Below are 57,147 nucleotides of genomic sequence, written 5' to 3'. Positions count from 1 at the left end.
ACCGGGTTCGTCCGGTCCTACGCGCTGTCGATGCTGGGCGGCACGTTCCTGCTTCTGGCGGCTCTCCTGCTGGTGAGGTTCTCCTGATGACCTGGTTGCTCATCCTCATCCTGGTGCCGCTCGCCGGCTCCCTGGTGCTGGCGTTCCTCAAGGGGAACGACCGCGCCGCGGTGCTGGCCGCGCTGGCGTTCTCGATCCTCGAGTTCCTGCTGATCATCCCGTTCTGGCTCAGCTACTCGCCTTCGGGCGCGCGGCTGCAGATGACGTCGAGCTTCGACTGGATCCCCAGCTTCGGCGTGCACATCGCGTTCGGCACCGACGGCATCTCGCTGATCATGATCGCGGTGATCGCGCTGCTGGTGCCGATCGTCGTCGGCGGGCTCGGCACGATGGACAAGCTCCCGGCGGGGCGCAGCGCGGGCGGGTTCCTGTCGCTGATCCTGCTGCAGGAGGCGCTCACGATCGGCGTGTTCGCCGCGACCGACGTCTTCCTGTTCTACGTGCTGTTCGAGATCATGCTGATCCCGATGTACTTCCTCATCGGCGGCTACGGCGGCGCGAACCGGCAGTACGCGGCGGTGAAGTTCTTCCTGTACTCGTTCCTCGGCGGCCTGATCATGCTGGCCTCGGCGATCGGGGCGTACTCGCTCGCGAAGGACAAGCTCGGGCACGGCACCTTCGACTGGGCCACGCTGGTGACGGTGGTGCGCGACGCGCCGCTGTCCACGCAGATCTGGCTGTTCCTCGGGTTCTTCCTGGCCTTCGCGATCAAGGCGCCGCTGGTGCCGTTCCACACCTGGCTGCCGGACGCGGCGGGCGAGGCGCCGATCGGCGTCGCCGTCCTGCTGGTCGGCGTGCTGGACAAGGTCGGCACGTTCGGGTTCCTGCGCTACTGCCTGCCGATGTTCCCCGACGCGAGCAGGACGCTGGCGCCGCTGGTGCTGGTGCTCTCGGTGATCGGGGTCCTCTACGGCTCGATCCTCGCCGCGGGGCAGCGGGACATGAAGCGGTTCATCGCTTACGTCTCGATCGCGCACTTCGGCTTCATCTCGCTCGGCATCTTCGCGTTCAACGAGCAGGCGATGGTCGGCTCGGCGACGTACATGCTCAACCACAGCCTCGCCACCGGCATGCTGATCGTGGTGATCGGCCTGGTCATCGCGCGTGGCGGGTCGACTCGCATTTCCGACTACGGCGGCATGGCGAAGGTGACCCCGCTGCTGGCGGGCCTGTTCCTCCTCGCGGGTCTGTCCACCCTTTCGCTGCCGGGCACCAACTCGTTCGTCTCCGAGTTCCTGGTGCTCATCGGGTCCTATGTGGACCAGCCGGTGTACACGATCCTCGCCACGGTGGGCATGGTCCTGGCCGCGGCTTACGTCCTGTGGCTCTACCAGCGCGTGATGCAAGGGCCGCTGCGCGGTGACGCTCTGGTGCCGCCCGCCGCGAAGGGCGGTGCCACCCCGGCCGGCGTGGAGTCGGGTGGCGCCGTGGCCACCGCGACCGTGACCGAGCCGGGCGCGACCAAGGTCATCAAGGACCTCAGCGGCCGGGAGATCGCGATCCTGGCGCCGCTGGTCGTGCTGATCCTCGTCCTCGGCTTCTACCCGAAGCCGGTGCTCGACACAGTCATCCCGACGGTGCAGCAGACGCTGTCCGCGGTCCAGGGAGGCAAGTAACCGTGCTCGACATCCTCCTGAGCCAGGCACCGGAGCCGCCGGTGCAGGTGCCGTCGGTCGACTACCCGGCCGTGCTGCCGATGCTGATCGTCTTCGGCGCGGCGTGCGTCAGCGTGCTGGTCGAGGCGTTCGCCTCGAAGCGTTCGCGGTTCGGCATCCAGGTCGGCCTGAGCCTGGTGGCGATCGTCGCGGCCGGGGTCAGCTTGGTCCTCTACGCGACGGGCGACTCGCCCGCGGCCGGCGTGACGACGTTCAGCGGCGCGATCTCGATCGACCGGCCGGCGCTGTTCCTGTGGGGCACGTTGCTCGCACTGGCCGTCGGCGCGGTGCTGCTGATCTCCGACCGCGTCGTCGAGCCGGGCGGCGCGCTCGTCGCCCAGGCCGGCATCCGTCCGGGCACGGTCCAGGACCGGGCGCAGACGGCGACCGTCATGCAGACCGAGGTCTTCCCGCTGACGCTGTTCGCGCTCGGCGGCATGATGGCGTTCTGCGCGGCGAACGACCTGCTGACGATGTTCATCGCCCTGGAAGTGCTGTCGCTGCCGCTGTACCTGATGTGCGGCCTCGCGCGTCGTCGCCGGTTGCTGTCGCAGGAAGCGGCGGTCAAGTACTTCCTGCTCGGCGCGTTCTCCTCGGCGTTCTTCCTGTACGGGTTGGCGCTGCTGTACGGCTACGCGAACTCCGTGAAGCTGGGCGACATCGCGGCCGCGGCGGCCGGCACGGACCGGTCGGACACGCTGCTGTTCGCGGGTCTCGGCCTGCTGGTGGTCGGCCTGCTGTTCAAGGGTTCGGTCGGCCCGTTCCACACGTGGACCCCGGACGTGTACCAGGGATCGCCGACTCCCGTGACGGCGTTCATGGCGGCGTGCACGAAGGTCGCGGCGTTCGGCGGGATCCTGCGGGTGCTGTCGGTGGCGTTCGGCTCGACCAGCTGGGAGTGGCGCGGCGTGCTCTGGGGCGTGGCGATCATTTCGATGGTGATCGGCGCGGTGCTGGGCCTGACGCAGACCGACGTCAAGCGGATGGTGGCGTACTCGTCGATCGCGCACGCGGGCTTCCTGCTCGTGGGGGCGATCGCGATCACGAAGGACGGGCTGTCGAGCACGCTGTTCTACCTGCTGGCGTACGGCTTCACGACGCTGGCGGCGTTCGGCGTGATCAGCCTGGTCCGCGACTCCTCGGGCGAGGCGACGCACCTCTCGGCGTGGGCCGGGCTGGCGAAGCGGTCGCCGCTGGTGGCGGGGGTGTTCACGTTCCTGCTGCTGGCGCTGGCCGGGATCCCGCTGACGTCGGGGTTCGTCGGGAAGTTCGTGGTGTTCTCGGCGGCGTTGTCGGACGGGATGGCTCCGCTGGTGGTGATCGCCCTGGTGTTCAGCGCGGTGGCGGCGTTCTTCTACCTGCGGGTGATCGTCTTGATGTACTTCTCCGAGCCGGCGGCCGACGGGCCGTCGGTGTCGGTCCCGGGCTTCGGCACCGGAACGGCGATCTTCCTCGGCACGGCGGTGACGCTGGTGCTCGGCTTGGTCCCGGCGTTCGCTTTGTCTTGGGCCGGTGCCGGCGGCTTCGCTTTCTGATGGTTCGTTTTCCGGCCGCCACTCTCCGGTTTTCGGAGGGTGGCGGCCGTTCTATTTGAGCTTCCGGCTCATTTCCTGCGGGTGGCCGGGCAGCACGCTGATGTAGCCATCGGCGAGGGCGATCCCGACGCGCCCGGCGTCGAGGTCGAGGTAGCTGACGATCTTGTCTTTTGTCTGGAGCTGCCCGACGCCGTAGTAGGGCTGCTGGAAGAGGGCGTCGAGCTCTTGAGCTTCCCGGCTGCGGGCGGGGGCGTCGTCGAAGATGTCGCTGACTGCTGGCTTGTTCCGGAATTCTTCCTGGGACAGCGAGAAGGGCCTGATGTCCGCGGGGCTCGCCGGAGGCACGTGCGCGACCAGGGCGTCAGCGGGGTGGGTGTCGGGGGAGAGGCTCGCGAGTTCGACCTGATCGCCCCGGCAGACAACGCTGACGGCGGTACGTCCTTTGGCGGCGACGAGGATGCCTTGTTGGACGGTCTCGTCGCGGGCGTAGCCGAAGAATTCCTGGGCGGGCCGGTCGATGAGGTGCAGGACGTCTTCGAATTCGGGGGTGAAGCCGTCGCCTTGGGTGAAGCCGTACGGGCTGAGTTCTTCGAAGGCTTCCCGATCGACGCGCCGTGCGGCAGACGGCGGAATGTACCGAAGCCCTTTCGCGAAGACGGCGTGCGGCTCACCACAGCCGACGTTGCGCATGGCCGTGAGCAGGGTGTTCAGCGAGAAGACGGCGTTGAGCACCGTGGGGTTTCCTTTTACTTCTTGGCCCGGTTTTCACCGATCACCGGCGGCATCGGTTTTTCGATGAATCCGCCGAAGGTTTCGTCGGGGTCGGGGTTTCGCAGGTAGGGTGCCTTTTTCTTTTCGCGGTCTTCTTCTTTGCCGCCGCGCCCGTTCATCGGGGCGCCCATGGGCGTGCCGCCGGCCCCGCGGGGGCCGCCGGAGCCGCGGGCGGGATTGCCGCCGGGAAGGCGTTCCTCGGGCAGGCGTGCACCGGTGCTGCCTCCGGGGCCGCGCATACCGGGCTGGTTCGGCCTGCTGCCCGGGCCGGCTCCTGGCCCGGTTCCCGTGCTCGTCCCTCGCCCTGCCCCTGTTCCTGTCCCTGGCCGGTACTCGCCGCCGGTGCCCGGTCCGAAGCCGCCGGTGCCCGGCCAGTTCGTCCCGTTGCCGGTCAGGTTGCTGACGGGCTGCCCGGTAGGCCCGAAGTCGTACCCACCCTGAGCGGCGGGCGGCATGACGGGCTTGGGGACGTAGCTGTTGGCGTGGGTGTTGTCGGCGTTCGTGCTTCCGGGCGGCCGGACCTGATTTTGGAACTGGTGCTGGGTCTGGTTCCTCGTCTGATCCTGGTTCGTGACGTGGTTTTGCCCGGGCCGGACGGTCTGCCGGTCCTGCGCGGGAACCTGGGTTTGCCGCGGATTCCGTGCCCATTCACCGGTATCGGTGGGCCCGGTTTTCGTGTCGGCTGTACGTTCGGTCATTTCGACGGGCGCACCGGAGTCGACGAGCTGCGCGTACCGCGCGGGCATCTGCTCACCATTGGCGGTACTGGCGGAGTGGTAGGCGCCGAAGGCATCGATGTTGGCTTGGCTGTCGGCCTGCCACCCGGCAACTTTGGTGTTGTAGGAATCCCACCCTTTGCCGGTAATGGCGTTGAGCACATCATCCGACCCGAGTTCCGGCGGCTGAGCGGCAACGGGCTTGACGGAGTTCTTGGCGGTACCATAGGCATCCATCTGAGCCCCGACGGCACTCTGGGTATTCTTGAGATGAACAGCATCATCAGCAGCGGCCTGGACAAGGGGGAGCGTAGCGTCGGCGGCGGAGTCCCCGGCACTGCCGCGCCAGCCGGACATGGTCTTGGCCCGAAGAGCGTTGATCCGCTGAGCCCGCTCGATCATCCGGTTCGTCAGCTGCCCCGCGCTGTCCTGCGCATCGGCCAGCGAGCCGACGCCCTTGCCGCCCGTGATCTGTTCGTATATCTGCGCTGCCGTCAGAGGCCCCTCGGTTGCCATCATTTCCTCCCGCGGACGTTGCCCAGGACATACGAGGCGACGCCACGAGCCGCTTCGCATGGATCCTTCCTGTCGATGTTGTCTTCGGATTGAGTGACGCCGATGTCCACAGTCTGCTCGTCACTTGTTCCGATCGCGATCTGACAGCTGCCCCGGCTGGCACGATCGTCCGCCAGGCCATAAGCAACTACCGGATAGCCATCGACAGGTTCCAAGGGCAAGAAGAATTTGTACTGAGCTTGATACACGCCTGTCAGGCCGCGATTGTCGACGTTGTTGAAAATCACGAGGACCGCTGCCTGGGTAACTTGCGGCGGGTGGATGCTGCAGCTAGGGCCGCCGGGAGCGTTGAGGTCTGTCTTAGGGGTTACGGCTGTTCCAAGAAGTTCGGTGATTTGGCTGATGCTCAGCGAGTCGCACGGCGCCTGCTTGAAACGGCCGATGTCGATCGGCGCCTCGACCTTGGGTACTCCCGGCCCCGGCAGTTGTGCGGTGGGCGCTGAAGTCCCCGCCGAGCTGGAGTCCGAAGGGGAGGCCGTTCCGTCGGTTGTTGTGGTGCAAGCGCTGAGAAGCAGCAGTGGTGCGCAGATCGAGGTAAGAACGCGGCGCATCAGAGACTGCCTCCAGTTCGCTCTACTTCGGCGGCGCTCGTCTCTTCGGCGGTCGCGTACTTTCCCAAAGCTGCCCCGAACCGCTGTGCCATCGAGCGACAATACTGCGCGCGTGCGACAAGTGTCTCGTGCAAGGCGTCGCCGGACGCTCTTACGCGTTCCGCGTGACCGCCGCTGGCGTACTCGGCACCTGGCCCATCGGCGCGCTGAAGCAGAGCTGCTCTTTGGAGGTCATCCTCGAACTCGTTCGCCAGGTCGTTCCACTCACGTACCAGCTCGTGCAGCGTGCCTTCGTCGTATTCGAACCCACCCGAAGCCGAGCTGCCGCTGCTGGGCCGGCCATACGAGCCCGCGACCGGCATGCCATTCGGGCCCGGCAGTTGCCAGTCGCTGCTCGGGTCGTACACCGGTGGCCGGCCCTCAGGCATCGCGCAGCTGCCCCGCGCTGTCCTGCGCATCGGCCAGCGAGCCGACGCCCTTGCCGCCCGTGATCTGTTCGTATATCTGCGCTGCCGTCAGAGGCCCCTCGGTTGCCATCATTTCCTCCCGCGGATGTTGCCCAGGACATACGAGGCGACGCCACGAGCCGCTTCGCATGGATCCTTCCTGTCGATGTTGTCTTCGGATTGAGTGACGGTGACATCCACCGTTTGCTGGTCACTCGTTCCGATCGCGATTTGACAGCGGCCATCGGTGCGTTCATCAGCCAATCCGTAGGCGGCAACCGGATAACCATCCACGGGTTTCAGTGGGAGGAAGAACGTGTAGTCGTGTTGGTAGATGCTGGTCAAACCGCGATCGTCGACGTCGGTGAAGGTCACGAGCACGGAGGCCTGGGTCGTCCGGGGTGGGTTCACATTGCAGCTTGGACCAGAAGGTGCATTCAGGTCCGGCTTGGGTGTCACACCTGCGCCGAGAAGCTCGGCGATCTGATCCGCGCTCAGCGCGTCGCAGGGCGCTTGCTTGAAGTGCGTGATGTCGAGCGGAGTTTCGACTTTGGGCACTCCTTGCCCAGGTACTCCGGTCGTGGACCCGGAAACCGAGGTCTGGTCGGGTGCCGAACTCGAAGGCGACGCGGAACCGCCAGTAGTAGTGGTACAGGCAGTAAGGATCAGAGCCGATGCGCAGAGTGGGATGAGGACGCGGCGCATCAGAGACTGCCTCCCGTTCGGTTCAGGTCGGTCGAATGGGTGTCTTCGGCTGTCGCGTACTTGCCCAAAGCCGTCTCGAACTTCTTGGCCATCGAACGGCAGTACTCTTCACGTGCCTTCAAGGTTGTGTACAGAGCGTCGCCCGAGGCTTTGATCTGTTCGGCGTTACCGCCACTGGCGTACTCGATCCCAGGGCCCTCGGCGCGTTGCAGCGAGGTCGCGTGGCTCAGATCGCGCGCGAACTCGTTCGCCAGGTCGTTCCACTCACGTACCAGCTCGTGCAGCGTGCCTTCGTCGTATTCGAACCCACCCGAAGCCGAGCTGCCGCTGCTGGGCCGGCCATACGAGCCCGCGACCGGCATGCCATTCGGGCCCGGCAGCGGTGCCCGGCGGGTGTTCGGGTCGTACACCGGTGGCCGGCCCTCAGGCATCGCGCAGCACCGAAACAGTCGTCATCAGCTCTCCCCTAGCTTGCAGCGTGCTCCACCCCGAGCACCCTGCGTATCCGACGTCTCGCACCCTACCAGCGAACTGCGGGTCACGAGGGCCGCGGCCGTCCTCTCGGCGGTGTCCCAGGCCGCGGCCCTCGTGACGTCTAGGGCGTCGGGGAACAGCTCGTCTGGCCCAGTGTCACCTGGCCGCTGATGCCCGATGCCGGGAGGAAGTCGATGCGCAGCATCGTCAAGGCGACGCTGCCGTCGCCCGGGAGGTTCTGCGTGTTGAACACCGCGTTCGCCAGCACCGTTCCGTCCGCCTTCTCGATGGGGGACACGTACCCCGCCGGCACCGGGCTGGGCGGGTTCGGGATGCCCGATATTCCGCCGTACGTCCAGTTCGCGCTCGTCTGCGTCCGGGTCGCCTCGCACGTCACCGTGTAACTCGGCAACCTGACCCGCGGCCCGCCTGCGCTCACCAAGGCCGACAGCTCGAAGTTCTTGCCCGTCGCGGTCGACTTCGTCGTCGTGGCGTTCGTGTTCGTGCAGGACGATGTGCCGCCGCCGAACGCTATGCCCGGCTTCGAGACCGGCTGGGCCGTTGCGCTCGTCGGGCCGCCGATCGAACAGTGACCCTGCGGGGGCACCTCGATCGTCGCGCCCGCCTTGGTGAACTCGGCCGAGCCGATGTTCGCCACGCCCGGCTGCGAGGCCGCCTGGGCCGGCGCCGCCACCGCCAGTGCGGCCACCGCCAGTGCGGCCACCGCCAGCGTTCCCGCGAGTCCGGCCCGCCTCGCGATGGTGCTGCGCATTTCGCTGTCCTCCTCGCCACCCGGAGAGCGGCCGTGGCCGGCGGCTCTTCCACGACTGAATATCCGCCCGCCGGCGACGTCCGTTGCGCCCGGAATCGCCGACCACCCTTTCGGGGATCACGAACCACCCGGTGGATGACGATGGCCGGTGTCATGTTCGTCACCGTTTCCGCAGGACAGCGGGTAAACGACCACGCGACATAGCCACTACGCTCAAGGGGCAACCCGACCGGTGCACGAGTAGAGCGGAGCCGACGTGTCTGTGCCTTCCCCAGCCCCCGGGGCGGGATCCCTCCCCGCTGCGCCGGGCGGCGCCCTCGACGACCTGCGGGCGTCGGTCGGCCTGCAGATCGCCGACGAAGCCCTGCTGCGTTCGATCGCCGATGGGCTGACCGAGGTCGAGAAGCTGCTGCGTGACGTCGTCCGCAGCGACGTCCAGGCCGTCAACGACGCCGCGTTGCACCTGGTCGAGGCCGGGGGCAAACGCTTCCGTCCGCTGTTCACGCTGCTTTCCGCGCAGTTCGGCCCCAAGCAGGACGACCACGTGGTGATCGCCGCCGCCGCGGTCGAGCTGGTGCACCTGGCCACGCTCTACCACGACGACGTCATGGACGAGGCCACCATGCGGCGCGGCGCCGAGAGCGTCAACGCCCGCTGGGACAACACCATCGCCATCCTCACCGGCGACTTCCTCTTCGCCCACGCTTCGCGGCTCGTCGCCGACCTCGGCACCGACGCGGCGCGGATCATCGCCGAGACGTTCGGTGAGCTGGTCACCGGCCAGATGCGCGAAACCGTCGGTCCCGGCCCCGGTGACGACGCCGTCGCGCACTACCTCACCGTCATCGCGCAGAAGACCGGCTCGCTGATCGCCACGTCCGGCCGGTTCGGCGGCATGATGTCCGGCGCCGCCGAGGAGCACGTCCAGGCCCTGCGCCGGTTCGGCGACATCATCGGCACCGCGTTCCAGATCTCCGACGACATCATCGACATCGCGTCGCCGTCCGATGAGCTCGGCAAGGCGCAGGGCACCGACCTGCGCGAAGGCGTCCGGACGCTGCCCATGCTGTACGCGCTGGCCGACCCGGACACCGACCCCCGGCTGGTGGAGCTGCTGTCCGGCCCGATCGCCGACGACGCCCTCGTGCAGGAGGCGCTGGAGCTGCTGCGGGTCAGTAGTGGACTCGATCGAGCACGCGTCACCCTTTCCGACTACGCTCAGCGCGCGCGAGCCGAGCTGACCGCGCTGCCCGCGTCACCCGCCCGGGACGCGTGCGAATCGGTCGCCGACTACCTGGTCGCGCGCACGCGCTAAGCACTAAACAGGGGCAGGGAAAGATGTCCATATTCGGACAGGTGTGGCTGTGGAGCCTCGCCGCGTTCTTCGTCGGGGTCCTCCTCACCTGGCTGGTGCTCGTGCTGCCGCTCCGCAAGAGCGTCCGCCGGCTGGAGAGCACGCTGGCTCAGGCGCACGCCGACGCCGCGCGCACCCCCGCGAACGCGGGAGCGGTGACCGGCACCGAGGTGTTCACGCGGCCGGAACCGCGCCCGGAGCCGGAGCCGTCCCGCCAGGAGACCTCCTACCCCGGCACGCTGGTCGCCGCGCCGCCGATCCACCGCGACGACGTCCACGACGACATCGACGAGGACTTCGCCGAGCTGGACGCCCAGGTGCCGTCGCGGATGCCGCCGCCGGAGCCGGAGCCCGTCCACCTGCCGGAACCGGAGCCGGAGCCTGCGGGAGACGACCCGTACCGGAGCGCGGCCACCCAGTTCCTGACTCCGGGGGCCGAGCCGGAGCCGGAGGACCCGTACCACGCCACCGCGACCCAGTACCTGGTCCCGGCCGGGGATTCGGTCGAAGACGAGGCTGAGCCCGGGTCGCCGGCGCGGTCGCGGCTCGACACGGAGCCCACGGGCTCGCTGTTCCAGCCTCCGGCAGGCGAGGCGGCGCCCGGGCCGGACTGGTTCGACCACGAGCAGTCGGCCCAGCGGTCGGCGTTCGAGGAACCGGTGGAGCGCACGCGGTACATCGGCGAGCACCCCGGTTCGGTGCCCAAGGACGAGCCGGAAGAGACCGAGCCGCCGCAGTACGCGTTCGGCGGTGACGCCGCCGACGCCACGCTGGACGTGCCGCCGGAGACCCCGGCCGAGGCGACGCAGGTGCTGCCGAAGCGGCAGCCGCGGGAGGCGGTGCGCGGCGGGTTCGACGCGCCCCAGCCGATCCAGCCGTCGATGCGCACGGTCGAGCGCCGCGAGCCCGACCTGTCCGGCGGGCACAGCGGCTCGCTGTTCGAGCCGTCGGTGCAGCCGAACCAGGTGGCCGCCGCGATCGCGGCGCCGGAGCCGCCTCCGGCGCGGCAGGCGGCGGGCGACTCGGTCCCGCCGGGCCCGTTCGGCCCCGGTTCGGCGATGCCGCGCCCGGGCGGCGGGGCTCCCAGCGACAGCTTCGCCGTGAAGGCCAGTGTCACGGCTTTGCGGTACTGCACCGAGGAATCGACGCAGTTCCCCAAGATGGTCGCCGAGGTCTGGTTCCGGACGGCGGAGGACGCCGAGCGCGTCGGGTTCCGGCCGCTCAGCTGAGTCCGTCCCGCGCCTGGAACAGGACGAGGGCGGCACCGCCCGGATCGGTGACCACCACCAGGGAGCCGAACGGCAGGTCGGTGCGCTCGCGCACCAGGGTGCCGCCCAGCGCCACCGCCTTCGCCGCCGCAGCGTCCACATCGGACACCGGCGCGTAGGGGAGCCACTGTGGTGCCCGGTCGTCGCCCGGGGCCAGTTCGGTGAGGCCGCCCCACGGCGCTCCGCCGGTCGTCAGCAGCGTGCCGTTCGCCTCCCAGCCCAGCAACTCGGCGAAGAACCGCTTGCTGCCCTCCGCATCGGCACTGCGGACGTCGAAGAACACGAATGGTGATTCAGGTCGCATGGTCTGAAACTTAGGACACTTGTCCTAAGTTGGCAACCCCGGGAACGTCGAAGGCCGCCGTGCACCGGGCATGGCGGCCTTCGGAAAAGCGAAGCTCTACGCGACCGTCCAGGTGTCCTTGCCGCGCAGCAGCGCCTGCAGGTCGGGGGTGCGGGCCGCGCGGGCCTCCTCGACCTGGGCGCGGGCGCCGTCGTCGTACGTCGGGCGCTCGACCTGACGCAGGATGCCCGTCGGGACGTGATTGAGGTTCTGGTCGCCCAGACGCGACAACGCGAACGCGTACGACGTGTCGACGATCGACGGGTCGTGCACCACGATGTCGCCCTCGCCGATGTCCGCGACCTTGGCGACGTCCAGACCACCCCAGTCGCTGCGCTTGACGCCGAACTCCTGATTGGGGCCGAAGCGGATCGGCTCGCCCGCGCGCAGCGGGATCAGCCGGGCGGCGGCCTCGTCCGCGTCCTTCAAGACGTCGAACGCGCCGTCGTTGAAGATCGGGCAGTTCTGGTAGATCTCCACCAGCGCCGAGCCGCGGTGCTGCGCCGCGGCCTGCAGGACCTCGGTCAGGCCCTTGCGGTCGGAGTCCATGGCCCGGCCCACGAACGACGCCTCCGCGCCGATCGCCAGCGACAGCGGGTTGAACGGCGTGTCCACCGACCCCATCGGCGACGACTTCGTGACCATGCCGGGCCCCGACGTCGGCGAGTACTGGCCCTTGGTCAGCCCGTAGACCCGGTTGTTGAACAGCAGGATCTTGATGTTCACGTTGCGCCGCAGCGCGTGGATGAGGTGGTTGCCGCCGATGGACAGCGCGTCGCCGTCACCGGTGACGACCCACACCGACAGGTCCGGCCGCGTGGTGGCCAGCCCGGTCGCGATCGACGGCGCGCGGCCGTGGATCGAGTGCATGCCGTAGGTGTTCAGGTAGTACGGGAACCGCGACGAGCAGCCGATGCCCGAGATGAACACGATGTTCTCGCGCTTGAGACCCAGGGTCGGCAGGAACGACTGCACCGCGTTGAGCACGACGTAGTCGCCGCAGCCGGGACACCAGCGGACTTCCTGGTCCGACTTGTAGTCCTTGGCCTTCTGCGGCTCTTCGCTGGTGGGGACGAGGTCCAGGCCGCCGAGCGTGGGCAGCCCGATATCGACAGTAGTCATGCCGCCTCCGCGGTGAAGAGAACGTCGGCGGTGGTCACTTCGCCGCCTCCGTAGCAATGCCGGTGATGATCTCCGAGAACAGGTTCTGCAGCTCTTCGGCCTTGAACGCCATCCCGGCGACCTTGGTGTGCGAATGGACGTCCACCAGGTACTTCGCGCGCAGCAGCAGCGAGAGCTGGCCCAGGTTCATCTCCGGCACCACGACCTTGTCGTAGCTGCGGAGGACGTCGCCGAGGTTGGCCGGCAGCGGGTTGAGGTGCCGCAGGTGCGCCTGCGCGATCGGCAGCCCGAGCTTGCGCACGCGCCGGCAGGCCGCACCGATCGGGCCGAACGACGAACCCCAGCCGAGCGCGAGCACGCGGGCCTTGCCGCCACTCGGGTCGTCGACGACGACGTCCGGGACGTCGATGCCGTCGATCTTGGCCTGCCGCAGCCGGACCATCTTGTCGTGGTTGGCCGGGTCGTAGGAGATGTGGCCGGTCTTGTCGGCCTTCTCCAGCCCGCCGATGCGGTGCTGCAGGCCGGGCGTGCCCGGGACCGCCCAGGCGCGGGCGAGGGTCTCGGGGTCGCGGACGTACGGCCAGAACTCGCCGGAGTCGTTGTCGGCGTTGGGCGCGGTCGCGAACTCGACCCGCAGGTCGGGCAGCGACTCGACGTCCGGGACCAGCCAGGGTTCGGAGCCGTTCGCGATCGCGCCGTCCGAGAGCAGCAGCACCGGGGTGCGGTACTTCAGCGCGATCCGGGTCGCTTCGACGGCTGCGTCGAAGCAGTCCGCGGGGGACAGCGGCGCGACGATCGGGACGGGCGATTCGCCGTTGCGGCCGAACATGGCCTGCAGCAGGTCGGCCTGTTCGGTCTTGGTCGGCAGCCCGGTGGACGGGCCGCCGCGCTGGACGTCGATGACGACCAGCGGCAGCTCCACCATCACGCCGAGGCCGACGGCCTCCGACTTCAGCGCGACGCCCGGCCCGGACGTCGAGGTGACGCCGAGCGCGCCGCCGTAGGAGGCGCCGAGCGCGGCGCCGATACCGGCGATCTCGTCTTCGGCCTGGAAGGTGATGATGCCGAAGTGCTTGTGCTTGGACAGCTCGTGGAGGATGTCCGACGCCGGGGTGATCGGGTACGTGCCGAGCAGGATCTGCAGGCCCGACTGCTGCCCGGCGGCCACGATCCCGTAGGCCAGCGCGGTGTTGCCGGTGATCTGCCGGTAGGTGCCCTGCTTCAGCTTCGCCGGGGCGACCTGGAACGTGGTCGCGAACGACTCGGTGGTCTCGCCGTAGTTCCAGCCCGCGCGGAAGGCCAGGATGTTCGCCTCGGCGATGTCCGGCTTCTTCGCGAACTTCTCGCGCAGGAACCGCTCGGTGCCCTCGGTCGGCCGGTGGTACATCCACGACAGCAGGCCGAGCGCGAACATGTTCTTGCAGCGCTCGGCGTCCTTCTTGCCGAGGCCGGTGTCGGCGAGCGCGCCCTGGGTCAGGGTCGACATGGCGACCCGGTGCACCTGGTACGCCTCGAGCGTGGCGTCCTCCAGCGGGTCGCTCGCGTAGCCGACCTTGGTGAGGTTCCGCTTGATGAAGTCGTCGGTGTTGAGGATGATCGTCCCGCCGTGCGGGACGTCGGCGAGGTTCGCCTTGAGCGCGGCCGGGTTCATCGCCACCAGCACGTCCGGCCGGTCGCCGGGGGTGAGGATGTCGTAGTCGGCGAAGTGCACCTGGAACGAGGAGACGCCGGGGATCGTGCCCTGCGGCGCGCGGATTTCGGCGGGGAAGTTCGGCATCGTCGACAGGTCGTTGCCGAACGCGGCGGCCTCGGACGTGAACCGGTCGCCGGTCAGCTGCATGCCGTCACCGGAGTCGCCCGCGAACCGGATGACCACCCGGTCCAGCTTGCTGACCTCGGTCGGCCTGGTTGCGGCGAGCGAGCCGTGGCCAGCGCCGTTGCCGTTCGCACTCGTGCTCATGGGTCAGGGATTCCCTCTCTCCCGACGGTACGGCTTCCGTTCGCCTGCCGGTGCCGCGGCTGCGTTCACCAGGTCTACTCCCGAGGTTAGCTCGCCCTCAACACCGATGTTGGTAGTGTCCCGGGTGTTGGGCGCCCTCATCGGTGCGGTCTTGCGTTCGTCGCAGGTCCGCCAATTACCTGTAACCGATGGTAATGGGTAACCCGCGCGGTGCGCTGTGACACGCATCTCCCGCAGGGTAGGGCCTCCGGCTCGAATCACGGGCGAGAACGGATCCGGGCCTGCAGCAGGGAAAGCCGTTCGGTGAACTCCGGTGACGCCAGCGAAGCCAGCTGCGGCCGGATCTCGATGTCGACGGCCTCCTCGTGCGTCGCCAGCGACGCGGTCGTCCGCAGACTGCGCTTCGTGGCGATCAGTGCTTCACGCGGAGCCGCGACGGCAGTGTGCGCGAGCTCACGCGCGGCGGTCAGCAATTCGTCATGGCCGCCGTCGACCACGCGCAGCGCCAGTCCGGCGCGCACCGCCGCCTCGGCGTCGAGAACCTCGCCGAACAACGTCATCGCGGCGGCCTGCTGTGGGCCGGCCAGGCGCTGCGTCATCCAGGTCATCCCGCCGCCCGGGTGCAGCCCGAGCTCGAGGAACCGGGCGACGAACTTCGCCCGCGGCCCGGCCAGCCGGACGTCCGCGGCGAGGGCGAGGTTCAGCCCGGCACCGACGGCCGCCCCGCCGACGGCCGCGATGGTCGGCAGCGCACACCGCGCCACGGCGAGGAAGCCCTCGTAGATGGCGCGCAGGCCCGGCTCGCCGGCCTCGGCGAGTGCGGACAGGTCGGCGCCGGCGCAGAAGGCGGGTGGGGTGCCGGTGACGACGACGGCGTGCACGGACTCGTCCCGTTCCGCAGCTTCGACGGCGGCCGCGAGCTGGGCGGAGAGGTCGAGGGTCAGCGCGTTGCGGCTGCCGGGAGCGTCGACGGTCAGGAGGGCGACGCCGCCGGAGTGCTCGCTGACGATGCGGTCGGTCATGCGGTCAGGGTGCCACCGGCCGCGCCCGGTCACTGCTCCGGTGTCGGTGGCCGTTCCAGCAGCCGTGAAAGCACCACCGTCGACACCGTCCGGTCGACGATCTCCAGCCCGCGCAGCCGCTCCAGCGCCGTCTCCAGGTGGTGGATGTCCGCCGCCCGCAGGTGCACGATCGCGTCCGCCGCGCCCGACACCGTGTACGCCGCCACCACCTCCGGCAGGGGCTCCAGGCGAGCCCGGATGCGGGCCGGGGTGATGTTGCCCTGGCACGTGACCTCGACGAACGCCTCCGTGCCCCAGCCCAGGGCCTCCGGATCGACCACCGCCGTGAAGCCCCGCAGGATGCCCGTTTCCAGCAGCCGGTCGACCCGCCGCTTGACGGCCGGGGCGGACAGGCCGACGACCTTGCCGATCTCCGCGTAACTCGAACGCGCGTTGGCCACGAGGCACGAAACGATTCGCTGGTCGATGGTGTTCACACGCAACATTTAGCACAGATGCCCGCAGCGAACAGCGATTGATTGCGATATTGGCAGCACCTACCCTGCAATCATGCAGGGAGCACTGGCCACGCGCGTACCGACCACCCGCCGATACCTGATGTGCCCGCCGCGCTTCTTCGCGGTGGACTACGTGATCAACCCCTGGATGGACCCGACCCGGCCGGTCAGCGCCGACGTCGCCGTCGCGCAGTGGACCGAGCTGCGCGACACCTACCGCCGCCTCGGCCACACCGTCGAGGAGATCGATCCGCAGCCCGGCCTGCCCGACATGGTCTTCGCCGCCAACTCCGGCACCGTCGTCGACGGCCGCGTGCTCGGCTCGCGGTTCCGCGCGCCGCAGCGCACCGCGGAGGCCGAGCACTTCCGCCGCTGGTTCGTCGAACACGGCTACCGCGACATCACCATGCCGGAAAAGATCAACGAGGCCGAAGGCGACTTCGCCTGGACCGGCACCCTGCTGCTCGCCGGCACCGGCTTCCGCACCGACCCGGCCGCGCACGCCGAGGCGCAGGAGGTCCTCGGCGTCCCGGTCGTCTCGCTGCAGCTGGTCGACCCGCGCTACTACCACCTCGACACGGCGCTGTTCGTGCTCGCCGAGGCGACGGACACGACGCGGGCGCAGATCGTCTACTACCCCGAGGCGTTCTCGGCGGGCTCGCGTCGCGTGCTGGAGCGGATGTTCCCGGACGCGGTGCTCGCCACGCGGGAAGACGCGGAGTGCTTCGGCCTCAACGGGGTGTCCGACGGCCGCAATGTCGTCCTGCCCGTCGAGGCCACCCGGTTGGGTGAACTTCTCGTCGAACAGGGGTACGAGCCGGTCTACGTCGACGTCTCCGAGCTGCGGAAAGCCGGCGGCGGCCCGAAGTGCTGCACGCTGGAGATCCGCAAAGGATAAATAACGGCGAAAATGTGTAACTCACCCGTTTGCCATCGCGATTAATCGATGTAACAAATCGACTACTCGCGGTGGCAGGCGGTGGTGGCGGTGACGGTGATCCTCGCCGTGCACGGAGTCGGACGGCCGGCGCGCCAGCTCGACCCGGGCGAGGACGAACGCTGGCTGACCGTCGAGCAGTTCGAGCGGGTGCTCGACGTCGCCGCCGACCGCGAAGACGTCCACCTCACCTTCGACGACGGCAACGAGTCCGACGTCGAGATCGTGCTGCCGCGGCTGGCCGACCGCGGGCTGACGGCGGAGTTCTTCCCGCTGGCGGGCCGCCTCGGGCAGCGCGGCTACCTCGACTGCGAGGGGCTGCGCGAACTCGCGCACGCCGGGATGGAGATCGGTTCGCACGGCTGGGAGCCGCGCGACTGGCGGCGGCTCGACGACCGCCACGCCGACCGCGAGCTGAAGGACGCGCCGAAGCTGCTCGGCGACCTGTGCGGCCGGCCGGTGCGGCGGTACTCGCTGCCGTTCGGCGCCTACGACCGGCGCGTGCTCGCGCGACTGAAGCAGGCCGGCGCCACGCGCGTCTACACCAGCGACGGCGGGGTGGCCCGGAGGGACGGCTGGCTGCAGGCGCGCACCGAACTCCCGCACGACCTCGACGGCGACTGGCTCGACGGCGTGCTCGCCGGGACCCGGCGGGCCGCGCACTGGGCGAACCGGTTGTTCCGCCGCGCCGGCCGTTAGCTGTGGCCACGTCCCGGCGACCGGGACACCGGCCGGAGCACCTCTTCCACGCCCCGGACCGATGAGCAGCCTTTTCGTCAAATCTCGCCAGCTGATGGGAAATTCCCGCACCCGCAGGGCTTGAACCCGCCCCGGCCCGGGTGCATCCTGGTGCCCCGCCGCCGTAAGGAAAGTTTCCTAACTAAAGGGAGCACCAGGAATGCGGAAACTGATCCTGCTCGCGACGCTGGCGCTGGCCGCGGCCGTCATGCCGTCGGCCCTCGCGTCGGCGTCACCGGCCCCGGCCGATGCGTCCCGGAACACCGCCCCGGCCGCCGCCCCGACCGCGGCGCAGCTGCTCGCCAAGACCTCCGGCTGCAAGCAAGTCTCGAACGGCAAGTACAAGACCGACGAAGACGCCTCGGGCAAGACGGTCGCCGTCTGTGACGCCAACGGCGCGGTGTTCTGGAAAGCCGACATGGACATCGACTGCGACGGCCAGCGCACCACGCAGTGCAACGAGGACACCGACTGCTGCTTCCAGGACGACACGGCGTTCCACCAGTCCGACGGCAAGCCGCTCAACGCCGCGAAGCTGCCCTACATCGTCGTCCCGAGCTCCAGCAGCATCTGGAAGTACTCCTCGTCCGGCCTCAAGGGCGGCGGTTCCTGCGCGGTGATCTACAACGGCAAGGTCGAGTACGCGGTCATCGGCGACACCGGACCGTCGCAGATCATCGGCGAAGCCTCGTACGCGACGGCGAAGGACCTCGGCATCAACCCGGACCCGTCCAACGGCGGCACCGATTCCGGCGTGACGTACATCTGCTTCAAGAACTCGACGGTCTCGCCGATCGAGAACCACTCCAACGCGGTGAGCAAGGGGCAGAGCCTCGCGGCCACCTTCGTGAACAACAACTGACGCGAGACCTATTTACGGCCCGGCGGCGGACCGTGGTTCTTGTCCACGGTCCGCCGCCGGATCGAGACGCAATTCTCACGCGAAACCCTTGCGCCTTACCGCCGTCCCACGCCGTCCCCCGTTCGCCACCCCCGCGGTAACGATCCAGGGGTGGCCGCCGACCAACGAGGGGGTTGCGCGGAATAGCGGAGGTTTTGGCGTGAAGATCAGTGTCTTCGGGCTCGGTTACGTCGGCTGTGTCTCCGCCGCGTGCCTGGCGGGGCAGGGACACCGGGTGGTCGGCGTGGACGTCAACCCGGTGAAGATCGATCTCATCACCCAGGGCAACGCCCCGGTGGTCGAGGAGCGGATCGGCGAGCTGACCGCCGAGGTCGTCGCGAGTGGCGCGCTGAGAGCCACGGCCGACGTCGCGAAAGCGGTCGCCGACAGCGAGATTTCGCTGGTCTGCGTCGGCACGCCGTCGGCGCCGAACGGCAGCCTGTCCACCGTCTACCTCGAGCGGGTCGCCGAGGAAATCGGCGAAGCGCTCGCCGGGAAGAGCGAGCGGCACACCGTCGTCTTCCGCAGCACGATGCTGCCCAGCACCTGCCTCGACCTGCTGGTCCCCATCCTGGAGAAGGCCTCGGGCCGCACGGCCGGTGTCGATTTCGGTGTCGCGGTGAACCCCGAATTCCTGCGCGAAGGCACCAGCGTCCGCGACTTCTTCGACCCGCCGAAGACCGTGATCGGCGAGTTCGACACCGCCAGCGGCGACGCCGTCGCGGCGTTGTACGAAGGCCTGCCCGGTCCCGTTTTCCGCGTGCCGATCCCGGTCGCGGAAATGACGAAGTACGCCGACAACTCCTTCCACGGCCTGAAGATCGGTTTCGCGAACGAGCTCGGCTCGATCTGCCGGGCGCTCGGCCTCGACTCGCACGAGGTGATCGAGGTTTTCCTCGCCGACACCAAGCTCAACATCAGCCCCGCCTACCTCAAGCCGGGGTTCGCCTTCGGCGGCTCGTGCCTGCCGAAGGACCTGCGCGGGCTCGTCCACGCCGCGCACCGCGCCGACGTCAGCGTGCCGATCCTGTCGCACGTGCTGGCGTCGAACGACGAGCACCTGCAGCGGGCGTTCGACCTGGTCGCGCGCACCGGCAAGCGCAAGGTCGGCCTGTTCGGGCTGTCGTTCAAGCCCGGCACCGACGACCTGCGCGAGTCCCCGCTGGTCGAGCTGGCCGAGAAGCTGCTCGGCAAGGGCTACGACCTGAAGATCTACGATGCGAACGTCAGCCTCTCGCGCCTGATGGGCGCCAACCGCGAGTACATCGAGGGCCGGTTGCCGCACCTCGGCCAGCTGCTGGCCGGGACCGTCGAAGAAGTCATGGACCACGCCGACGTCCTGCTCGTCGGCACCAAGGACCCGGACGTGCTGGCGGCCCTGCCGCACGGCCGGGCGATCGTCGACCTCGTCCGCCTGCCCGACGCCGCGACGCGTCGCCTTGAAGAGGGATACGCCGGCCTTGCCTGGTAAAACACAGTCTGGTAAAGCGCTCATCTTGGTCGAAAACTTGTCAGTTCCCTTCGACCGGCGGGTCTGGCAGGAGTCCACGACCCTGCGCGACGCCGGGTGGGAAGTCCATGTGATCTGCCCGCAGGGCACGAAACGGGACACCGAGGCCGAAGCCGTCGTCGACGGCGTCCACATCCACCGCTACCCGCTCAAGGCGGCGACCGGCGGGCCCGCCGGCTACCTGCAGGAGTACGGCAGCGCGCTGTGGCACACGTTGCGGCTGGCCCGCAAGGTCGGCCCGGTCGACGTCGTGCACGCCTGCAACCCGCCGGACCTGCTGTACCTGGTCGCGAAGCTGCTGAAGCGCCGGGGCGCGAAGTTCATCTTCGACCAGCACGACCTGTGCCCGGAGCTCTACCTCTCGCGCTTCGACCGCGGCCAGGACCTCCTCTATCGCGGAGTTTGCGCGCTTGAGCGCGCCACCTACCGCGCTGCCGACGTCGTGATTTCGACGAACGAGAGCTACAAGCAGGTCGCCCGGATCCGCGGCGGCAAGCGGCCCGAGGACGTCTTCGTGGTGCGCAGCGCGCCGGTCGTCGAGCGGTTCCACGAGGTGCCGGCCGAGCCCGAGCTGAAGAAGGGCAAGCCGTACCTGCTGGCCTACCTCGGCGTGATGGGCCCGCAGGACGGCGTCGACTACGCCTTGCGCGCCCTTGCGAACCTGCGGGACGAGGTCGGCCGCACCGACTGGCACGCGGTGTTCGTCGGCTCGGGGGACGCGTTCGACGACATGGTGGCGCTGTCGGCGAAGCTCGGGCTGGCCAACCAGGTCGAGTTCACCGGCCGGATCTCCGACGAGGACCTCGTCCGCTACCTGTCCACCGCCGACGTCTGTCTGTCGCCGGATCCGCTGAACCCGCTCAACGACGTCTCCACGATGAACAAGGTCATGGAGTACATGGCGATGAGCAAGCCGATCGTCTCGTTCGAGCTGCGCGAGGCGCGGGTTTCCGCAGGTGAAGCGGCGGTCTACGCCCCGGCGAACGACGAGACGGAGTTCGCGGCGCTGGTGTCGAGGCTGCTCGACGACCCGGAGGAGCGGATCCGGATGGGCAAGCTGGGCCAGGCCAGGGTGGCGGGCCCGCTCTCGTGGGAGAACTCGGCGAAGAACTTGCTCGCCGCGTATGAGCACGCTGTGAAGTCCTGATCGCCGTTCGGTCAAGAAGTCACCGGACGTGTAACCAAAGCTCCCGGCCCGACGACGGTTGGGGTAACCGGCCGATCAACTGAACCCGTTCGGCGTACCCGTCTCAGGAATGGAGTCCCGCCGTTGACTGACGACACGGTGCGCCTGGCCCTGATCGGGCAGGTCATGCGGCGACGGTGGCGGCTCCTGGCCGCCTTCGCCGTCCTGGGTGCGCTGGTCGGCGCCGGCGCGTCGATCCTGTTCTCGCCCGGCTACCAGACGTCGTCCAGCGTGCTGCTCCAGGGGCCGCGACAGGCCGACGAGCTGCTGACGCAGGCCGAGATCGCCACCAGCTCCGTCGTCCTCGACCGTGCCGCCGCCGTGCTGCCGTGGCGCCCCAGCGGCGCGGACCTGAAGAAGCAGGTCAGCACGACGGTGGCGCAGGGCAACGTCGTGACGATCACCGCCTCCGCCGACACCGCCGAGCGCGCCCAGCAGCTCGCCGACCAGGTCGCCCAGCAGTTCGTCAAGTACTCCGGGCAGCTGGCGAGCAACTCCGCCGACGCCTCGGTGCAGCTCGCCCAGGAGCAGCGCGAGTCGCTGCGCCAGCAGGTCAAGCTGACCACGGAGAAGATCAGCGACCTCGCCAAGAACGTCGGCGGCGACCTGACCGTGGAGAGCGTGCAGGTCCGCACCCAGCTCGAGGGCCTGAAGACGTCGCTGGAGCAGGCGATCAACGACCTGAACCAAGCCGACCTGGCGACCGGCGTCGGCAACACCGTGGTGCTCGGGCCGTCCCAGCGCCCGACGTCGCCGTCGGCCCCGACGATGACGCAGCTGGTCGCCGGGGGCGCGGTGCTGTTCTTCCTCGCCGGCGTGTTCGGCCACCTGTTCACCGCCCGCACCGACCGGCGCCTGCGGGGCGAGCCGGAGATCGCGTCCGCGCTCGGCGCGCCGATCCTCGCCGGCGTCGACGTCACCACCCCGCAGGGCGACCGCCTCCCGGCCCCCGGCCTGCTCGGCAAGGTGCGGCGCTTGCTCGGCAGCGACCGGCCGTGGGTGCTGCCGCCGGTGGCGACCTCGGCCGACGCGGTCAACCGTGACATCCGTTACCGCCGGGTGCTGGCCCGGCTGGCCACCGGCCCCGCCGACGTCCTGCTGCTGGTGGCCGACGACGACGCGACCGGACGCCTGGCCGCCGAGCAGCTCGCCGCACTCGCCGACCGGCTGTCCATGCCGCTGCGGATCTTCGAATACTCGGCCGAGCGGCCGACGGTGCCGGACGCCGGTCCCGGCTCCGGGGTCCTCGTCGTACTCGGCGCCGGCATGCGCACCGCTTGGCAGCTCGTCCGGCTCGCCGAGGCCTGCGCGGACGGCAGCCAGGAGATCGTCGGCGCGGTTCTCACCCACGCCGTCCGGCCGCCTGCGCCGGAGAAACCCGGACCCGCGGCGGAAGCCCCCGAGAAAGCCCTGGCAGGTTCGGCGTGACGACTCCATCGCAAACCGCCCCGCTCGTCGACCTGCAGCGGCTGTTCGTCGCGATCCGCCGCCGCAAGCGCCTCTGGTTCGCCTTCGCGCTGCTCGGGCTCATCGCCGGCGCCGCGGCCGGGATCGTGCTGCCCGCGCCGCCGACCGCGGTCGCCAAGGTGATCGTGGTCCACCAGGACGACTCGCCGACCGACAGCGGCACGCTGATCCGCACCGACGTCGCCGTGCTGCAGACGACCCGGATCGCCGAAGGCGCGCTGAAGAAGCTGGGCAGCACCGATTCGCCCGACGACTTCATGAAGAACTACGCGGGTCTCGGCGTGACCAACAACGTCCTGCAGGTCACCGTCAAGGCCAAGAGCAACGAAGAGGCTGTGGCGCGGGCACAGGCGCTGGCCGAAACGTTCATCGACGACCACGTCCAGCGCAGCCAGGCGGCCGCGGCCGCCCAGTCGCAGGCCATCCTCGACCAGCGCAAGAACGCGCAGGACGAGCTGAGCAAGGTCGAACAGCAGATCGTCGACGAGGAGGGCAAGGGCCGCCAGGCCAGCCAGCCCGCCCTCGAAAACCTGTACAGCCGCCGCGCCGCGCTCACCGCGCAGATCTCGGACTTCACCTCGCGCGCCCAGCAGGCCGGCATCGGCAGCCCGCAGGTCGCCGCGGGCACCCAGATCGTCGATGCGGCCCGCGCGCTGCCCAAAACGTTTCTCAAGACGACCGCGACCAACGCCGGCATCGGGTTCGCGCTCGGCCTGGCCCTCGGGCTCGCGCTCGTCGCCGTCGGCGCGGTGTCGCGCGACCGGCCGGTGCTGCGCCGCGAGATCTCGATCCACCTCGGCGCGTCCGTGATCGCGCAGCTGCCGTCGAAGCTGCGTGGCCCCGCCAGGCTGTGGCGACGCTCGCGCGCGGTCTCCGAACGCAAGCGCGTCGCCACGACGCTGGTCCGCCTGATCAAGAAGGACCCGCGGGAGGTGTCGCTGCTGGAGCTGGGTGCCCCGGAGGTCGCCGCCGCGCTCGGCCTGGACATCGCCGCGGAGCTGGCCGCCGAGGGCGCGGCGAGCGTCGTCGACGACCTGCCGGGCGAGGGCGTCCGCAAGCTGGCGCAGGAGACCGGGAGCGACGTCTCCGTGGTGGGCGCCGGCGACCCGCCCGGGACGCCGGGGGAGCGCCGCGTCGGCGTCGGCACGGTGTCGCCGGGCACGGCGTGGACCGACCTGGAGCACCTCGGCCGGGAAACCGTGCTGGTCGTGAAGGCCGGGCACGCGAACACGCTGTGGCTGCACACCGTCGCCCGGCAGCTCGCCGACCAGCAGATCCCGATCATCGGCGTGGTGCTGGTCGACCCGGACCCGCGCGACAAGTCCGACGGCACGCTGTGGGACGGCCTGCACACGGCCCTGCGCGGGCGCGGCAGCGAGACCCCCGCGGCGCAGCCGGCTTCGGCCTCGGCCTCGGCCGAGGACCGCCTGGAGGAGCTGGTGGCCCGCGTCGCCGAGCGCGTCGCCACGACGGAGCCGCCGACGCGCCGGTTCACGCCGGTCCGGCCGGTGCTCCCGCCGCCGCAGAAGCTTCCCGAACCCGGCAGCGTGAGCGTCCCGGACCACCTGAACGCGCCGACGAAGAAGTTCGCCCCGGTCAAGCCCCCGAAGCGGCCGACGCCGTTCAAGCGCGACCACGGCGAACCGAACCACAAGGGCGAACTGAACGCCGACCTCCAGCCAGAAAAGAGCGCGGAGGTCTCCTGACCCGCGCCGCGACCGAAGGGGAACGCACCCGAGATGTGCGGCATCGCAGGCACTTACCTCTGGCCGGACGGCGGGCCGCTCACGGACCGGCTGACCAAGACGCTGGCCCACCGCGGCCCGGACGGTTCCGGCCGCTACGAGCACCGTGCCGGTCCCGGCGAAGTGCACTTGGGACACCGGCGGCTCTCGATCATCGACCTGTCCGAGACCGGCGCCCAGCCGATGGTCCTCGACGGGCTCGCGCTGAGCTACAACGGCGAGCTCTACAACGCGCCCGAGCTGCGGGCCGAGCTCGAAGCGGCCGGGGTGCGCTTCCGCGGCACGTCCGACACCGAGGTGCTGCTGCAGGCGTGGCGGCGCTGGGGCACGGACTGCCTGCCCAAGCTGCGTGGCATGTTCGCCTTCGCCCTGTTCGAGGAGGGCACCGGCGAGCTGTTCCTGGTCCGCGACCAGCTGGGCATCAAGCCGCTGTTCTTCGTGCAGCGGAACGGCGGGGTCGCGTTCGCTTCGGAGCTGAAGGCTCTCGCCGGCGAGCTCGGCGGGTCGCTGCAGGTCGACAACGCCGCGCTGATCGCGTCGCTGCTCTACTACTGGGTGCCGGACAGCCGGTGCGCCTACCAGGGCGCGGAGAAGCTGCAGCCGGGCACGTGGCTGCGCTGCCGCCCGGACGGCCGGGTCGACCGCGGCCGGTTCTGGTCGCTGCGGGAGGTCGCCGAGGAAGGCGCGGCCTTCGAGGGTGAGGTCGACCTGCACGAGGTGATCTCCGAGTCGACCGCCAAGCACCTGCTCTCCGACGTCCCGGTCGCGACGTTCCTCTCCGGTGGCCTCGACTCCAGTTACCTGACGGCGCTGGCCGCGCGGTCGCAGCCGGGGATCTCCGCCTACACCATCGGGTTCCGCGCCGAGGATGCCAAGTTCGAGGCGATGCCGGACGACCTGAAGTACGCCCGGATCGTGGCGCAGCAGTTCGGCGTGGACCTGCACGAGATCGAGATCGCGCCGCAGGTGCTCGACCTGCTGCCGAAGATGACCTACCACCTCGACGAGCCGATCGGCGACCCGGCGGCGATCAACTCGTTCCTGATCTGCTCGGCCGCGCGCGAGGCCGGCGTCAAGGTGATGCTGTCCGGGATGGGCGCCGACGAGCTGTTCGCCGGCTACCGCAAGCACCTGGCGAACCTGATCGCGCTGCGCTACCACAAGGTGCCGGGCGCGGTGCGCCGACCAGTGGAGTCCCTTGTGGACAGATTGCCGGTGGCCTCGGCCAAGCGCGGCTACCGGTCGGTGCGGTTCGCCAAGCGGTTCCTGTCCTTCGCGGGCCTGCCCGAGGAGACGGCGTTCCGGCGCAGCTACACGATGTACGACCGCACGGAGCTGCTCGACCTGGTGAACCCGGACTTCGCGCCCGCGGTCGAGGACGTCCTGACCGAGCACGCGGACACCTACCACGACCAGGCGCTCGACGACTTCGTCAACCGCATGTGCCTGGCCGACTCGCGGATGTTCCTGCCCGGGCTGAACCTGACCTACACCGACCGCTCGACGATGGCGGCGTCCACCGAGGTGCGGACGCCGTTCGTCGACGTCGAGGTGGTGCGCGCGGCGTTCAAGATCCCGGGGAACAAGAAGATCGTCGGCCGCGGCGGCAAGATGGCACTGAAGAACGCCGCGCTGAACATCCTGCCCAGCGAGATCGTGCACCGGCCGAAGGGCCTGTTCAGCGCGCCGCTCCGGGCGTGGATGAGCCGCGATCTGGCGCCGCTGGTGCGCGAAGTCGTCAACGAGGGCGTGCTGGTGGAGTCCGGCTTCCTGCGGCGCGAGGCGCTGCAGCGCATGGTCGACGAGGACGCCGCCGGTCAGCAGGACCGCAGCAAGCACCTGTGGCACGTCTTGACTCTTGAGTATTGGTACCGGAACGCGATGTCTGGAGCGGGAGCGAAGTGAAGCAGGTAGTCCAGAACTACAAGAGCGGTGAATTGGCGCTCCTCGAGGTACCCGAGCCCGCCTGCAAGCCCGGCGGCGTGCTGGTGCGGACGGTGTACTCGCTGATCTCGACCGGCACCGAGATGATGAAGGTGTCCGAGGCGAGCATGTCGCTGGTGGGCAAGGCGAAGGCGCGGCCCGACCAGGTCGCGAAGGTCATGCAGAGCGTGGCCACCAACGGCCTTTCGGCAACCTACCGCAAGGTGACGTCCAAACTGGACTCCTACACCCCGCTCGGCTACTCGCTGTGCGGCATCGTCGAGCAGGTCGGCGACGGCACCACCGACGTCGCGGTCGGCGACCTCGTCGCCTGCGCGGGCAACGAGCACGCGCTGCACTCGGAGCTCAACTGGGTGCCCAAGAACCTCTACTCGCGGGTGCCCGCCGGCGTCGACCCGCGGCACGCGGCGTTCGGCACCGTCGGATCGATCGCGATGCAGGGCGTCCGCCGCGGCGAGCCGCAGATCGGCGACGTCGCCCTGGTCATCGGCCTCGGGCTGATCGGCCAGCTCGTGGTGCAGCTGCTGGCGTCGTCCGGCGTGCGCGTCGTCGGCGTCGACCCCGACCCGGAGCGCTGCAAGCTGGCCGAGAGCCTCGGTGCGCTGACCTGCAGCCACCCGGCGTCCGGCGTCGTCGACAACGCGGTGGCCGAGCTGACGCACGGCGCGGGCGTCGACCAGACCTACCTCGCCGCCGGCGGCAACACGAACGACCCGGTGGAGCTGGCCGCGAAGCTGTCGCGCGACCGCGGCCGCGTGATCGACATCGGCAAGTGCAAGCTCGACCTGCCGTGGAACGCCTACTACGAAAAGGAACTGGACGTCCGGTTCTCGCGCTCGTACGGGCCGGGGCGCTACGACCCGTCGTACGAGCTCGAAGGCCGCGACTACCCGATCGGCCAGGTCCGCTGGACCGAGCGCCGCAACCTCGAGTGCGTCCTCGACCTGATCGCCCGCGACCTCCTCGACGTCGAGCCGCTGATCACGCACGTCTCGGACTTCTCGGACGCCGTTTCGACCTACCAGTCCTTGAACGAGGGCGAGCTCAAGGCCGTCGCGGTGCTCTTCCGGTACCCGGAGGCCGTGGCGAAGACCGAGCCGGTCGTGACGTCCGCGCGGATCGGGGTGGTCTCGCAGAAGACCGCTGCGCTCCCGGCGGGGCAGCCGGTGCGCCTCGGCTTCATCGGCGCCGGCAACTACGCGTCGTCGATGCTGCTGCCGCACCTCGCCGAGCGCGACGACGTCCAGCTCAAGCACGTCGCGACGACGTCGGCGCTGTCCGGCGCCAACGCCCGGCGCAAGTTCGGCTTCGCTGCGGCGTCGACCGATATCGACAACGTCCTCGGCGACGACTCGATCGACGCGGTGTTCGTCGTGACCCGGCACAGCTCGCACGCCGAGCTGACCCGGCGCGCGTTGCTGGCGGGCAAGACGGTGTTCGTCGAGAAGCCCCTGGCCTTGTCGGAAGCCGAGCTGCAGAAGGTGCTCGACGCGGTCGAGGAGTCCGGCAACGACCGGCTGCAGGTCGGCTTCAACCGCCGGTTCGCGCCGCTGCTGCACGAGGCCCGCGACCAGTTCGGTCCGCGCGTCGGCCCGGCGACCGTGCGGTACCTGGTCAACGCCGGCCGCCTCGACCACGGCAGCTGGTACAACCAGACCGACTCCGAGGGCTCCCGGTTCGCCGGCGAGGGCGGGCACTTCATCGACACGGTGAGCTGGCTGCTCGACGCCGCCCCGGTCTCGGTGTACGCCACCGGGGACCTCCAGGTGACCCTCGGCTACCCGGACGGCTCGACCGCGGTCATCACGTACGCGGAAACCGGTTCGTCCGGCTTCCCGAAGGAAACCCTCGACCTCACCGCCGACGGCAAGGTCCTGAAGTTCGACGACTTCGTCCGCGCATCGGTGTACTCGCGGAAGAAGTGGGCCAGCTCCCGGCTCCCGAAGGGCCGTGACAAGGGCCAGGCCGCCGAGGTCGGCGCGTTCCTCTCGGCTGTCCGTACGGGTGGTCCGATGCCGATTTCGCTCGCGTCACTGGCCGCGACGACGCTGGCGACCTTGGCCGCGCAGACCAGCGTCGCGAACGTGGCGCCGGTGCGGATCGAGCTGCCGCGGAAGGCGGGTGCCCCGGCATGATGGGTCCCGGCTGGTACCTGCGCCGGTTGTCCCGGATGGGTCCGGCGGAGGTCGTCGGCCGCGCGCGGCACGCCGTCGTCCAGCGACAGTGGCGGTCCGCGCTGCCCTCGGCCCCGGACTGGCCTTCGCACCCGCGGTTCACGGCATCGCTGCCTCCCGGGGTGCTCGGCAAGGTGTCCGGCGAGGCGGTTTCCCGGCTCCTGGCCACGGCCGACGAGCTGATGGCGGGCCGCGCCGAGTACTTCGGCGTGGTACGTGCCGATTTCGAGGCGCCCGACTGGTTCCTCGACCCGAAGACCGGGCGTCGCGCGCCGTCGGACGGGTACGCGTTCGACGTGCCGTACCGGTCGGAGGACGCGGTCGGCGACATCAAGCAGATCTGGGAGCCGTCGCGCCACCAGCACCTCACCGTGCTGGCTGCGGCGTACGCCGCGACCGGCTCTTCGGCTTATGCCTTGCGCGTGGCCGCGCACTTGCGTTCGTGGTGGGCGGAGAACCCGCCGTTGCGGGGGCCGCACTGGGTGAGCGGCATCGAACTGGGCATCCGGCTGCTGTCGTGGGTCTGGGTGCGCCGCCTGCTCGGCGGCTGGGACGGCGTCACGGCGTTGTTCGAGGACAACCCGGACTTCCAGCTCCAGCTGTGGCACCACCAGAACTGGCTCGCGACGCTGCGCAGCCACGGCTCGTCGGCGAACAACCACGTGATCGCCGAGGACGCCGGGCTGCTCGCCGCGGCGTGCGCGTTCGGCTGGTTCCCGGAGTCGGCGGGCTGGCGAGCCTCGGCGATGCGCTCGCTGGACGTCCAGCTGGCGCGCAACACGTTCGCGTCCGGGCTCAACGCCGAACTGGCGTCCGAGTACCACGGCCTGGTGCTGGAACTCGGCCTGGCGGCGGCGCTCGAGGCCGACGCCGCGGGCACGCCGGTGCCGGACTCGACGTGGGACGTCCTGCTCCGTATGACGGACGCGCTGGCGTCCATTGTGGACAACCGGCTCCGGCCGCCCCGCCAGGGCGACGCCGACGACGGCTTCGGCCTCGTCGTCGACGGTGCGGAAACCGACCGCTGGGCTTCCTTGCTGGCGTCCGGTGAGGTCCTGTTCGGCCGCTTGGACTGGTGGCCGCCGCTCCCGGGCGACGACGTCCGCACGGCGTTGCTGGCCGCTCTCGCTTCGCGGACCCCGCGGGCTTCGGGCGTTCGCCCCGGCCGTCGTCCGGCGCACCTGCGCGACGCGGGAATGACGATCCTCCGATCGGGCGAGGTGTGGGTCCGCTGCGACGGCGGTCCCCACGGGTTCCTGTCGATCGCGGCGCACGCCCACGCGGACGCGCTGTCGCTGGAGGTCCGCCACGACGGCGTGGACGTCCTGGCCGACCCGGGCACGTTCTGCTACCACGGCGAGCCGCAGTGGCGGTCGTACTTCCGGTCGACGCTGGGGCACAACACCCTCGAGCTGGACGGCCGCGACCAGTCGGTCTCCGGCGGCCCGTTCCTGTGGACCCGCCACGCGGTGACGAAGGTGCTGGAGGTCCACACCCCGGACCACGGCCCCACCCGCTGGTCGGCCGCCCACGACGGCTACGCACCGGCGGTCCACCGCCGCACGGTCGAGCTGGACGGCGAGGTGCTGAAGATCGTCGACGAAGTCCTCGGCGACCACCAACCGGCAGCGGCCCGCCTGGCGTTCCACTTCGGCCCGGCGGTGACGGTCATGCTCGACGGCAACACGGCCCGCCTCCGCTGGACGGCCGCACCTGGCTCGACGGGGAAGGGGCTGGGGGCCGGTTCCCTGGATGCCGGGGAGGGGAGCGGGTCTGGTTCCGCGGTCGGCGGTGCGGGGCCTGGGGCCGGTTCCTCGGTCGCAGTCGAGGGGAGCGATTCCGGCTCCGCGGCCGGTGGGGAGGGCTGGGCTGTTTCCCTGGGTGCCGGTGCGGGGCCTGCGGCCGGTTCCTCGGCCGCGGTCGAGGGAGGCGATTCCGGCTCCGCGGCCGGTGGGGAGGGCTGGGCCGTTCCCGTGGCCTCCGGTGCGGGGCAGGGAGCCGGTTCCCCGGCCGCAAGCAAGGGGCGGGCAGCCGGTTCCGCCGCCTCCGATGCGACCGATCCGCTGGTCGGGCGGGTGTCCGGTTCGCTCGCCGGGGCTGGGGGCGTCGTGCGCACCGCCGTCATGGAGCTGCCACCCGAACTCTCGTGGACCGTCCACCGTGGTGATACCGAGCCGCCGCTTGGCTGGTATTCCGCGGGCTTCGGCCGCAAGGAACCCGCCACCACCCTTGTCGGCTCCGGGATCCCCGGACATCTCACCACTCTGCTTCGCTTCAGTTAGGACCCGCCCGTGACAGCCCGCCGCTTCCGACTCGGCCGCGCAGCTCCGCTGCTCGGCGTCCTGCTCACGGTCGCGGCGTGCTCGGGCGGCCCCGACACCGACGGCGGCCCGGCCAAGGCCACATCGGCCCCCAGCGGGTCGGTCGCCGCGGTGTGCGACAAGCAGCCGGCCGGGCCGGCCACCGCGCCGGCGGGTGCGGTCGTCGTCGACCCCGCGGTGCCGGGCGACCTGGCGGTGAAGACACGCGCGGCCGGGCCCGGCACGACGTTCTGGCTCAAGCCGGGCAAGCACATCCTCGGCGACGACAAGTACGACCAGGTGTCCCCCAAGGACGGCGACGTCTACCTCGGCGCACCGGGCGCGATCGTCGACGGCCGGAAGATCAACCAGTACGCGTTCACCGGCCACGCGGTCGACGTCAAGATCACTTACGTCACCGTGCAGGGCTTCGCCGCCCCCCGTGACGAAGGCGTGGTCAACCACGACTCCGGCGACGGCTGGCTGATCGAGCACTCGACCGTCCAGGACAACGACGGCGCCGGGCTCATGGCGGGCGCGCGCCAGCAGGTGCGCGGCAACTGCCTGCGCCGCAACGGCCAGTACGGCATGAACGCCTACTCCGGCGGCACGCCGCTCACTGCACTGGTCGTCGAGGGCAACGAGATCGCGGGCAACAACACCGGCGACTGGGAAGCGAAGATCGACGGCTGCGGCTGCAGCGGCGGGGTGAAGTTCTGGCAGGTCGACGGCGCCGACGTGCGGGGCAACTGGGTGCACGACAACCACGGCACCGGGCTGTGGGCCGACACGAACAACAACGACTTCCTCATCGAGGGCAACCTCATCGAGAACAACGACAGCGCCGCGCTGATCTACGAGATCAGCTACAACGCCGTCATCCGGGACAACACGATCCGCAGGAACAACTGGGCCGACGGCCGCAAGTACGCCGACCGCAGCGACAACTTCCCGACGTCGGCGGTGTACATCTCCGAGTCCGGCGGCGAGCCGCGGATCAAGGCCCGCACCGCGAAGATCGAGATCTCCCGCAACTACCTGGAGGACAACTGGTCCGGGATCACGCTGTGGGAGAACGCCGACCGCTACTGCAACAGCCCGGCCAACACCTCCTCGGGCGACTGCACCCGCCTGGTGCCGTCGGTCAAGCAGTGCGCGGCCCCGGCGATCACGAGCGGCGCGCTCCTGGCCGACTGCCGCTGGAAGACCCAGCACGTCGACATCCACGACAACAAGTTCGTCCTCGACCCGGCGGTCGTGGGCTGCCAGGCCTCGTGCGGCCGGATGGGCCTGCTGTCGAACTTCGGCAGCTACCCGGACTGGTCGCCCTACCGCGGCAACGTGGTCCAGGAAACGATCACGTTCCGCCAGGACAACCAGTGGCACGACAACAGCTACGCCGGTCCGTGGACGTTCATCGCGTACTCGGCCGACCGCGTCCTCGAGATCGGCGAGTGGGAAGGCGCGCCGTACTCGCAGGACTCCGGGAGCACCTTCACCGCGCAGGGCGGGGGCTGACATGACGGCGCACCCCGGAACGGCCGGCATCCGCGGCGACGCCGCGCCCGAACCCACGTCCTCGACGCCGAAGTGGGCGGGCGTGGCGTGGGCGCTGCTGATCCTCAACACGCTCGGCTCGACCGGCGCGAAGACGATCCTCCCGCTGCCCCGGTCGGCCAGCCAGCTGGTCACCATGGGCGCGCTGATGACGGCGTTCGTGATCGCGCTGGCGTTGAACAAGCACCTGCGCATCCGCCCGAGCGCGTACCTGCTGTTGCTGACGGCGCTGCTGGGGTTGAGCATTCTCTCCAGCGCCGACCTGCAGGAGGGCGCCGGCGCGTTGTTCCGGTGCTTCCGGCTCACGGTGTTCGTCTCCACGCTCTGGTTGCTGACCCGCTGGTGGGACGGCGGGTTCGGCTTCGTCCGGTCCCACATCCGCACCTACGTGGTCGTGCTCGCGTCGGTGGCGGTCGGCCTGGTGATCTCACCCGGCAACGCCATGCCGGAGGAGTACGGCGGCCGGCTCTCGGGGGCGATCTGGCCGCTGACCCCGCCGCAGATCGGCCAGTACGCGGCGGTCATCTCCGGGCTCACGCTCCTGCTCTGGTTCGGGCGCCGCACGACGTGGCGCAGCGCGCTGGTGATCGTGGTGCCGGCGGTGGCGCTGCTGATGCTCACGCACACCCGCACGGCAACGCTCGGCCTCGTCGCCGGCCTGGCGGTGGCCTTCCTGTCGATGGTGCTGACCAGCGCCCGCGCGCGGAGGGTGTTCGCGTGGACGGTCGGCGTCGGCGGAGTCGCCGGCGTGGTGCTCGCGGGTGCGCTGCAGGCGTGGTTCCTCCGCGGGCAGAGCGCGGACAACTTCTCCAGCCTGACCGGCCGCGCGAAGGTGTGGGACGCGCTGCTGGAAGCCCCGCGCTCGACAGCGGAGTACCTCTTCGGGGTGGGGCTGACGGACAAGTCCTACGACGGCCTCCCGATCGACAACAGCTGGCTCGCGATTTACCACGAGCAGGGTTTCCTCGGGATCGCGCTGGTCGCCGCGTTCCTGCTGACGCTGATCGCGGTCGCGGTGCTGCGGCCGCCTTCTCTGGCGAGGGCGTGCGCGATCTTCCTGATCACCTACTGCGTTTCGGCCTCCTACACCGAAGCGGGTCTCGGCGACGCGTCGCCGTACTTGCTGCACCTGGCGCTCGCCGCGTCGCTGCTGGTCCGCGGGGTGCCGCAATCCGACGAACAAGCATTCATCCCGGCGAAGGGGGCAGACGTGCGAGGTGCAGGCGCGTGAAGGTGCTCGTGGTGCACAACCGGTACCGGTCCGAGCAGCCGAGCGGGGAGAACAACGTCGTCGACGCCGAGGTGACGCTGCTCGCCGAGGGCGGCCACCAGGTGTCGCTGTTCGAACGCCGCAGCGACGACATCGCGGCGATGCCGCTGCCCCGCAAGGCCGCGGTGCCGCTGATGGTGCCGTGGAACCCGGCGGTGCGGAAGGAGCTCGCCGCCCGGCTGCGGGCGTCGCGCCCGGACGTCGTGCACATCCACAACACGTTCCCGCTGCTGTCGCCGTCGGTGGTCGCCGCCTGCGCGGACGCGGGGGTGCCCGCGGTCGCGACGCTGCACAACTACACGATGGTCTGCCCACCCGGCACGCTCCACCGCGAAGGCCGCATCTGCACCGAGTGCGTCGGCGGCTCACCGCTGCCCGCGGTGAAGCACGGCTGCTACCGCGGTTCCAGCGCGGCCACGATCCCGATGGCGGCGAGCATGATCGCGAACCGGCGCCGGTGGTGGACGGGCATTTCGCGGTTCTTTTGCATTTCGGCGGCCCAACGTGACCTCCTGGTGTCGGCCGGGATGCCCGGCGAGCGGATGGCGGTGAAGCACAATTTCGTCACCGACCCCGGCGTCCGCCGCACCGGCAGCGGGAAGCACGTGCTGTTCCTCGGCCGTGTCACCGAGGAGAAGGGGGTCGGCTTGCTGATGCGGGCTTGGGACCGCCTCGGCGGCGCCCTGGGCGTTCCGCTGGTCATCGCCGGCACCGGCCCGATGCAGGACGAGGTCGCGGCCTGGGCGGCCGGCCGCGACGACGTCTCGTACGTCGGCCTGCGGAACAAGGCGGAATGTCGCGCGCTGACCGCCGACGCGGTCACGGTGGTCGCACCGTCGACGTGGCTGGAGGCCTTCGGCCTGGTGGTGGTCGAGGCGATGGCGGCCGGCGTCCCGACGGTGGCGGCGGCGCACGGCGCGTTCCCCGAGCTCGTCGACGACGGTGTCACGGGTCTCCTGCACGTGCCGAACGACGCGGCCTCGCTCGCGGACCGCCTGAGCGCGGTCGTCGGCGACCGCAACCGCGAAATGGGCGAGGCGGCCCGCGTCAGGTACGAGAAGGACTTCACGCCGGCGGTCGGGCTGGACCGGTTGATCACCGGGTACGAGGCGGCGATCAAGGCGTGAGGCAGCTGGTCCGGACGGCGCCCGCGGCCCTGCCTGCCGTACTGCGTGCACCGCTGGCGATGTCGGCCGCGCTGGCGACGGCGGTCCTGGTCGCTCTCGGCATCCTGCACTTCCGAGACTCGGGTCTGACCGGGATCGACGCGGCACTCCTGCCGTCGATCGACGGGGTGCAACCGCCGTGGCGGTACCTCGCGCTGATCATCGACTTCGGCGGCGAACCGGTGGGGTCGGTGATCCTGCTCGCCCTGCTCGCGGGGGTGTGCTTCCTGGCCCGCCGCGTCCGGACGGCCGTGCTGACGGTGCTCGGCGTCGTGGTCACGGTCGCGGTGACGACGGTGCTGAAGCCGCTGGTCGGCCGCACCATCCACGGCGAGTTCCTGTCTTACCCGAGCGGGCACACCGCTCTGGCGACTGCGCTCGCGCTGATCATCGCCCTGCTGCTCACCGACCGGCTGGGGCTCGGGCGCGCGGTCGCGGTGGCGTTGACCCTGGGACTGGCCCTGGTCGCCGGAGTGGCGATGGGCTGGGCCGAGGTGGCGTTGGGCGCGCACTACCCGACGGATGCTGCCGGGGGGTTCTGCGCCGCGCTGGCGGCGGTCCCGGGGACCGCGCGGGTGCTGGACCGCGTCGCCGACCGGCTTTGACGCTTCCGAGCGGTGGTGGCTGTGCGCAGGGGCGGCCGGGTCGCGCACGGCCTTTGCGAAGTGGTCGTCGCGTTCCAGGGTCACTGAGTTGCCGACCGGTCTGTGATCGTCCGACGGGGTGGCTGGGGCGCTGATCGCCTTCGAGAGGCGGTGGTTGTGCGCTGGGACGCCGGCTCGCTCTGAGGGGCGGGTCGCTGGTGACGCGGCCGGCCGGTGGACCCGTCCTGGCCGGGGAATCGGTCTTGGGGAGGTGTCGGTCGCGCCTGCTGCCGTTCGTCGGTGGGGTGACCTATCCGTGAAGGAGACCCTCATGATCCAGGATCTGATCGCCGCCGAGCGGCGGGAGCTGGCCGCGCTGCTCGACGAATTGCCGCCGTCCGGTTGGGACTCGGCTACCTTGTGCGCCGGCTGGCGTGTGGCCGAGGTGGTGGCCCACATCACGATGCCTTTCCGGTTCTCGACCGGACGGTTCGTGCGGGAAATGGTGAAGTCCGGCGGGCGCTTCAACGCCATGGCCGACCGCGTCGCCCGCCGCGAGGCGGCGGAGCTTTCCCGCGAGGTGCTGGTCGCCTCGCTGCGCGACAACGCCGACCACCCGTGGCGGCCGCCGGGCGGGGGTGCGGAAGGTGCTCTGAGCCACGACGTGATCCACGGCCTGGACATCACGACCGCGCTGCAGCTGGATCGCCGGGTTCCCCTGGAACGCCTGGAGGTCATCTTCGCGGCGATGAAGCCGAAGCAGATCAAGTACTTCGGCACCGATCTGACCGGCATCGCGCTGCGCGCCGACGATCTCGACTGGTCGTACGGCAGCGGCACGCCGCTTGCCGGAGCGGCCCAGGACCTGCTGCTCGTGCTCTGCAACCGGCGGCTGCCCGCCGGCCGTCTTCGGGGCGAGCCGAGCGCGCGCTTCACCACGGTCTGAGCTCCGAGTCCGGAGTGGACAGTCGAGCACCGTGGCCTGTGGGAGTGGAAGTCGAAGAGGTCATGTCTCCGACCGTACCGAACATGCGTGCGAACGCCATCGCTGAAAGGGGTGAAGCTGGTGCTGTCCGAAATTCTCCGTTCGCGAGTTTTGCCTTTGACAGCAACGAAAACTGCGATGATCGATGGGGGGCGAGGTGGAAATTGTCGGACCCGGTCGGCAAGCTCGTGATCAGCAGCCGGCGGTCCCACCGCCGAACGAAGAACACTCGTCCTGCGAGTAGGGCCCCGCCCGCCAGCCCGCAGCGTCGACCGTCCTGGAGGTGTCATGCACGACGAAGGTCCACGGCCCGGTGTAGGAGTTGTCGTGCCACCGGTTGGCCTGGCGGAAGGTGATCGCCTCTTCGACCACGGTTCCCTTGTAGGGCGACCAATCCGGGAACGTCCCGAAGTTCGACAGCAGCGCCATCCGTCCGCACAGGCCGGTGCAGCCCACCCGTTCGGTGTCGAAGCGGAAGGTGTTCCCGTGGATCTCCACCCGCTGCGTCTTCCAGCGGCAGTCGTCGTACGCCGGCGCCTTCTCGATCGTGCCGGCGGCACACGAAGACTTTGCCGCCGCCTTCGTGCAGTAGCCCGAGGACGTGTTCGCCGGGCTGTTGCAGAAGCGGTCGGCGTTCTCCCACAACGTGATCCCGGCCCAGTTGTCCTCGAAGGTGTTCCCGCTGATGTCGACGGCCGACGTCCGCGCCGGCACGCGCGGATCGCCGCCCGATTCCGAGAGGTACACCGTCGCCACCGGGAAGTTGTCGCCGCGCGACGCGAACGTGCGGCCCTGCACCAGGGTGTTGCGGCGGAACGTGTTGCCGCGCAGCACCAGGTTGTAGCTGGTTTCGTAGAACAGCGCCTCGGCGTCGTTGGCCTCGAACAGGTTGTCCTCGACGAGGAAGTCGTTGTTGTTCGTGTCGGCCCACAGCCCGGCGCCGTGGTTGCCGTGGACCCAGTTGCCGCGGACGTCGGCCCCGTTCACGGCCCAGAACTTGGCGCCGCCGCTGCACCCGCAGCCCGGCACCTTGGCCTCCCAGTCGCCGGTGTTGTTGCCGGTGATCTCGTTGCCCTCCAGCACGAGCCCGGTGATGCCGTCACCGGCTTGGTAGGCGTTGAGCCCGTACTGACCGTTGTTGCGCAGGCAGCTGTGCCGCACGACCTGGCCGGCGCCGGACATCAGCCCCGCGCCGGCGTTGTCCTCGATGGTGGTGTTCTCGATGAGCCAGCCGTCGCCGGAGTCGTGGTTGACCACGCCCTGGTCCTGCAGCGCGGCGAACCCGCGGATCGTCAGGCCGCGGATCTCGACGTTGCGCGCCTGCTGGGTGAAGGCCGCCCGGTTGACGCCGCGGCCGTCGACGACCGCTCCCGGCGCGCCGAGGTACACGTCGCCGTCCTTGGGGACGACCTGGCCGAACTCGTCGGTCCCGAGCGTGTGGGTGCCGGGCCGGAGCCAGAACGTCGTGCCCGCCGGGTGCGCCCCCGTCTTGGCCGAGAGGTCGCCGTCGACGCCCGGATCGACGGCGACGGCTCCGGAGGGCGGTTGCTCGTACTGGGCCGGCTGGTGTCCGCACACCGGCCCGGGTCCGGCTGCGGCGCGCCCGACCGCCGGGCACGCCACGGCGATCAGGAGCGAGCAAGCAGCGACGAGTATCGAACGAGATCTGCCCATGGCTGGACGTTACGCACGAACGGGCCGGAAAACAGTCACCCTCAAGTGTCCTCATCGGACCCAACGGGTGAATCCGGCCCGCCGGTGCGGGGATCAGGCGTATTTGCGGAACACGGGCTGCACCGGGCGGCCGCCCATCCACGGTGCCGGGTCGTCGGCGTCGAGGGCCTTGCGGTAGACCGTGCAGGCCTGGGCGACGACGTCGATGGTCTTGTCGATGTCCGCTTCGGTCAGCGCGGCGCTGACCACGAACGACGGTCCGAGCACGCCACCGCTGATCAGCTCGCGCAGGAACAGCGTCCGGTACGGCTGCGACGGCTTGCCCTGCTCGTCGAGCGTGCCGAAGACCAGGTTGCTGGCCCGGCCGCGGACGACCACGTGGTCTTCGACGCCGATCCCGGCGGCGACCTCGCGGACGCCGGCGGCGAGCCGGTCGCCGAGCGCGTGCAGGCGGCCGATGACGTCTTCGTCGCGGTAGACGTCCATGACCGCCATCGCGGCGGCCAGCGAGTGGGTCTCCGCGCCGTGCGTGGTCGAGAGCAGGAACACCCGCTCGCGGCCGGTGCGCAGGCCGCCGATCTCCATCAGCTCCCGCTTGCCCGCCAGCGCGGAGACGGCGAAGCCGTTGCCGAGCGCCTTGCCGAACGTCGAGAGGTCGGGCGTGACGCCGTAGAGGCCCTGCGCGCCGTGGGCGGACCAGCGGAAGCCGGTGATCATCTCGTCGAAGACCAGGACGACGCCGTGACGGGTGGCGAGCTCGCGCAGGCCCTGCAGGTATCCCGGCGGTGGTTCGACCGCCGCGGCCGGCTCCAGGATCATGCACGCGACCTCGCCGTCGTGGCGCTGCAGCAGCTCCTCCGCGGCCTGCAGGTCGCCGTACGGGAAGGACACCGTCGCGTCGGTCGTCTCGTCCGGAATGCCTGCGTTCATCGGCGTAGTACCGATGAACCAGTCGTCGGTGGAGAAGAAGGCGTGGTCGGCGCACCTGGCGACGAGTTTGCGGCCGGTGGCGGCGCGGGCCAGCCGGACCGCGGCGGTCGTCGCGTCGGAGCCGTTCTTGGTGAACTTCACCATGTCGGCCGTCGGTACGTTTTCGAGGAACCGCTCGGCGGCGTCGGCCTCGATGATCGACGGGCGGATGAAGTTGCTGCCCTTGTCCAGCTCGCTGCGGACCGCGTCGAGGACGCGGGGGTGGGCGTGGCCGAGGCTGACGGCTCTCAGCCCCGCGCCGTACTCGATGTACTCGTTGCCGTCGACGTCCCAGACGTGGCCGCCGCGGCCGTGGGAGATGACCGGGGCCATCCCTTCGGGATACTGGTCCGAGCCCTTGGCGTAAGTGTGCGCACCGCCGGGGATGACCCGGTGCAGCCGCTCGTTCGCCTTCGTGGAGCGGGGCAGGTTCGTTCCCATGTCGTGGCTCACCTCGTTGCTTTCAACGCCTCTCCGAGAGACGGCGCCCGTTCGTCCCGGTCACTGACCATTGTGACCGGCAGTGGCCACGAAATGTCCAATTCAGGGTCTTTGTACGAAATCGTAATGTCTTCTTCAGGATCGTGCGCCCGATCGATACGGTACGAAACGTCGGAGGGATCCGTGAGTGACTGGAATCCGTGCGCGCACCCCGCCGGGATGTACACCGAAACCTGGGTTTCGCCGGAAAGTTCGAAGGTTTTGATGTTCCGGAATGTCGGCGAATCCGGTCGGAGATCGACGACGACGTCGAAGATCGCGCCGTGCGAGCACCGCACCAGCTTCGCTTCGCCGGCCCCGCCCCGCAGGTGCATCCCGCGGATGACGCCCTTGCGGGACCGGGAAAGGCTGTCCTGGGCGAAGCCGTCCGGGTCGATGCCCACCGACGCGACGACGTCGCGGTCGAACGTCCGGCTGAAGAATCCGCGCTGGTCCGCATGCGGTGTGGGTTCGAACAGGTACGCACCGTCGATCTCGGGCACCGGAATGGCCTTCATCGCCCACCCCCGAAGAGGGCCGCCGAAAGAGCGGCGAACTGGTCTTTGAGCCGTTGCGCGTTCAATTCGTTCCGTTCCAGGAGGGTCTGACGCAGTTCGGCGGAGCGGTTCTCCAGCTCGGTGAACTGCTCGACGAGCCGGTCGAAGCGGACGGTCTTCGCCCGCTGGGTGAAGCCGTCGAGGCCCATCTCCGCCATGAGCACGTCGTTCTTCGGCGCGTACCCGATCGCCACGCTCGGCTTCGCGACCTTCAGGGCGCAGAGCACGTTGTGGTAGCGCGTGGCCACCACGCTGTCCACCGCCGCCATCTCGTGCATCAGCTCGTCCAGGGTCTCCGCCGAAGCCGCCGTCACCAGCGGGGAAGCGGTCTGCTCGATGATCTCGTCGACGACCTGCCGGTCGATCCGGTCACCGATGAACAGCCGGACGGGTCTGCCCTGGTCAACGAGCCACGCGACGAAACGGTTCATCGTGTCCACGTAGTGGCGGTAGATGCGCTCGGCGTCGGCTCGGTCGTCGTTGCCGCCGTAGTAGGCCATCACGCCGACGCCGACGGTGCCCGGCGTGCCGTCGGCGTCCGGGGTCGGGAGGGAGAACGCGAGGTCGGGATAAACCTGGTCGGCACGGGTGTCGACGCCCATGGCGCGCATGGCGTCGCGCGAGATGTCGTCGCGGTAGGAGCGGTAGGCGGCCAGCCGGCCGGACCAGCGGACCAGTGTCCGCGTCGCCCGGGCGCTGATCTCGTTGGCGCCGACGCAGACGAGCGCCACCTTGGTGCCGAAGAGGCGCCCGGTGGCGGAAAGGAGGAAGAGCGAATACGGGAAACCCCAGGGACGCAGCGGCAGCGTCGCTTCGAGCACGCCCATGCCGGGCACGATGACGACGTCCTGCTTCCGGACCCAGGCCGCGGTGCGCGCGATGTCGACCAGCTTGCCGAGGCCCTTGAGGACGACCGAGCGCAGGCCGGACGCCGTCTCGTACTCGGACTGGTTCCAGTGCAGCGGCGTCGTGTCGAGGCCGTACCGATCGCGGACGAGCTCCGGGCCGCCGACCAGGGCGCTCAGCACGGCGTCCGGGTACTCGGCGCGCAGGTAGCCGAGCACGGCTTCGAGGGAACCGTCGTTGCCGAGGTTCCCCGAGCCGAGCAGGCCGAAGACGCCGACGCGGGGCGCACGCTTCACGCGAGCCTGCCTTCCCGGCCGGCCACGATCTCGTTGACCGTGGCGACGTCCGAGGCGGTCGGCGCGCGGTCCTCGACGCGCTCGCCGTGGCCGGAGCGAGCCCGGTTGGTCAGCCAGCTGCCGAGGTGGCCGAAGCACTCGCGCTTGTCGGCGCCCGAGATCGGCGCGCGCCGGATCAGGTCCGCGAACCCGTAGACGTACTCGCCGAGCAGGCGGACGGTGGGGTTCCGGAGCCGGTTCGCGCGTCGCGGGTCCAGATTCGCGCACCGGCTCCGGATGGTCGGGTTGGCCCGTTCCGCGCGGCCGGGGTGGTCGCGGCGGAAGTAGAGCAGCTCGGGTACCTGGTAGAAGGGGCCGTGCAGGGCCATCTCGGCCGAGTAGGTCCGGTCGGCGTGGTGGTAGCTGTCGAGCGGCTTGACGCGGCGGAGGACGTCGGCGCGGATGACGCCGTAGAAGTCGTCGCCGCCCGGTTCGAACAGGACGCTGCGGAACCGGTCCGGCGCGTGCCGGGAGCCGGTGTCCAGCGTGTACTCGAGCGGCTGGACGATGCGGCCGTCGCCGTCGATGATCGCCTGGTCGCAGTGGGCCAGGATGACGTCCGGGCGCTCGTCGAGGGCCTCGACGCACCGTTTGAGCAGGTCGCGGGCGTACAGGTCGTCGTGGGAGACCCACTTGAACAGCTCGGTGCGGGACACGTCGAACACGAAGTTGTGGTTCGGGGTGGCGCCGATGTTCTTCGGCTGGCGGACGTAGCGGATCCGCGAGTCCTTCTCGACGTAGCGGCGGCAGATCTCGTCGGTGCCGTCGGTGGAGGCGTTGTCCGAGATGATCAGCTCGAAGTCTTCGTAGGTCTGGCCGAGCAGGGCGTCCAGCGACTCGGCGAGGTACTCCTCGCCGTTGTACACCGGGAGGCCGAGGCTCAGCCGCGGGACGGTGGTCATGGAGTCCTCATTCCTTGATCGGCTCTTTGATCGGCTCGAAGACCACGGTGGTTTCGTTGGCGCCCGGCGGGACCGGCGGCACGTAGTCGCGCAGCCCCAGCCGCAGCTGGAGCCACCACACGACGGACCCGCCGAGGGTGGCCGTCGCGACGCCCCACGCGGACCCGGCCGCGCCGCCGAGGAACGCGCCGGTGATGCCGAACGTGACGTAGAACAGGGACGCGATCAGCTGCGAGCGCAGGCTCCGCTTGGCCGCGCCGAGGGCGCGCAGGCCGGCCGCGGCGCCCGTGGCGAAGCTCGCGCCGACCACGGCGAGGGTGACCGGGAGAATCAGCGGGGACGACGAGTCCCACACCGAGCCCATCACCCACCGGCCGGCGCCGTCGGGCAGCAGGAGCAGCAGGCCGAGGCCCCAGCACAGCGCGGCGGCGGCCTGCCCGCCACCGAGGATCACGCAGAAGTGCTTCAGCCGGTGCGGCGCCCGCTGAAGCACCCGCGTGCCCTCGGCGACGGTGACCAGGGACAGCCCCATGAGCAGGGCCAGGAAGGGCCCGAGGAGCTGTTCCGCGCCGCGGACCGCGCCGACGGCGGTGATCCCGGCGATGGCGCCGAGGCCGTACGCCCGCAGCTGCGACGCGCCGCTGTTGCTGACGTTCTCGACGAGGTACCGGACGCTGAGGTCGCGCTGCGTCCGGAGCCAGCCGAGCATCTCCCGCGGGTGCGGGAGGATCCCCGTCTGGAACCAGCCGTACAGGGCCGCGACCGCGCCGGAGAGGCCCCAGGCCAGCACGAACGCGACCACGGTGTGGATCTGCGCGGCGACGTACAGCGCCGGCAGCAGCGCCACGCCCCACACGCAGTCGTTGACGAACGCCTTCTTGCCGGCGCCGTGGGCGAAGAAGGCGAACCGCCAGGCGTCCTGCAGCAGCAGGCCGGGCAGGACGACGGCGAGCGCGACGAACGCGTTGCCGAGCGGGCCGCCCGCGGCCAGCCCGGCGACCAGGCTGACCAGCCCGGTCGCGCAGCCGACGCCGATCGCGGTGCCGGCCGCGCTCGCCACGCCTGAGCGCCACCGGTCCTCCGGCACGGCGCTGAACCGCACCATCAGCGGGTCGGTGGCGAGGCCGCGCGAGATGTTGAGCACCACGCCGTAGGTCACCCAGGCGAGGCTGAAGATGCCGAAGGCGAACGTGCCGAGCGAGCGGGCCACGTACAGACCGACGGCGAAGTTGGTCAGGCTGGACACCGCCTGGTCGCCGAGGCCCCAGCTCAGCCGCCCGGCCATGGCGCGCACGGCGCCGTTCCGGAGCAGCGAGCGGGGGACACGGCGATGGTTGGCCACGTCGTTCACTCCTTGACCAGGCCGGCGTCGTGCAGGGCCCGCGCCGCGACGTCGACGAGGTCGAACGGCAGCCCGGCGCGCTCGGCGATGTCGAGCAGGCTGTGGTCGCCGTCGGAGAGGTTGAGCACCCACAGCATCGCCATCTGGGCCTGCTTGGCGTCGCTGCGGCCGCCGAGCGAGTCGTACAGCCCGCGTTTGCCGAGCTGCGGCTCGCCGTACGGGCTGAGGTTGACGTACCGGCGGTTGCGGTCCAGGACGCCGAAAGCGTCGCGAAGCGCGCCGAGCGTGTCCTCCATGGCCGACGGCGAGACGAAACCCGGGTTGTCGGCGGAGGTGTGGTACTCGGGGTAGCCCGCGTACGGCGTGCGCGTCAGCGAGCCGACACCCAGGTTGAAGCCCGGCGAGCAGAACTGGCGCTCGTCGTAGCCGTAGGGCGAGAAGTCGACGACGCGATGCTCCCGCGAGCGCAATACGTGCTGCAGCACGCGGTCGATCTCGGCGTCGTCGCGGCGGGACTTCTTGTACGTCAACGATCCCGGGTCGCCCGCGCACGCCAGCACCAGGCCGTGCTTGACCTTCTCGATCCGGGAGGAGTTGCGGGCCAGCCAGGTGATCGAGCCGATCGTCCCCGGCATGAACAGGAACCGGTACGTGTAGTGCGGCTGCGAAAGCGCCAGCTGCTGGGCCAGCGAGACGGCCACCGCGATGCCGGCGAGGTTGTCGTTCGCCAGCGACGGGTGGCACACGTGGCAGGACACGATGACCTCGTCGGTGACGCGGCCGGGCACGACGTGCTCGGCGTAGGTCAGCGAGCCGTCCTCGAGGGTCGAGTCGATGACGACGTCGTACTCGCCGTCGGGCAGCGCGTCGAGCTTTTCCTGCGCGAGGCAGAAACCCCAGGCCGGGGCGTAGTAGCTGGTCCGGTAGGGCACCCACGACGGCTGGTCGGGCAGGGTGTGCAGGTGCTCCCGCAGCTCGCTCAGCGGCATCCGCGCCGAAATCGGGACGCTGTACCCGACGACGTGCAGGTTCGACTCCTGAAAGTCGATCACCCGCGTTCCGTCCGGAGCAGCGACGTACGCGTCGCGGATGTTCCACTCCTGCGGGATCGTCCAGTCCAGCACCTGGGTGCCGGTCGGGACCTCGTGCCGCTCGAGCGCGATGTGCTCGCCGATGATGTCCAGGGTCTGCCGCACGCCGTCGCCGGTGATGCTGCGGCAGATCGGGTACAGCCGCTCGACCAGGGCGTGCAGTTCCGCCCCGGTCCGCAGCTGCGGGCCCGCCACTACTTCCGCCGCAGGGTGTTGTCGACGCGGCCGGCTTCGCCCTGGCTCTTCAGCCAGGCCAGCCGGGTGAACAGGTGCTGGAACGACTCCCGGGTGAGCCCGAACCTGCGGTAGGCCTCGATGAGCTCGACGGCGCCGTCCTTGACCGACCACTCGCAGGTGAACCCGGGGATCGCCGAACGGAAGCGCGAGAAGTCGACCCGGTAGGACCGCGGGTCGGCGCCGGCCTCGCCGGTGATGTTCAGCGTCGAGCCCGGCACGGCCTCGACGACCTCCTGGGCGATCTCGGCGACGGTGACGTTGTTGTCCTCGGTGCCGATGTTGAAGGCCTTGTTGTGCACGGCCTCCTTCGGCGCCGACAACACAGCGGCAAACGCGCGCGCGATGTCCTGGGCGTGCACCAGCGGCCGCCACGGCGTGCCGTCGGAGAGCACCAGCACCTCGCCGGACAGGTGGGCGTGCGCGGTCAGGTTGTTCAGCACGATGTCGCCGCGCAGGCGGGGCGAGTAGCCGAACGCGGTCGCGTTGCGCATGTACACCGGCGTGAAGTCGTCGTCGGCGAGCTCGTGGACGTCCGCCTCGACGCGCACCTTCGACTCGGCGTACGGCGTCACCGGCTTCAGCGGGGCGTCTTCGTCGACCAGGTTGTCGCCGCCCGCGCCGTACACCGAGCAGGTCGACGCGTACAGGTAGCGCTGGACGCCGGCGTCCTTCGCCAGCTTCGCGAGCTTCACCGACGCGTGGTGGTTGATGTCGTAGGTCAGGTCCGGCGCCAGCGAGCCGAGTGGGTCGTTCGACAGCGCGGCGAGGTGGATCACCGCGTCCACCCCCGCGACGTGCGAAGCGGTGACGTCCCGGAGGTCGACGACGTGCCCGGCCGGGTCGGCGGGGGCGGGCCCGAGCAGGCACTCTTCGAACAGCCCGGAGTCCAGGCCGACGACTTCGTGGCCGGCGGCGGCGAGCACCGGGGCCATCACCGTCCCCAGGTAGCCCTTGTGCCCCGTCAGCAACACCCGCATCGGAATCAACCCTTCAGATCGAGAGTGAGTTTCTTGACGAAAAACGCTTCGGCGTACTTCGTGGCGGCTTCGATCCCGCGGATGCGGGCCAGCCCGAGGAAGGCCTCGCGGTCGTACCAGGGCCGCTGCCGCTGCGAGGCGTAGTGCGCCTGCAGCAGCCGGACCTTCTCTTCGGCGACGTCGTCGGCGAGCGGCTGGTACACCGACGGGCTGCCGAGGTCGCCGTCCCACTTGACGATCTCGTAGCCCAGCGCCAGGTGGTCGCGGAACGCCGTCGGCACCAGCTTCGCCAGCCCGCGGTGGTCCTGGTGCGCGTCGTCGGTGCGTGGCGCCAGGATGACGTCCGGGTCGGCCCGCCGCCGCAGCTCTTCCAGGGCGTTCTTGGCCTCTTCCCAGTGGGCCGGGAACCGCCCGTCCGGCAGCTTCAGCACCGTGACGCCGAGGTCCGCGCCCGGGCAGAACGCCGCCAGCGCGGCCCGCTCCTCGTCCTCGCGGGGCGTGCCGCCGCCGGAGAGGACCAGGGCGTCGACCCGCAGGCCGGGCCGGGAAGCGCACAGCGTCAGCAGCGTGCCGCCGGCGCCGATCGCGATGTCGTCGCAGTGCGCGCCGAGGGCGACGACGCCGCCGAGCCGTTCCGGTCGAAGCCCGATCACGCGATGCTCGCGGCCACGCGCTCCCAGAGCGCCCAGGGCCGGTCGCCGTGGGTGTAGGCGTTGTCCAGCGCCGCGCGTTCCTTCACCGTGTCCGTCGGCTTCCAGAAACCGCGGTACGGGTAGGCCAGCAGGCGGCCGCGCTTGGCGAGTTCGCCGCAGCCGTCGGCGACCAGGTCGCCGTTCTCCGGGATGTGGTCGAACACTTCCTGCCGCAGCACGAAGTACCCGCCGTTCTCCCACAGCGGCATTTCGCTCACCGCGGTGATCGAGCCGACCTTGCCGCCCTCGTCCATTTCCACGCAGTGGAACGACGACTGCGGCGGCACGACCATCATCGACGCGCCCGCGTCGGTGTTGGAGAACCGCTCGATCATGTCGGGCAGCGGCACGTCGGAAAGGACGTCGGCGTAGTTCGCGAGGAACATTTCGTCGCCGTCCAGGTAGTCGCGGACCCGGCGCAGGCGCTCCCCGATCGGCGACTCGATGCCGGTCTGCACGAAGGTGATCGTCCAGTCCGCGATGTCGGTCGACAGCAGCTTCGCCTGCCCGTTGCGGAGGACGAAGTCGTTCGAAATGGTTTCCTGGTAGTTCAGGAAGAAGTTCTTGATGTGCGCCGCGCCGTAGCCGAGGCACAGGATGAATTCGGTGTGGCCGAAATGCGCGTAGTAGCGCATCACGTGCCAGATGAGCGGTCTCGGACCGACCATCGCCATCGGCTTCGGGATGTCGTCGGCCGCGCCGTTGCGCATTCGCATCCCGTAGCCACCGCAGAAGAGGACGACCTTCACTTCAGTGCACCTCGACGATTTCCAGGCGGGGAATGGGGAACACGAGTTTTCCGCCCCAGGCACCCACGAACGACAGCTGTTCGGTCAGTTCCTCCCGGAGGTTCCACGGGAGGACGAGCACGTAGTCGGGCCGGTCCGCTTCGATCCGCTCCGGCGGCAGCACCGGGATGCGCGTGCCCGGGGTGAACCGGCCGTGCTTGTACGGATTGCGGTCGACCGTGTACTGCAGCAGGTCCGTCCGGATGCCGCAGTGGTTCAGCAGGGTGTTGCCCTTGCCCGGGGCGCCGTACCCGACGACGGTCTTCCCGTCGTTCCGCGCCTCGATGAGGAACTTCAGCAGGTCCAGCCGCACGCGGGTGACGCGCTCGGCGAACTCGGTGTACCCGGACAGCTCGTGCAGCCCGGCCGCCTTCTCCCGCTCCAGCACGTCGGTCATCCGCTCGCTGGGCTCGCCCGCCACCTCGGCGGGACGCGCCCACAGCCGGATCGACCCGCCGTGCGTCGGCAGCAGTTCGACGTCGACCACGGTCAGCCCGCCGGTCGCGAGCGCCCGGCGCGCGGATTCGACCGTGTAGTACTGGAAGTGCTCGTGGTAGATCGTGTCGTACTGGTTCTGCTCGATCAGCGTGAGCAGGTGCTGGACCTCGATGGAGACCCAGCCGTCGTCGGCCACCAGCGCGCGGAGGCCCTGGGTGAAGCCGAGGACGTCGGGGATGTGCGCGTAGACGTTGTTCGCGGCCACGAGGTCGGCCGGCCCGTGCTCTTCGCGCACCTTCAGGCCGGTTTCCTCGGAGAGGAAGGCCGTCAGGGTGGGCACGCCGGCGTCGCGCGCCGCCTGCCCGACGTTCACCGAAGGTTCCACGCCCAGACACCGGATCCCGTGCCCGACGACGTGCTTGAGCAGGTACCCGTCGTTGCTCGCGACCTCGACGACGAACGACTTCTCGCCGAGCCCGAGCCGGTCGACCGCGCCGTCGACGAAGCGCTTCGCGTGCTCGACCCACGACGTCGAGAAGGACGAGAAGTACGCGTACTCGGTGAACGTGTCGCCGGGATCGATCAGCGGCGGGATCTGGGCCAGCCAGCAGTCGGTGCACACCTTCAGGTGGAGCGGGAAGGTGGCTTCCGGCTCGTCGAGCTGATCGGCCGTCAGAAATCGCTCACACGGGGGAGTCGCACCGAGGTCCACGACGCCGGCCGTGTTTGTCGAACCGCAGAGTCGACATGTGGTCATCTACCAGGCTCCTTGGCTCGCGGTCGCGATGTGCGTTAGACACGTCGAGCAGGGGCGGAAGGTCGTTACACCGGGACCCGGCAGGGGGTGGACCGATTCGGAACCGCAACCTGGTTCACCGAAGTGTGGCGAAGGTCACGGAGCGCACCCGATCGGACCCGTAACGTCCACAGTGGACGTGGCCATGGCCCGGCTCGTCGCAAGGGCGGCTGAACGCACCGGAGCCCTCCCCGCCGCTCGGCGGAAAGGGCTCCGGCAAGTTTCTGCTCAGGAAGGCTCAGGCGAGCTTCTCCGCGGCCGGGATGACGTGGCTCGCGAACTTCTCCAGCACGGCCGGCCGGTGGACGTGCGGCACCATGCCGAGGGCGACCTGGATGCCGAGCCCGTTCAGCCGCTCCAGCTCGGCCAGCAGCTCGTCGGCCTTCTCGCCGTTCTCGCCGACGTCGAGGATGTGGTAGACGGTCTTGACGATCGAGCCGTAGTCGCGGCCCTCGTTCTCGCAGTGCTGCCGCAGCACGTCCAGCTTGCGCTCCAGCTCCGGCCCGTTGAAGAGGTTGCACGCGTCGGCGTACTTCGCGACGAGTTTCAGCGTCTTCTTCTCGCCGCCGCCCCCGATCATGATCAGCGGACGCGGCTTCTGGAGCGCCTGCGGCACGTTCAGCAGGCGTTCGGCGTCGAAGTGCTTGCTCTTGAACGGCGCGTCGCCGTCGGCCCACATCTGCAGCACGTACTGGAGGTTCTCCTCCAGCAGCTCGAACCGCTCGGCCACGGACGGGAACGGGAAGCCCAGCCCGCGGGATTCCTCCTCGTTCCAGCCCGCGCCGATGCCGAGGACGGCGCGGCCGCCGGACAGCACGTCCAGCGTCGTGATCGCCTTGGCGAGCAGGCCGGGGTGCCGGTAGAGGACGCCGGTGACGACGGTGAGCAGCTTGGCGCGCTCGGTGTGCGCAGCGATGAAGCCGAGGGTGGTGTACGCCTCGAGCATGTCGTTTTCGGTCGGGCCGACGGCGCCGATCTGGAAGAAGTGATCCATCACGGCGATGGAGTCGAAGCCCGCCTGATCGCCCGCGCGGACGACGGCGGCCAGGTCGGCGCCCAGCGCGGACGCGCCGTTCGGCCAGGTGAAGTCGGGGATCTGCAGTCCGAGTTTCATGGTTTCCGACCGTATACCTGGAGTTGCCCCAACTGCCCGGTCAGAAATCGCGGATCCGGAAGACCCGGCCGTGCAGGGAGTCGGTGACCCACACCGTGCGCGTGCGCTGGTCGACGGCGACGTTGCCGGGGTTGACGCCCAGTGACAGCTCGCCGCTCAGCGTGCCCGCCGTGCCGTCGACCCGGCCGAGCCCGTTCTGGCCGCCGTTGGTGTACACCGTGTTCGTGCCCTGGTGCACGGCCAGTGCGGAGGATTCGCTGCGCAGCAACACGGTCTTGCGTTCGGTGCGGGTCGCCGCATCCACAATGGACATGTGGTGGATGCCGGAGTTCGCGACGTAGACCGTGCCGCTCGCGTGGTGCACCGCGACACCCGTCGGGTTGCGCCCGACCCTCACCGAAGCGACGAACTGCCCGGTGTCGATCGAGAACACCTCGACCGAATCCGTGGCGGTGCTCGCGCAGTAGACCAGCTTGCGGACGGGGTCGACGGCGAGCCCGGCGAGGCCCGGCTTCGGGCCCGGCACGAGCGCCGCCAGGGTGCAGCTCACGCCGTCGAGCACGGCGAGCGTCCCGGTGGCTCCGCTGGCGGCGTAGACGCGGTCGGCCTCCTCGTCGACCGCCAGCGCCGACGCGCCGGCGCCCGCGCCGATCACGCTCACCAGGTCGTGGGTCCGGCCGTCCAGCACCACGACGGTGCCCGCCGGCGGGTTCGCGACGTAGATCCGGCCGGCTTTCGGATCGACCGCGACGTCGCCGGGTTCGCCGCCGACGTGGATCACCTCGTCGGCCGACGCGCTCCGCGGATCCACGACGGTCACCGTCCCGGCCTGGGGATCGGTGACGTACGCGAGCCCGGTGACCGGGTTCACCGCGACCCCGGCCGGGGCCCCGCCGACGTCGATCGACCGGACGTTCGCCGCGCGCGCCGTTCCGGGCAGGGCGAGCGCCCCGGCACCCGCGGTGACCAGGGCGAACAGTGTTCGCCGAGGTAGCGGCCCACCTCCCATCGGCGCCTCCGGTCGTGATCGGCTCGGCTCCGAGCGTAACCCGCGTCGGCCGCACCCGAAGGAACTTCGCGTCCCCCGATCGCGTTGTTTCCACTGGGTAAACCACTTCCAGAGCGGACGGAGGCGAGCGCGCGTGCACGGGCACCAGAACGGACTCAGGACGGCATTGCTGCTCGGCCTGCTGTCGGCGATCATCGTCGCGTTCAGCGGGCTCTTCGGCCGCGGAGCCCTGGTCATCGGGCTGGTCGTCGCCCTCGGGATGAACGCGTTCGCCTACTTCAGCTCGGACAAGCTGGCGCTGCGCGCGATGCGGGCGCGGCCGGTGTCCGAGGTCGAGCAGCCGGTGATGTACCGGATCGTGCGCGAGCTCGCGCACGTGGCCCGCCAGCCGATGCCGCAGCTGTACCTCAGCCCGACGGTCGCGCCGAACGCGTTCGCGACCGGCCGCAGCCCGCGGCACGCGGCGGTGTGCTGCACCACCGGCATCCTCGACCTGCTCGACGAGCGCGAGCTGCGGGCCGTGCTCGGCCACGAGCTGTCGCACGTCTACAACCGCGACATCCTGATCTCGTGCGTCGCGGGCGCGCTGGCCAGCGTGATCAGCGTGCTCGCGAACATCGGGCTGTTCTTCGGCAGCAACAACCGCGACGGAAACCCCCTGCTCAGCCTGCTGCTGATCTTCCTCGGGCCGATCGCGGCGGCCGTCATCCGGATGGGCGTGAGCCGGTCGCGGGAGTACCAGGCCGACGCGTCCGGCGCCGAGCTGACCGGCGACCCGCTGGGCCTGGCCTCGGCGCTGCGGAAGCTGGAAGCCGGGACGCGGGCGCGGCCGCTGGTCGCGGAGCCGCAGCTGGTGTCGCAGTCGCACCTGATGATCGCGAACCCGTTCCGCCCCGGCGAGGGGCTGAGCAAGCTGTTCTCGACCCACCCGCCGATCTCCGACCGCATCCGGCGGCTCGAAGAGATGGCGCGCCGCCCGTTCTGATCCCGGCCGGCTGTCCCCGACGACTCGCCCGCGCCGCAGACCCAGCCCTAGGCTGAAGCTCCCGCCGCTACGGCGACTGCCTTCACGTAGTCGCCGTAGCCGGACTTCGCCAGCTTCTTGCCCAGCGCGTAGCACTCGTCGGCGTCGATGAAACCCATGCGCAGCGCGATTTCCTCGAGGCAGGCGATGCGCACGCCGGTGCGGTGCTCCAGCACCTGCACGAACTGGCCGGCCTCGAGCAGCGAGTCGTGCGTGCCGGTGTCGAGCCAGGCGAACCCGCGGCTGAGCTCGACCAGCGTGGCGCGGTTCTGGCGCAGGTAGGTCAGGTTGACGTCGGTGATCTCGAGTTCACCGCGCGCCGACGGCGTCAGCGCGCGGGCGATCTCGACGACCTGGTTGTCGTAGAAGTACAGCCCGGTGATCGCCTTGTTGGAGCGCGGCGTCGCCGGCTTCTCCTCGATGGTGACCAGCTTGCCGTCGTCGTCGACTTCGCCGACGCCGTAGCGCTCGGGGTCCTTGACCGGATAACCGAACAGGACGCAGCCGTCGAGCTCGCGCACGGCCTGCTGCAGGCGCCCGGAGAAGCCCTGGCCGTAGAAGATGTTGTCGCCGAGGACGAGCGCCACGTCGTCGTCGCCGATGAAGTCGGCGCCGATCACGAAGGCTTCGGCCAGCCCGTTCGGGCTCGGCTGCTCGGCGTAGGAGAACGAGACGCCGAACTGGTCGCCGTTGCCCAGCAGCCTGCGGAACATCGGCAGGTCGGTGGGGGTGGAGATGACGAGGATCTCGCGGATCCCGGCCAGCATCAGCACCGACACCGGGTAGTAGATCATCGGCTTGTCGTAGACCGGGAGCAGCTGCTTCGACACCGCCTGGGTGATCGGGTGCAGGCGGGTCCCGCTGCCTCCGGCGAGCACGATGCCCTTCATGGACTGCCTCCCTACTCCGCGGTCACCCCGACCGGGCCCACCCTACGGGCTCGCTTCGCCCGCGGGGGGAGAACGGTGGGAAGGCCGGTCCCTTGCCGAAGTAGGCCTTGCAGCCGAAGTTGTCCTCGGTGGCGATCTCCAGGACGTTCCGCCCGTCGTCGACCGGCAGCAGCGTCGAGGAGTAGTTGGGGCAGAAGTTGTTGTGGATGCCGGTGACGTGCACCGGAGCGGGCAGCTCGTACCAGTGGCCGCTGCCGAAGTCGTCGTTGGCGAGCAGCACCTGGCCGTTGTCCGGTTGCGGTTCGCCCAGCGCGTTGGTGTAGATCTGCCCGACCATGACGATCCGCACGCCGTGAGGGCCGCCGGGGAACAGCGTGATCGTCTGGGCGTGCTGGAAGTAGTTGCCGGTGGCGGTGGTGACCCGGGTGCCGGGGTCGGCGGGGTCGCCCCAGTTGGCGCCGTCGGCCGAAATCTTGAAGTACGGGTCGCAGTAGCGGTCGCCGAAGTTGCAGATCTCGTAGGCGAAGTAGTAGCGGCCGTCGGGCAGCCGCCGGATGGTCGGCATGCCCGGCCGGACCCGGTCCGGCGGGATCGCCACGGTGAGCTGCTTGGTGCCCCAGGTCACCCCGTCGGTCGAGGCGACCCGGTTGAGCACCTGCGCGTACTTCGGCGCCTGCGTCTCGTCGGCGAAGTGGAGCCAGAGCGTGCCGCCGGCGTCGACGGTGAACTCGGGCTCCCAGACGCCGTCGATGTTGTGCGACCGCGCGGCCTCGGCCAGGAAGCTCCACGAGCGGCCGCCGTCCCTGCTGGCCCAGATCCGGATCCCGACGCGCCGCTGTGGCCCGGCGTCCTGCCGGTACGACGCGGCCCACAGCAGCGTGCCCGCCCGCAGCCTGCCGACGCGCTGCGGCAGCTCGTAGACGGTGCCGCAGCACATGCCGTACCGGCCGTCGGGGTCGTGGATCGCGCCGATCTGGTGGAACGATTCGCCTTCGTCGGTGCTCTCCAGGACCGGCGTGAACTTGCCGCCGGCGTCTTCGCTGGTGAGCGTGGCGATGATGTGCCCGCGGCCGAGGACGGAGTGCTCGAGACGGATCAGGCGCGCGTACGCCCCGAAGCCGGGGACGAGCTGCTTGCGCTCGGCCGCGCTCGCGGCCGTCAGCAGCGAGGCGACGGCCGTGAGCGCCAGCACGAAGACGAGCAAGCGGCGCATCCCGACCCCCCTCCACGCGGTGACCGCGCGATTACAACACGGCTGATCGGCAGCCACGGGCGCATTCGCGCGTTCGGGTGACGGACCACTCGCGTAACGCTCCGGCGACGCGGTCCGAAAGATCACCTGGGGGGCCGCGGTGGCCCCGAGGGGGAACGATGAAAGTCCGGCTGGGCTGCGTACTGCTCCTGGTGCTGGCCTCCGCGTGCGCGCCGTCGACCGGGTACGGCACGATCGTCGCGGAGTCCTCCGCCGTGGCCATTCCCACGCCCACCTCGACGGCGCCGCCGGCCCCGCGGGACGTGCCGACGGAGACCCACACGGGCAAGGGCAGCGGCGAGTTCACGACGACCTGGCCGGCGGACCAGGTGGGCTTCTTCACGTTCGAGTGCCCGAAGTGCACGGCCAACGTGATCATCGACACCGACGGCGGCGAGCACGGCCTGGTCAACGCGATCGGCGCGTACCGGGGCACGACGTGGATGAACACGGACCCGGACCGCCCGACGAAGAGGGTGACGGTCCACGCGAACGCGGCCTGGACGGCAACGATCGCGGACCACCGGAGCATCGCGACGGCAGAGAGCGGCAAGCCGGCCTCGGGCAAGGGCGACGCGGTGCTGAAGCTCCCGGCGGGGGTGACGCGCATCCAGTTCACGGCGAAGACCCGCGGCAACGTGGCGCTGTGGGTGATGTCCCCGGAGTACCGCGACCTGATCCTCAACCAGATCGGCGACCTGCAGGTGGAGCGGGACGTCCGCGGCCCGGCGTACCTGCAGGTGGAAGGCTACGAGACGAGCTGGACCCTGACGCCGTCCTGAGCGGACACCCGGGGTGCGGGTGCCCGCGGCGGCGTCACCGGTAGTTGGTGAACTGCGTCCTGCCTGGGGTGATGTCGTGGTGCGGGGCTCTGAGCTGCGGGTTTGTGTCCGTTGGTGGTCGTCGTTGGCCGTCGCTGGTTGGTGCCATCTGTACTGGATTTTGTTCCCGTGCCCGTTGTGCAGGGCTGGAATGCTTATCGTTCGAACGTCTGAATTTCGGTCCGATAGTGGCCGATGCCCTGTTCAGGGTTGATCAGCAGCGTGAAGTCGGGCAGAGCGGTCGAAGCGGGCTGTCCGTTGGCCTCCTTCTGTCCCGGCTCGGCGTCCCATTCGATCAACCTGTCCCGGCTCGGCGTCCCATTCGATCAACGCGATCGTTACGCTCCAGCGGCCCGATGGTAGAGGGATGTGCAGGCCAGCGTCAGCCCCTGCCCCGACATGCTCAATGCCGCTGATCACGGCGTCGCCAGGCGTGATGAACAGGTACGGCTCGAGGACACGAGCAGATACTGGCGCTCTCGCGGGGTGAGATCAGCGATGGTCGAAACCGAACCGACTCGCGCGAGAACTTGGAACGCGCCGTCGCTGCCGATGTTTACCGGAACAAAGGCGCCCGCGAGAATATGCCGGGTGATGTCGTCGTCTTCCAGAAGTGCCGACTCCCAGGTGTCGTAGTCAACGATGTCGCCAAACGACGCCGGGGACCACAGCCCGAACATCCCGGCGTCGGTGGCCATCACACCAGTGGCTTCCATTGGTCGTGCTCCCTTGCTTGCTATGTCCGGACGGTCTGGTCTGTGTCGCCATGGCTTCATTGTCGGTTATGGCAGTGGGCAGGGGCGCGAATTTGCGCGAATGGTTGCCAGCTGAATGAAGAATAGTGATAGCCCTTTGGGGGGTCGATGAGATGCCGTCTGGCCATCCACGGACGCAACGTGCGAGGCCGGCCATCTCGGAGACCTGCCCGTCCGGCGAGGACATCTTCTCCCGGATCCGCGGCTTACCTCGCCTATCGGCCCACGCGCCCCGGCCGACTCGCGGGGGACCGGCCGCCAGGCCGCACGCCCCGCGAGGGCTTGGCCGGGGCAAAGAGCTGGGGCCGAGCGGCCCCGGAGGGGCCGCCTTGATCCTGTAGAGAAAGTTCTCACCAAGCCTCCGGCTCACGGCCAGCGGCTCAACCGAGAAGAGTCCGAAGCGCTGCGGCGTCGCTGGCGAGTTGCGCAGGATCGATCTGGGACTCGTCGCCACTCTGAGGCAGCAGCGGGAACGGCCTCCGCGGGGCAGGGTCCTCGACGAAGCGCGGGAGTAGGTGCGTGTGGAGATGCGGGACGGTGTTCCCCAGTGTCTCGTAGTTCATCTTGAGCGGCCGGTAGAACGTGGCCAGCGCCTTCGCCACGGTCAGAGTCGCCTTCCAGCAGGACTGCGCCTCCGGCTCGGTCAGCTCGAACGGCTCGACGACGTGACGCCCGCGCCAGATGACGAGCGTGTACCAGGCCCTCGGAGACCACGAAGGCAATCGCCTTGCCGGCGGTCGCCTTCGTTGTGCCGTACTGGGCGATGAGCTGCCGCTCGGACGGGAGTACGGCACCCGGGGCGAGTTCGCCCTGCATGATCGCCGCGCGCAGGTCGGCCGCGATCCGTCTGCTTCGGTCTGCGTGACCTGAGGCACTACTTCGCCACGCTCCTGATCTTCGGCGGAGCGAACGTCAAGACCGTCCAACTCGCGATGGGCCACACCACGCCCACGGTGACGCTCAACACCTACGTCGGCTACTGGCCGGACGCCGTCGACCAGACGCGGACCCTCGTGGACTCCGCGCTCGGTTGTACCGACGTTGTACCCACGGGCACCTGAAACCAGATACCCGCAGGTCAACGAGGGTGAATCACCGGTAGTTGGTGAACTGCAGCGCGATCTCGAAGTCCTTGCCCTTGAGCAGGGCGATGACCTCCTGCAGCTGGTCCTTCTTCTTGCCCGAGACCCGCAGCTGGTCGCCCTGGATCTGGGCCTGGACGCCCTTGGGGCCTTCGTCGCGGATGAACTTGGCGATCTGCTTCGCCTTGTCCGACGCGATGCCCTGGAGGATCTTGCCCGAGACCTTGTAGATCTTGCCCGAAAGAGCCGGCTCGCCGGCTTCGAAGGCCTTCAGGGAGATGCTGCGCTTGATCAGCTTCTCCTTGAACACCTCGACCGCGGCCAGCGCACGCTCCTCGGTCTCGGACTCGATCGTGAGCGCCTCCTCGCCGGCCCAGTTGATCGTCGTGCCGGTGCCGCGGAAGTCGAACCGCGTGCCCAGCTCCTTGCTCGCCTGGTTGAGCGCGTTGTCCACCTCCTGGCGGTCGACCTTGCTCACGACGTCGAAAGAGGGATCCGCCACGTGTCCTCACACCTCGTACTCGCTTGTCAGGGACCTCCCAGCCTAGCCCCCACCGGGGGAGGGGTATCCCGGTTGACCCCTGCCGAGGACCCTTGGGTAAGCTTCTCCCCGGCCGGTACGACCGGCTTGGGCGGGTTACCCGAGTGGCCAAAGGGGACTGGCTGTAAACCAGTTGGCTTACGCCTACGGGGGTTCGAATCCCTCACCCGCCACCCAGCAGATACGGCCCCATGACCAGCAAGAACACGGTCATGGGGCCGTACTGCGTTGTGCGGCTGTGTGC

Annotated in this window: 53 protein-coding genes, 1 tRNA gene and 1 pseudogene (1 of these 55 running past the window's edge); 24 read left to right on the top strand and 31 right to left on the bottom strand. The window is 69.8% G+C overall.

The genetic code is table 11. From position 1 onward, the window contains the following. The 3 genes in view from nuoL to nuoN are tightly spaced (at most 2 nt apart) and all read left to right on the top strand, a layout consistent with a single transcriptional unit that may run on beyond the window. Nucleotides 1-87, top strand: the final stretch of a protein-coding gene (gene nuoL / locus AB0M80_RS03435; RefSeq protein WP_364558152.1) for an NADH-quinone oxidoreductase subunit L. It extends 1,812 nt beyond the left edge of the window; the window shows 87 of its 1,899 coding nt (coding positions 1,813-1,899); the start codon falls outside the window, past its left edge; it ends in the stop codon at nt 85-87. Continuing rightward, on the top strand, nt 87-1,676 hold the full coding sequence (locus AB0M80_RS03430) for an NADH-quinone oxidoreductase subunit M (RefSeq protein WP_364558149.1): 1,590 nt from the start codon (nt 87-89) through the stop codon (nt 1,674-1,676). The genes nuoL and AB0M80_RS03430 overlap by 1 nt, the downstream gene beginning before the upstream one ends. 2 nt (nt 1,677-1,678) lie before the next feature. Beyond that, nucleotides 1,679-3,250, top strand: coding sequence for an NADH-quinone oxidoreductase subunit NuoN (nuoN, locus tag AB0M80_RS03425; protein WP_364558146.1), 1,572 nt, complete (start codon nt 1,679-1,681; stop codon nt 3,248-3,250). 51 nt (nt 3,251-3,301) lie between these two features. Here nuoN and AB0M80_RS03420 read toward each other — a convergent pair whose 3' ends face one another. From AB0M80_RS03420 to AB0M80_RS03390, 7 genes are all read right to left on the bottom strand, one after another. Then, entirely contained in the window at nt 3,302-3,982 is a 681-nt protein-coding gene (locus AB0M80_RS03420) for an ESX secretion-associated protein EspG (RefSeq protein WP_364558143.1), read from the bottom strand. Between the two features lie 14 nt (nt 3,983-3,996). After that, nucleotides 3,997-5,253: a PPE domain-containing protein gene (locus AB0M80_RS03415; protein ID WP_364558140.1), complete on the bottom strand. Its 1,257-nt coding sequence runs from the start codon at nt 5,251-5,253 to the stop codon at nt 3,997-3,999. Then, nucleotides 5,253-5,864: a DUF3558 domain-containing protein gene (locus AB0M80_RS03410; protein WP_364558138.1), complete on the bottom strand. Its 612-nt coding sequence runs from the start codon at nt 5,862-5,864 to the stop codon at nt 5,253-5,255. The genes AB0M80_RS03415 and AB0M80_RS03410 overlap by 1 nt, the downstream gene beginning before the upstream one ends. Then, nucleotides 5,864-6,271, bottom strand: a complete 408-nt coding sequence (locus AB0M80_RS03405; protein WP_364558136.1) for a hypothetical protein — start codon at nt 6,269-6,271, stop codon at nt 5,864-5,866. The genes AB0M80_RS03410 and AB0M80_RS03405 overlap by 1 nt, the downstream gene beginning before the upstream one ends. 129 nt (nt 6,272-6,400) lie before the next feature. Next, entirely contained in the window at nt 6,401-7,015 is a 615-nt protein-coding gene (locus AB0M80_RS03400; RefSeq protein ID WP_364558133.1) for a DUF3558 domain-containing protein, read from the bottom strand. Next, nucleotides 7,015-7,425, bottom strand: a complete 411-nt coding sequence (locus AB0M80_RS03395) for a hypothetical protein (RefSeq protein ID WP_364558130.1) — start codon at nt 7,423-7,425, stop codon at nt 7,015-7,017. Before AB0M80_RS03395 ends, AB0M80_RS03400 begins: the two co-directional genes overlap by 1 nt. Nucleotides 7,426-7,610: 185 nt before the next feature. After that, the gene (locus tag AB0M80_RS03390) at nt 7,611-8,261 is read right to left on the bottom strand and encodes a hypothetical protein (protein ID WP_364558127.1); all 651 of its coding nucleotides are present in this window, start codon (nt 8,259-8,261) and stop codon (nt 7,611-7,613) included. A 262-nt stretch (nt 8,262-8,523) separates the two neighbouring features. On the opposite strand from AB0M80_RS03390, the gene AB0M80_RS03385 reads away from it, so the two are divergent. Both AB0M80_RS03385 and AB0M80_RS03380 read left to right on the top strand, forming a co-directional pair. Beyond that, nucleotides 8,524-9,576 (top strand): polyprenyl synthetase family protein, encoded by a 1,053-nt coding sequence (locus AB0M80_RS03385; protein WP_364558576.1) that lies wholly within the window; start codon nt 8,524-8,526, stop codon nt 9,574-9,576. A 23-nt stretch (nt 9,577-9,599) separates the two neighbouring features. Continuing rightward, the gene (locus AB0M80_RS03380) at nt 9,600-10,844 is read left to right on the top strand and encodes a hypothetical protein (protein WP_364558124.1); all 1,245 of its coding nucleotides are present in this window, start codon (nt 9,600-9,602) and stop codon (nt 10,842-10,844) included. Here the strand turns inward: AB0M80_RS03380 and AB0M80_RS03375 are convergent. The 5 genes from AB0M80_RS03375 to AB0M80_RS03355 all read right to left on the bottom strand — a co-directional run bounded on the left by AB0M80_RS03375 (nt 10,837) and on the right by AB0M80_RS03355 (nt 15,806). Next, entirely contained in the window at nt 10,837-11,187 is a 351-nt protein-coding gene (locus tag AB0M80_RS03375) for a VOC family protein (protein WP_364558121.1), read from the bottom strand. The two genes, AB0M80_RS03380 and AB0M80_RS03375, sit on opposite strands and share 8 nt — an antisense overlap. A 96-nt stretch (nt 11,188-11,283) precedes the next feature. Beyond that, complete coding sequence (locus tag AB0M80_RS03370; RefSeq protein ID WP_364558118.1) at nt 11,284-12,348, bottom strand: 2-oxoacid:ferredoxin oxidoreductase subunit beta; 1,065 nt, start codon at nt 12,346-12,348, stop codon at nt 11,284-11,286. Nucleotides 12,349-12,382: 34 nt separating this feature from the next. Then, on the bottom strand, nt 12,383-14,308 hold the full coding sequence (locus AB0M80_RS03365) for a 2-oxoacid:acceptor oxidoreductase subunit alpha (RefSeq protein ID WP_364558115.1): 1,926 nt from the start codon (nt 14,306-14,308) through the stop codon (nt 12,383-12,385). A 257-nt stretch (nt 14,309-14,565) separates the two neighbouring features. Next, nucleotides 14,566-15,330, bottom strand: a complete 765-nt coding sequence (locus tag AB0M80_RS03360; RefSeq protein WP_364558112.1) for an enoyl-CoA hydratase — start codon at nt 15,328-15,330, stop codon at nt 14,566-14,568. Between the two features lie 29 nt (nt 15,331-15,359). After that, on the bottom strand, nt 15,360-15,806 hold the full coding sequence (locus AB0M80_RS03355) for an Lrp/AsnC family transcriptional regulator (RefSeq protein WP_033261465.1): 447 nt from the start codon (nt 15,804-15,806) through the stop codon (nt 15,360-15,362). Between the two features lie 73 nt (nt 15,807-15,879). On the opposite strand from AB0M80_RS03355, the gene ddaH reads away from it, so the two are divergent. The 15 genes from ddaH (at nt 15,880) to AB0M80_RS03280 (ending at nt 36,252) form a co-directional block, all read left to right on the top strand. Beyond that, the gene (gene ddaH, locus AB0M80_RS03350) at nt 15,880-16,725 is read left to right on the top strand and encodes a dimethylargininase (RefSeq protein WP_364558109.1); all 846 of its coding nucleotides are present in this window, start codon (nt 15,880-15,882) and stop codon (nt 16,723-16,725) included. Nucleotides 16,726-16,806: 81 nt separating this feature from the next. After that, a complete protein-coding gene (locus AB0M80_RS03345) occupies nt 16,807-17,463 on the top strand; it encodes a polysaccharide deacetylase family protein (protein ID WP_364558107.1) in 657 nt (218 codons plus the stop codon). A 199-nt stretch (nt 17,464-17,662) separates the two neighbouring features. Continuing rightward, a complete protein-coding gene (locus tag AB0M80_RS03340) occupies nt 17,663-18,364 on the top strand; it encodes a glycoside hydrolase family 75 protein (RefSeq protein ID WP_364558105.1) in 702 nt (233 codons plus the stop codon). 199 nt (nt 18,365-18,563) lie between these two features. Next, on the top strand, nt 18,564-19,874 hold the full coding sequence (locus AB0M80_RS03335; protein ID WP_364558102.1) for a nucleotide sugar dehydrogenase: 1,311 nt from the start codon (nt 18,564-18,566) through the stop codon (nt 19,872-19,874). A gap of 37 nt (nt 19,875-19,911) precedes the next feature. After that, the gene (locus tag AB0M80_RS03330; RefSeq protein WP_364558099.1) at nt 19,912-21,060 is read left to right on the top strand and encodes a glycosyltransferase family 4 protein; all 1,149 of its coding nucleotides are present in this window, start codon (nt 19,912-19,914) and stop codon (nt 21,058-21,060) included. A gap of 123 nt (nt 21,061-21,183) precedes the next feature. Further along, nucleotides 21,184-22,527: an exopolysaccharide biosynthesis protein gene (locus tag AB0M80_RS03325; RefSeq protein WP_364558097.1), complete on the top strand. Its 1,344-nt coding sequence runs from the start codon at nt 21,184-21,186 to the stop codon at nt 22,525-22,527. After that, on the top strand, nt 22,524-24,272 hold the full coding sequence (locus AB0M80_RS03320; RefSeq protein WP_364558094.1) for a Wzz/FepE/Etk N-terminal domain-containing protein: 1,749 nt from the start codon (nt 22,524-22,526) through the stop codon (nt 24,270-24,272). Before AB0M80_RS03325 ends, AB0M80_RS03320 begins: the two co-directional genes overlap by 4 nt. A 33-nt stretch (nt 24,273-24,305) precedes the next feature. Next, entirely contained in the window at nt 24,306-26,216 is a 1,911-nt protein-coding gene (gene asnB, locus AB0M80_RS03315) for an asparagine synthase (glutamine-hydrolyzing) (protein WP_364558091.1), read from the top strand. Beyond that, entirely contained in the window at nt 26,213-28,390 is a 2,178-nt protein-coding gene (locus AB0M80_RS03310; RefSeq protein ID WP_364558088.1) for a bi-domain-containing oxidoreductase, read from the top strand. Before asnB ends, AB0M80_RS03310 begins: the two co-directional genes overlap by 4 nt. Next, entirely contained in the window at nt 28,387-30,711 is a 2,325-nt protein-coding gene (locus AB0M80_RS03305) for an alginate lyase family protein (protein ID WP_364558085.1), read from the top strand. The genes AB0M80_RS03310 and AB0M80_RS03305 overlap by 4 nt, the downstream gene beginning before the upstream one ends. Before the next feature lie 9 nt (nt 30,712-30,720). Then, nucleotides 30,721-32,247 carry a right-handed parallel beta-helix repeat-containing protein gene (locus tag AB0M80_RS03300; RefSeq protein ID WP_364558082.1) on the top strand — a complete coding sequence of 509 codons (1,527 nt, stop codon included), beginning with the start codon at nt 30,721-30,723 and terminating at the stop codon, nt 32,245-32,247. A gap of 1 nt (nt 32,248) precedes the next feature. Beyond that, nucleotides 32,249-33,517, top strand: a complete 1,269-nt coding sequence (locus AB0M80_RS03295) for an O-antigen ligase domain-containing protein (RefSeq protein WP_364558079.1) — start codon at nt 32,249-32,251, stop codon at nt 33,515-33,517. Next, nucleotides 33,514-34,683, top strand: a complete 1,170-nt coding sequence (locus AB0M80_RS03290) for a glycosyltransferase family 4 protein (protein WP_364558077.1) — start codon at nt 33,514-33,516, stop codon at nt 34,681-34,683. Before AB0M80_RS03295 ends, AB0M80_RS03290 begins: the two co-directional genes overlap by 4 nt. Further along, entirely contained in the window at nt 34,680-35,327 is a 648-nt protein-coding gene (locus AB0M80_RS03285; RefSeq protein WP_364558074.1) for a phosphatase PAP2 family protein, read from the top strand. The genes AB0M80_RS03290 and AB0M80_RS03285 overlap by 4 nt, the downstream gene beginning before the upstream one ends. Before the next feature lie 310 nt (nt 35,328-35,637). Then, nucleotides 35,638-36,252 carry a maleylpyruvate isomerase family mycothiol-dependent enzyme gene (locus tag AB0M80_RS03280; RefSeq protein ID WP_364558072.1) on the top strand — a complete coding sequence of 205 codons (615 nt, stop codon included), beginning with the start codon at nt 35,638-35,640 and terminating at the stop codon, nt 36,250-36,252. A gap of 231 nt (nt 36,253-36,483) precedes the next feature. Here AB0M80_RS03280 and AB0M80_RS03275 read toward each other — a convergent pair whose 3' ends face one another. From AB0M80_RS03275 to AB0M80_RS03215, 13 genes are all read right to left on the bottom strand, one after another. Further along, complete coding sequence (locus tag AB0M80_RS03275; protein ID WP_364558069.1) at nt 36,484-37,965, bottom strand: right-handed parallel beta-helix repeat-containing protein; 1,482 nt, start codon at nt 37,963-37,965, stop codon at nt 36,484-36,486. 93 nt (nt 37,966-38,058) lie between these two features. Next, nucleotides 38,059-39,375 (bottom strand): glutamate-1-semialdehyde 2,1-aminomutase, encoded by a 1,317-nt coding sequence (locus tag AB0M80_RS03270; protein ID WP_364558067.1) that lies wholly within the window; start codon nt 39,373-39,375, stop codon nt 38,059-38,061. Between the two features lie 8 nt (nt 39,376-39,383). Then, nucleotides 39,384-39,932, bottom strand: coding sequence for a dTDP-4-dehydrorhamnose 3,5-epimerase family protein (locus tag AB0M80_RS03265; protein ID WP_364558064.1), 549 nt, complete (start codon nt 39,930-39,932; stop codon nt 39,384-39,386). After that, nucleotides 39,929-41,113 (bottom strand): polysaccharide pyruvyl transferase family protein, encoded by a 1,185-nt coding sequence (locus AB0M80_RS03260; RefSeq protein WP_364558062.1) that lies wholly within the window; start codon nt 41,111-41,113, stop codon nt 39,929-39,931. Before AB0M80_RS03260 ends, AB0M80_RS03265 begins: the two co-directional genes overlap by 4 nt. Then, nucleotides 41,110-42,054, bottom strand: coding sequence for a glycosyltransferase family 2 protein (locus AB0M80_RS03255; RefSeq protein ID WP_364558060.1), 945 nt, complete (start codon nt 42,052-42,054; stop codon nt 41,110-41,112). Before AB0M80_RS03255 ends, AB0M80_RS03260 begins: the two co-directional genes overlap by 4 nt. 7 nt (nt 42,055-42,061) lie before the next feature. Further along, the gene (locus AB0M80_RS03250) at nt 42,062-43,396 is read right to left on the bottom strand and encodes a hypothetical protein (protein ID WP_364558057.1); all 1,335 of its coding nucleotides are present in this window, start codon (nt 43,394-43,396) and stop codon (nt 42,062-42,064) included. Between the two features lie 5 nt (nt 43,397-43,401). After that, nucleotides 43,402-44,682 carry a DUF4910 domain-containing protein gene (locus AB0M80_RS03245; RefSeq protein WP_364558054.1) on the bottom strand — a complete coding sequence of 427 codons (1,281 nt, stop codon included), beginning with the start codon at nt 44,680-44,682 and terminating at the stop codon, nt 43,402-43,404. Continuing rightward, nucleotides 44,682-45,701: an SDR family oxidoreductase gene (locus AB0M80_RS03240; protein WP_364558051.1), complete on the bottom strand. Its 1,020-nt coding sequence runs from the start codon at nt 45,699-45,701 to the stop codon at nt 44,682-44,684. Before AB0M80_RS03240 ends, AB0M80_RS03245 begins: the two co-directional genes overlap by 1 nt. 5 nt (nt 45,702-45,706) lie before the next feature. Continuing rightward, complete coding sequence (locus tag AB0M80_RS03235) at nt 45,707-46,354, bottom strand: PIG-L deacetylase family protein (protein ID WP_364558049.1); 648 nt, start codon at nt 46,352-46,354, stop codon at nt 45,707-45,709. Further along, nucleotides 46,351-47,142 carry a glucose-1-phosphate cytidylyltransferase gene (locus AB0M80_RS03230; RefSeq protein WP_364558046.1) on the bottom strand — a complete coding sequence of 264 codons (792 nt, stop codon included), beginning with the start codon at nt 47,140-47,142 and terminating at the stop codon, nt 46,351-46,353. The genes AB0M80_RS03235 and AB0M80_RS03230 overlap by 4 nt, the downstream gene beginning before the upstream one ends. Nucleotide 47,143: 1 nt before the next feature. Continuing rightward, the gene (locus tag AB0M80_RS03225) at nt 47,144-48,376 is read right to left on the bottom strand and encodes a class I SAM-dependent methyltransferase (RefSeq protein WP_364558043.1); all 1,233 of its coding nucleotides are present in this window, start codon (nt 48,374-48,376) and stop codon (nt 47,144-47,146) included. A 277-nt stretch (nt 48,377-48,653) separates the two neighbouring features. Further along, entirely contained in the window at nt 48,654-49,529 is an 876-nt protein-coding gene (locus AB0M80_RS03220; protein WP_364558040.1) for an LLM class F420-dependent oxidoreductase, read from the bottom strand. A gap of 40 nt (nt 49,530-49,569) precedes the next feature. Next, entirely contained in the window at nt 49,570-50,538 is a 969-nt protein-coding gene (locus tag AB0M80_RS03215; RefSeq protein ID WP_364558037.1) for a YncE family protein, read from the bottom strand. Nucleotides 50,539-50,671: 133 nt separating this feature from the next. Here AB0M80_RS03215 and htpX point away from each other — a divergent pair, with 133 nt between their 5' ends. Beyond that, nucleotides 50,672-51,523 (top strand): zinc metalloprotease HtpX, encoded by an 852-nt coding sequence (gene htpX / locus AB0M80_RS03210; RefSeq protein WP_364558034.1) that lies wholly within the window; start codon nt 50,672-50,674, stop codon nt 51,521-51,523. Between the two features lie 47 nt (nt 51,524-51,570). Here htpX and rfbA read toward each other — a convergent pair whose 3' ends face one another. Further along, complete coding sequence (gene rfbA / locus AB0M80_RS03205) at nt 51,571-52,452, bottom strand: glucose-1-phosphate thymidylyltransferase RfbA (protein WP_364558031.1); 882 nt, start codon at nt 52,450-52,452, stop codon at nt 51,571-51,573. Between the two features lie 22 nt (nt 52,453-52,474). Continuing rightward, nucleotides 52,475-53,665, bottom strand: a complete 1,191-nt coding sequence (locus AB0M80_RS03200) for a sialidase family protein (protein WP_364558028.1) — start codon at nt 53,663-53,665, stop codon at nt 52,475-52,477. Nucleotides 53,666-53,823: 158 nt separating this feature from the next. Here AB0M80_RS03200 and AB0M80_RS03195 point away from each other — a divergent pair, with 158 nt between their 5' ends. Then, the gene (locus AB0M80_RS03195; RefSeq protein ID WP_364558025.1) at nt 53,824-54,486 is read left to right on the top strand and encodes a hypothetical protein; all 663 of its coding nucleotides are present in this window, start codon (nt 53,824-53,826) and stop codon (nt 54,484-54,486) included. A gap of 455 nt (nt 54,487-54,941) precedes the next feature. Here the strand turns inward: AB0M80_RS03195 and AB0M80_RS03190 are convergent, their stop codons facing one another. The 3 genes and pseudogenes from AB0M80_RS03190 to AB0M80_RS03180 all read right to left on the bottom strand — a co-directional run. After that, on the bottom strand, nt 54,942-55,241 hold the full coding sequence (locus AB0M80_RS03190; protein WP_364558022.1) for a hypothetical protein: 300 nt from the start codon (nt 55,239-55,241) through the stop codon (nt 54,942-54,944). Nucleotides 55,242-55,660: 419 nt separating this feature from the next. Next, nucleotides 55,661-56,002 carry an HIT domain-containing protein gene (locus AB0M80_RS03185; protein ID WP_364558019.1) on the bottom strand — a complete coding sequence of 114 codons (342 nt, stop codon included), beginning with the start codon at nt 56,000-56,002 and terminating at the stop codon, nt 55,661-55,663. A gap of 19 nt (nt 56,003-56,021) precedes the next feature. Then, nucleotides 56,022-56,096 (bottom strand): annotated as a pseudogene (locus AB0M80_RS03180) (hypothetical protein); the annotation flags it as partial. A gap of 116 nt (nt 56,097-56,212) precedes the next feature. Here AB0M80_RS03180 and AB0M80_RS03175 point away from each other — a divergent pair. Further along, nucleotides 56,213-56,341 (top strand): hypothetical protein, encoded by a 129-nt coding sequence (locus AB0M80_RS03175; protein ID WP_364558017.1) that lies wholly within the window; start codon nt 56,213-56,215, stop codon nt 56,339-56,341. A gap of 31 nt (nt 56,342-56,372) precedes the next feature. On the opposite strand, the gene AB0M80_RS03170 is transcribed toward AB0M80_RS03175, so the two are convergent. Then, nucleotides 56,373-56,864, bottom strand: a complete 492-nt coding sequence (locus AB0M80_RS03170; protein WP_364558015.1) for a YajQ family cyclic di-GMP-binding protein — start codon at nt 56,862-56,864, stop codon at nt 56,373-56,375. A 129-nt stretch (nt 56,865-56,993) separates the two neighbouring features. Between AB0M80_RS03170 and AB0M80_RS03165 the strand changes: the two genes are divergently transcribed. Beyond that, nucleotides 56,994-57,076, top strand: a tRNA-Tyr gene (locus AB0M80_RS03165). Nucleotides 57,077-57,147 lie beyond the last annotated feature (71 nt).

The sequence above is a fragment of the Amycolatopsis sp. NPDC051045 genome (assembly GCF_040682955.1).
In the GTDB taxonomy this organism is placed as follows: Bacteria; Actinomycetota; Actinomycetes; order Mycobacteriales; family Pseudonocardiaceae; genus Amycolatopsis.
Note: the sequence above shows the minus strand (reverse complement) of the source record. Positions and strands in the feature narration are given on the sequence as shown.

Coding starts and splice junctions, on each gene's coding strand:
- AB0M80_RS03255 (WP_364558060.1), bottom strand. CDS start 42,054: ATGACCACCGTCCCGCGGCTGAGCCTCGGCCTCCCGGTGTACAACGGC.
- AB0M80_RS03400 (WP_364558133.1), bottom strand. CDS start 7,015: ATGCGCCGCGTCCTCATCCCACTCTGCGCATCGGCTCTGATCCTTACT.
- AB0M80_RS03265 (WP_364558064.1), bottom strand. CDS start 39,932: ATGAAGGCCATTCCGGTGCCCGAGATCGACGGTGCGTACCTGTTCGAA.
- AB0M80_RS03195 (WP_364558025.1), top strand. CDS start 53,824: ATGAAAGTCCGGCTGGGCTGCGTACTGCTCCTGGTGCTGGCCTCCGCG.
- AB0M80_RS03375 (WP_364558121.1), bottom strand. CDS start 11,187: ATGCGACCTGAATCACCATTCGTGTTCTTCGACGTCCGCAGTGCCGAT.
- AB0M80_RS03215 (WP_364558037.1), bottom strand. CDS start 50,538: ATGGGAGGTGGGCCGCTACCTCGGCGAACACTGTTCGCCCTGGTCACC.
- AB0M80_RS03360 (WP_364558112.1), bottom strand. CDS start 15,330: ATGACCGACCGCATCGTCAGCGAGCACTCCGGCGGCGTCGCCCTCCTG.
- AB0M80_RS03280 (WP_364558072.1), top strand. CDS start 35,638: ATGATCCAGGATCTGATCGCCGCCGAGCGGCGGGAGCTGGCCGCGCTG.
- AB0M80_RS03240 (WP_364558051.1), bottom strand. CDS start 45,701: ATGCGGGTGTTGCTGACGGGGCACAAGGGCTACCTGGGGACGGTGATG.
- AB0M80_RS03390 (WP_364558127.1), bottom strand. CDS start 8,261: ATGCGCAGCACCATCGCGAGGCGGGCCGGACTCGCGGGAACGCTGGCG.
- AB0M80_RS03200 (WP_364558028.1), bottom strand. CDS start 53,665: ATGCGCCGCTTGCTCGTCTTCGTGCTGGCGCTCACGGCCGTCGCCTCG.
- AB0M80_RS03275 (WP_364558069.1), bottom strand. CDS start 37,965: ATGGGCAGATCTCGTTCGATACTCGTCGCTGCTTGCTCGCTCCTGATC.
- AB0M80_RS03225 (WP_364558043.1), bottom strand. CDS start 48,376: ATGACCACATGTCGACTCTGCGGTTCGACAAACACGGCCGGCGTCGTG.
- AB0M80_RS03370 (WP_364558118.1), bottom strand. CDS start 12,348: ATGACTACTGTCGATATCGGGCTGCCCACGCTCGGCGGCCTGGACCTC.
- AB0M80_RS03410 (WP_364558138.1), bottom strand. CDS start 5,864: ATGCGCCGCGTTCTTACCTCGATCTGCGCACCACTGCTGCTTCTCAGC.
- AB0M80_RS03380 (WP_364558124.1), top strand. CDS start 9,600: ATGTCCATATTCGGACAGGTGTGGCTGTGGAGCCTCGCCGCGTTCTTC.
- AB0M80_RS03270 (WP_364558067.1), bottom strand. CDS start 39,375: ATGGGAACGAACCTGCCCCGCTCCACGAAGGCGAACGAGCGGCTGCAC.
- AB0M80_RS03430 (WP_364558149.1), top strand. CDS start 87: ATGACCTGGTTGCTCATCCTCATCCTGGTGCCGCTCGCCGGCTCCCTG.
- AB0M80_RS03415 (WP_364558140.1), bottom strand. CDS start 5,253: ATGGCAACCGAGGGGCCTCTGACGGCAGCGCAGATATACGAACAGATC.
- rfbA (WP_364558031.1), bottom strand. CDS start 52,452: ATGAAGGGCATCGTGCTCGCCGGAGGCAGCGGGACCCGCCTGCACCCG.
- asnB (WP_364558091.1), top strand. CDS start 24,306: ATGTGCGGCATCGCAGGCACTTACCTCTGGCCGGACGGCGGGCCGCTC.
- AB0M80_RS03295 (WP_364558079.1), top strand. CDS start 32,249: ATGACGGCGCACCCCGGAACGGCCGGCATCCGCGGCGACGCCGCGCCC.
- AB0M80_RS03175 (WP_364558017.1), top strand. CDS start 56,213: ATGGGCCACACCACGCCCACGGTGACGCTCAACACCTACGTCGGCTAC.
- AB0M80_RS03365 (WP_364558115.1), bottom strand. CDS start 14,308: ATGAGCACGAGTGCGAACGGCAACGGCGCTGGCCACGGCTCGCTCGCC.
- AB0M80_RS03340 (WP_364558105.1), top strand. CDS start 17,663: ATGCGGAAACTGATCCTGCTCGCGACGCTGGCGCTGGCCGCGGCCGTC.
- AB0M80_RS03190 (WP_364558022.1), bottom strand. CDS start 55,241: ATGGAAGCCACTGGTGTGATGGCCACCGACGCCGGGATGTTCGGGCTG.
- AB0M80_RS03305 (WP_364558085.1), top strand. CDS start 28,387: ATGATGGGTCCCGGCTGGTACCTGCGCCGGTTGTCCCGGATGGGTCCG.
- ddaH (WP_364558109.1), top strand. CDS start 15,880: ATGCAGGGAGCACTGGCCACGCGCGTACCGACCACCCGCCGATACCTG.
- AB0M80_RS03220 (WP_364558040.1), bottom strand. CDS start 49,529: ATGAAACTCGGACTGCAGATCCCCGACTTCACCTGGCCGAACGGCGCG.